We start from the raw sequence: 57671 nt of genomic DNA, 5'->3' as shown, positions 1-57671 counted from the left end.
CATCAGCGCCTCGAACGCGCCCGAGGCCTGCGCCGCCTGCTTGGCCAGCACCTGCGCGATCAGCGACACGCTCTTGATGTCGCGCCGCTGCCAGCGCATGTCGGGCACGCTTGCCGCCCGCACGCCCGATTCGGCCAGCGGATTGACGCGCAGGGACTTCTCGCTGACGTACATCATCACGGTGGGTTCGACGTCGGCAGGAAAAGCAAAGTCGCGCTTGCTGTCCGTGCCGCGCGTCACCTGCACGTAGACGGACCCTTCGCGCAGGCCGTTGCGCAGCACCAGCTCGCGGCAACGCGCAAGCAGCGTGTCGCGCGGCAGCGGATTGCGGATGCCGACCTCGGCCAGGCTGCGCGCCAGGCGGGCGGCGTGCCGCTCGAACTCCAGCAGCAGGCCGTCGATCACCGCGATCACCTCATAGACGCCGTCGCCGAAAAGGAATCCCCGGTCCAGCGCCGGGATGACGGCCTGTTCGGCCGGAACAAGACTGCCGTTGATATGGAAAATGGAGGACATGGAAGTTCGTGTAGGTAAGGGAAATCAGTGGCTGATGATGCGGGACAGGAAAGCGCGCGAGCGCGCCGACGCGGCGTTGCCGAAGAACGCCTCGGCGCTGGCGTCGTCGACGATCTCTCCGGATTCCATGAACACGACACGGTCGGCGACGCGGCGCGCGAATCCCATCTCGTGCGTGACGACCATCATGGTCATGCCGTCGCGCGCCAGCCCCGTCATCACATCGAGCACTTCGCCGATCATTTCCGGGTCCAGCGCCGAGGTCGGCTCGTCGAACAGCATCACCACCGGATCCATGGCGAGCGCCCGCGCGATCGCGACCCGCTGCTGCTGACCGCCGGAAAGCTGCCCCGGATGCTTATCGCGATGCGCCGCCACGCCGACGCGGTCCAGCAGCGCCGCCGCCTTCTCCAGCGCTTGCGCGCGGCTGCGGCCCAGCACGCTGACCTGCCCCAGGCAGACGTTCTCCAGCACCGTCAGATGCGGGAACAGCTCGAAGTGCTGGAACACCATGCCGACGCGGGCGCGCAGCTTCGGCAGGTCCGTGCCGGCTGCGCCGACGTCGGTGCCGTCCACCACGATGCGGCCCGCATCGAAGGGTTCCAGCCGGTTCACGCATTTGATCAGCGTGGACTTGCCCGACCCGGACGGCCCGCAGACCACCACGACCTCGCCGCGCTGCACGCGCAGCGAACACTGCTTGAGCACCGGCAAGTCGCCGTAGCGCTTGCCGACGTTTTGAATTTCGATCATGAATCAAGACTCCTCATGGAAACACCCTCCCGCTCAGGCCCCGATCCGGGCGCGCAGCGCCCGCACGCCGCGCGAAGCGGTGAACGAGATCACGAAAAACACCAGCGCCACCAGCATGTACATCTCGACCAGGCGGTTGTCGCGCTGCGCGATCTTGGTCGCCGCGCCGAGGAAATCGGTCAGCGACAGAACGTAGACCAGCGCCGTTTCCTGGAAGATGACGATCACCTGGGTCAGCAGCACCGGCAGCATGTTGCGAAACGCCTGCGGCAGGATCACCTTGCGCAGCACCTGCCCGTGCCTCAGCCCCAGGGCGCTGCCGGCGGCATACTGGCCTGGCCCCACGCTGCCTACCCCCGCCCGGATGATTTCGGAAAAGTACGCGGCTTCGAACAGGATGAAGGTAATGAAGGCCGACCCCATGGCGCCCAGCACGATGGGCCGTTCGGACCCCGTGATCGCTTGCAGCGCGTAGGGCAGGATGAAATAGATCAGGAAAATCACCAGCACCAGCGGCAATGAGCGGAACAGGTTCACGTACACCGTTGCGGGCCACGCCACCAGGCGGCCGCCGTAGAGCCGCGCAATAGCCAGCAAGGTGCCCAGCAGCAGGCCGCCCACGGTCGACGTGAAGGTCAACAACAGGGTGAAGCGCAAGCCGGACAGGATCAGGTATGGCAAGGCGTCAATAATCGATTGCAGATCAAAATCCGTCATGCCCGGTTCCCCTTCGTCATGCGCCCGCCAGCCGTCCGGCCCGGAATACGCAGCTTGTACTCGAGCGCGCGCATCACCACGATCACGATGAGGTTGAGCGCCAGATAGGCCATGGTCGCCGTCAGGAAGGCCTCGAACACCTGGAACGAAAACTCCTGCATCGCATGGGCCTGGGCGGTCAGTTCCGCCAGCCCTATCGTCAGCGCCACCGAGGTGTTCTTGATGGTGTTCAGGCAGTCCGACGTCATGGTGGGCAGGACCGTGCGCAGCGCGTTGGGCAAAAGCACATGCCAGTACAGCTGCGGCAAGGTCAGGCCCAGCGCCAGGCCCGCGTTGCGCTGCCCCTTGGGCAAGGCCTCGATCCCGGCGCGCAGCTGTTCGCCGATGCGCGCGGACATGTACATGCCGATGGCCAGCGCCGCCGTGTAGAAGGACGCGTCGGGCAGCTGCTTGATCCAGTCTCCGGCCGCGGTCGGCAGCAGCTCCGGCAAGACGAAGTACCACAGGAACATCTGCACGATCAGCGGGATGTTCCGGAACACTTCCACATAGACGGCCCCTGCCGCGCGCACCCCGCGGCAAGGCAGCGTGCGCGCCACGCCGACCGCCAGGCCCAGCGCCAGCGCAATCAGCCAGGCCAGCGCCGCCGTCTTGACCGTCACGCTCAACCCATCCAGCAGGGTCTGCAGATAGGATTGCCCGCCATCGGGCGACGGGGCGAACAGCACGCCCCAGTTCCATTGATATGCCATGCTTTTCTCGATGATCAGGCCGCGCGGGGTCCCGGCCCCGGGGCCGGGGCCGCGCATCGGCGTATTACGTCAGGTACGGCGCCTAGCGGTAGGCGGCGGGATCGCCCGAATCGGTGGGCGCGGCGACCACGCGCTTGAGCGCCTCGCTCATCGCCACGTTCAGGTTGATGCCCTTGGGCGGCAGCGGGCTGCGGTACCAGCGGTCATACAGAGCCTGGAACTCGCCGCCGGCATAGAGAGCCTTGATGGTGTCGTCCACCAGCGCCTTGAACTGCGGATCGTCGCGGCGCAGCATGATGGCGTAGGGTTCGATCGACAGCGACTCGTCGGACACCTCGTAGCGGTCCGGCTGCTTGGCGTTGGCGATCAGGCCGTACAGCAGGATGTCGTCCATGACGAAGGCGGCGGCGCGGCCGGTCTCGACCATCAGAAAGCCTTCCGCGTGCTCCTTCACGGGCACGATTCTCATGCCCAGCCCGCGCTTTTCGTTCAGCTCGTTGATCTGACGGATGTTCGCGGTCCCGGAGGTCGAGGCCACGACCTTGCCCTTCAGATCATCGACGCTGCGCAACTTGGAAGACTTCTGGCTGAGGAACCGATTGCCGGTGACGAAGGTCGTGACCGAGAACGCCACCTGCTGCTGGCGGTCCAGGGTGTTGGAAGTCGAGGCGCATTCCAGGTCTATGGTGCCGTTGCCCATCAACGGAATGCGCGTGGCCGAGGTGACGGGCAGGTATTTCACCTGGATGTCGCTGCGCTTCAGACGGGCCTGCACCGCACTGACGATGCGCTCGCAGATGTCGATGGAGTAGCCGACGGGCTTCTGGTTGCCGTCATAGTAGGAAAACGGGATCGAGGTCTCGCGATGGCCGATGGTGATCGCGCCGGTGTCCGCGACCTTCTTCAGCGTGCCGTCCAGTTGCTGGGCCGCGGCGGGGCCCGCCATCGCAATCGTCAATGCCGCGATCAATGCCTTGCTGGAAAGTGCCATGCTTTTCTCCTTGGGATTCATGTACTGATGGGGTGCTGCACAGGACTCGCGGCCGAGCGCGCCCGTCTCCCGGCCATGGCGGGAGGCGCGGACGCGACCCAGTCAACGTTGGGTATAGAGGTTGAACACGCGCTCCACCGGCTCCTGGGCCGGCCCCTGGCGGCGCGCATACATGCAGATCTGCATCGGAATGGCGCAGCGCCTGTCCTTGATCGCGACGATCTGCCCGGCATCCACCGACACCCGGGCGCTGGACTCCGGCAGCCACGCCAGCCCGACGCCGGCGCTGACCAGCGTGCGGGCGCCATCGACGAAATCGGTTTCGCAGACGCGCTGCAGGACCGGGCGCTGCAGCAGGTCGCCGCAAGACATATCGACCAGGCGCCGGAAGTAGGCGCCCTGGGCATGCGACACATAGGGATAGCGCGCCTGGGAATCGGCGGCGTACAGCGCCGTCTCGTCCACCGGCATGGCGGCGGGGCGGAACAAGCGCAGGAAGTCGGGCTCCATGCCGGTCCGCATATAGGCTTGCGGGTCCAGCTGTATGTCTTCGGCGGCGTGGCGAAAGCACACCAGCAGGTCCACCACGCCGGCCGCCAGCCACTCGACCGAATCGTGCACATTGCCCACATGCAGGCGCAACGACTCGACGCCGCTCTCTTCCTTCCAGCGGACGCACCAGCTCGGAAAGTGCGAGGTTGCCAGGCAATGCGGCATGGCGACTCTGAGGACCGCGCCGTCATGGCCGGTGACGCCGGCCTCGCCGCGCGCATCCACCACCTTGCGCACGATCTCGGCGGCGTTGGAACGGAACTGCTCGCCCGCCGCCGTCAACCGCAAGGGAAAGCAGCCCCGGTCGATCAGCGCGGCGCCCGCCCAGGTTTCCAGGGACTGGATGCGCCGGCTGAACGCCGACTGCGACACATGCCGCAGTTCGGCCGCCGTGGTGAACTGCCCGCATTCCGCCAAAGTCAGAAAATCCTGGAACCAACGTAGATCCATCGCAACCGCCGCGCCGTCAGACTGAATGCGAGGCAGTATAGGGACCGCGCCCGGGGGCCTCATGCATAGTTTGCATAACGCCCCCGCAGTCAGGGTTACTCCCGACTTTTCCGCCTAGGGCAGGTTTTCCCGGAAGATCACCTGGCTGCGCGCCAGCTCCACGCCGTTCATCGGGCTGCGCTTGTCGCGCAGATTGCAGAAGATGCGCACGCAGCTCATCAGCGCTTCCATCGGGCTTTGCGTGATGACCGCGTCCATGGTGCCGTCGATCAGCAGCGCGCGGGTGTCGGGCGTGAGGCCGTGGCCGATGAAGACGACCCGGTGCTGCTGCCCCGCTTCCTTCAATGCGCGCGCCACGCCGTCGGAGGCACCGCCGATGTTGTAGATGCCGGCGAGCTGGGGATACTGCTCCAGCAGTTGGCGGGTCTGCTCGTAGTTGCGCTGGGCATCGTCGTAGCCTTCGCGCAAGTCCACCACCTGCATGGCCTGGAACTGTTCGGCGTACAGCTGCAGGAAGCCGCCTTCGCGCTCTTCGTGGGCGCGGTAGTGGCGCGATCCGGCGATCAGCGCCACATGCGCCGCGCGAGAGCCGATGAAGCGGGCTATCAGGTAGCCCGCGGTGCGGCCGGCGGCGCGGTTGTCCAGGCCTACATAGGCCACGCGGGCGCTATTGGCCAGGTCGGAAATCAGCGTCACCGCAGGCACGCCTTGCTGCGCCAGCAGGTTGACGGCCTCGCGCACCGCCGGGTGCTCCAGCGCCATGAACGCGATGCCGTCGGCGCGCTTGCCGTGTTTGGCCAGGGCCTGCGCGAGCGCGTCCGGATTGAAGCTCTCCACGTACTCGACCTGGCACCTGGCGTTGAGCGGCCCGAAGTGCTCCTGCGCATAGCTGACGGTATCGCCCAGCATGCGCAGGTAGCGGTTGCTGCCGCGCGGCAGCAGGAACACCAGCCGCAGGGGTTCGGGCGTCGCGGCCGCGCGGACCTCCTGTTCCGGCAGATAGTCCAGCTCGATGGCCGCCTTGAAGACTTTCTGGGCGGTGCTGGCGCGCACGCCGGGCCTGCGGTTCAGGACCCGGTCGGCCGTGGCGGTGGACACTCCAGCGCGTTCCGCCACATCGACCAGGCGCGCCAGCTTGCGTTCGGGAGGCGTTCGATTCACATCAAAATCCATCATTAAACCGGTTTGACGATGTTAGCGCCGATTCACTATTGTCCATTCTGCCGCATGGTAATGGCGCTGTTGTGGCACATCAAAAAACATCATAACCAAGATTATGGAGACAAGCATGAAGCTGCTGACACGCCGTAGCGCCCTGCGCCGCCTTTGCGCGGTTCCCGCCGTCGCCCTCGCCTCGGGCTTTCCGCTGATCGCCCGTGCGGCCGACTACACCCTCAAGTACGGCAACAATCTGCCGGTCACGCATCCGCTGAACATCCGCGCCCAGGAAGCCGCCGAACGCATCCTCAAGGAAAGCAACGGCCGCGTGAACATCAAGATCTTCCCGAACAACCAGTTGGGCGGGGACACCGACATGCTGGCCCAGGTGCGCTCGGGCGGCATCGACTTCTTCACGCCGTCCGCGCTGGTCATCGCGACCCTGGTGCCGGTGGCGGCGATCAACGCGGTGGGCTTCGCCTTCAAGGACTACAACCAGGTCTGGAGCGCCATGGACGGCGCGCTCGGCGCGCATGTGCGGGCGGCCATCGCGCAGCGCCGCCTCTATGCCTTCGAGAAAATGTGGGACAACGGCTTTCGCCAGACCACCAGCAGCAAGGCGCCGGTCAAGTCCGCCGCCGACATGGACGGCCTGAAGATCCGCGTGCCGGTCAGCTCGCTGCCGATCTCCATGTTCAAGGGCCTGGGCGCCGCCCCCGCCAGCCTGCAGTTCAGCGAGGTCTATTCCTCGCTGCAGACCAAGGTGGTGGACGCGCAGGAAAATCCCCTGCCCATCATCCAGGTGGCCAAGCTGTACGAAGTGCAGAAGTACTGCTCGCTCACCAACCACATCTGGGACGGCTACTGGTTCATCGCCAACGGCCGCATGTGGGAAGGCCTGCCGCAGGACCTGAAGACAGTGGTGGCGCGCGGCATCAACGAAGCCGGCCTGGCCCAGCGCGAAGACATCAAGAAACTCAACGCCTCGGTACAGTCGGACCTGGAAGGCCGAGGCCTGCTGTTCAACCAGCCGTCGGCCGACAGCTTCCGCGAACAGTTGCGCAGCGCCGGCTTCTACAAGGAATGGCAGGGCCGCTTCGGCAACGAGGCCTGGACCCTGCTGGAGCAGGCCGTCGGCAAGCTGGCCTGAGAGCGCGCCATGTCCTCCCTGTCCGCTCCCCACGCCGCGCCGCAGGCGCTGCCCGCACATCCCTTGCGCCGCGCCGCCGGGGCTCTCGACGCGCTGCTGGGCAGCGTGGTCGAACACGTGGCCGCGGCCATCGTGCTGGTCGAGATCGCCGTGCTGTTCGCGGGGGTGGTGGCGCGCTACGCCTTCCACAGCCCGCTGGTCTGGTCCGATGAGCTGGCATCCATCCTGTTCCTGTGGCTGTCCATGCTGGGCGCGGTGGTCGCCCTGCGGCGCGGCGAGCACATGCGGATGACCGCGCTGGTCAACAACGTCAGCCCCGCGCGCCGCGCCCAGCTGGAAACGCTGGCGCTGGCAGCCTCGCTGGCCTTCCTGGCGCTGATCCTGGCGCCCGCCGTGGAATACGCGCATGAAGAACACTTCATCATCACGCCCGCGCTGGAGCTGAGCAACGCCTGGCGCGCCGCCGCGATTCCCGTGGGCATGGGACTGATGGCGGTGGTGGCGCTGCTGCGCCTCTTGCGCACGCAGACCGCGCCGCAGATGCTGGCGGCGCTGGCGGGAGCTGCGGCGGTCGTCGCGCTGTTCTGGGTGGCTCAGCCGCTGTTCGGCTCGCTGGGCAAGCTGAACCTGCTGATCTTCTTCGTGGGCATCGTCGCCGCCACGGTGTTCTCGGGCGTGCCGATCGCGTTCTCCTTCGCGCTGGCCACGTTCTCCTACCTGGCCCTGACCACCAACACGCCGATGGTAGTGATGGTGGGCAGGCTGGACGAAGGCATGTCGCACCTGATGCTGCTGGCGGTGCCGCTGTTCATCTTCCTGGGCTCGCTGATCGAGATGACCGGCATGGCGCGCGCCATGATCCAGTTCCTGGCCAGCCTGCTGGGACATGTGCGCGGCGGGCTGTCCTATGTGCTGATCGGCGCCATGTACCTGGTGTCCGGCATATCGGGCTCCAAGATCGCCGACATGGCGGCCATCGCGCCCGTGCTGTTCCCGGAAATGCAGAAGCGCGGCGCCAAGCCCGGCGACCTGGTGGCGCTGCTGTCGGCCACCGGCGCGCAGACCGAGACCATTCCGCCATCGATCGTGCTCATCACCATCGGCTCGGTCACGGGCGTGTCCATCGCCGCGCTCTTCACGGGCGGACTGCTGCCGGCCGTGGTGCTGGGCCTGGCCCTGTGCTCGGTGGTGTGGTGGCGCTACCGCAAGGAAGACCTGAGCCTGGCGCAGCGCTTTAGCGCCCGCGAGATCGGACGCTTCTTCGTCATTGCCCTGCCCGCCGTGGCCCTGCCCTTCGTGATCCGCGCCGCGGTGGTCGAAGGCGTGGCCACCGCCACCGAGGTCTCGACCATAGGCATCGTGTACTCGGCGGTGGTCGGCCTGCTGATCTACCGGCGCTTCGACTGGGCCAGATTGAAGCCCATGCTGATCGAGACCGCCTCGCTGTCCGGCGCCATCATGCTGATCGTGGGTTGCGCCACGGCCATGGCCTGGGCGCTGACGCAGTCCGGCTTCTCCGGCGACCTGGCGAAGCTGATGGCGGGCATGCCCGGCGGCAGCTACGGCTTTCTGGCCGTGTCCATCGTGGCCTTCATCATCCTGGGCAGCGTGCTGGAAGGCATCCCCGCCATCGTGCTGTTCGGCCCGCTGCTGTTCCCGATCGCGGTGCAGGCCGGCGTGCACGAGGTGCACTACGCCATGGTGGTGATCTTCGCCATGGGCATAGGCCTGTTCGCGCCGCCTTTCGGCGTGGGCTACTACGGCGCCTGCGCCATCAGCCGCGTCGATCCCAACGAAGGCATAGGCCCGATCTGGGGCTACGTCGCCGCGCTGCTCGTGGGCCTGGTGATCGTCGCCGCCTTCCCCTGGTTCTCCATCGGTTTCCTGTGAGGTCCGCGGCCCCATCGGGGCCGCTCCCTCCCGACATCCTCAATCCCTTTCCCGCAAAGAATCCATCATGAGTCGTTTCCTGGGCGAAATCCGCCAACTCGGTTATGTGGTGCACGACATCGAAGCCGCCATGGATTACTGGAGCGCCACGCTGGGCGTCGGCCCCTGGTACTACAACCCGCGCGTGCCCATCGTCAACTACCAGTACGACGGCGCAAGCCACGAGCCGCACAACTCGGTGGCGCTGGCGAACTCCGGCTTCGTGCAGGTCGAGCTGATCCAGACCCGCAACGACGTGCCCTCCATGTACCGCGACTTCCTGCAGGCCGGCCGCACCGGGCTGCAGCACGTGGCCTACTGGACCGAAAGCTACGACGCCGACCTGGAGCGCCTGCTGGCGCAGGGCTTCAAGCCCAAGATGAGCGGCGAAGTGGGCGAGAAAGGCCGCTTCATCTACTTCGACACCGAGTACCACCCCGGCACCGTGATCGAGCTGTCCGAAGTAGCCGGCCCCAAGGGCCGCCTGTTCGACCTGATCCGAGACAGCGCCCAGGATTGGGACGGCAAGGACCCCGTGCGCCCCTTCCCCGACCTGAACCGGATCTGATCCCCTTACCCGCCACCGCCGCCATGAATTCCCAATCGTTTACCGCCACCTACCTGATCGAAACCCCGCTGGACCCCGCAAAGGTCGCGGAGGTCATGGCCGGCGAGCAATCCTGCGGCACCTTCACCCGGGTGCAGGGCGAAACCGACGAGCTGCGCGCCCGCGCCCGGGCGCGCATCGAGTCCATCGAGCCCCTGGAATCCGCGTCAGCGCCCAGCCTGCCCAACGCCTGGCTGGCGCGGCAGCCTGGCGGCATGCCCGGCCGCTACCGGCGCGCCCGCGTGCGCATCGCCTTTCCCGTGGCCAACGTCGGCGCCAACCTGCCGACGCTGGCCGCCACGGTGGGCGGCAATCTGTACGACCTGGGCGAAGTCACCGGGCTGCGCCTGGAAAGCATGGAGCTGCCGGCCAACTACCGCGCCCAGTTCGACATGCCGCGCGTCGGCATCGCCGGCACGCGGCAATTGACGGGCGTGGCGCGCGGTCCGCTGGTGGGCACCATCATCAAGCCCAACGTGGGCCTGTCGCCCGAGCAGACCGCGCATCTGGCGGCGCAGCTGTGCGCCGCGGGCGTGGACTTCATCAAGGACGACGAAGTCTGCGCCAACCCTGCCCACGCGCCGCTGGCGCAACGCGTCGCCGCCGTCATGGCGGTGGTGCGCGCGCACCGCGAACGCACCGGGCGGCAGGTCATGGTGGCGTTCAACATCAGCGACGAGACCGACGCCATGCGCCGCCACGCCGACCTGATCGAACGCGAAGGCGGCGCCTGCGTCATGGCCAGCCTGAACCATTGCGGCTACTCGGCCATCCAGACCCTGCGCCGCGGCACCCCGCTGGCGCTGCACGGCCACCGCAACGGCTATGGCGCGCTGTCGCGCCACCCCATGCTGGGCGTGGGCTTCCAGGCCTACCAGACGCTGTGGCGCCTGGCCGGCGTGGACCATATGCACGTGCACGGCCTGCAGGGCAAGTTCGCCCAGGAAGACACCGAAGTCGTCGAGTCCGCGCGCGACTGTCTGGCTTCGCTGACCCCCGGGATCGACGATCCCGTCATGCCCGCGTTCTCGTCGGGCCAATGGGCCGGCACCGTGCCCGCCACCTGGGCCGCCGTGCGCAGCGACGACCTGCTGTTCATGTCCGGCGGCGGCATCCTGGCGCACCCCGACGGCCCCGCCGCCGGCGTGCTCAGCATCCGCCAGGCCTGGCAGGCCATGCGCGACGGCGAGCGCCTGGAAGACTACGCGCGCAACGCGCCGGAACTGCGGCGCGCCATCGAATTTTTCGGCGGACGCGCATGAGCGCAGCGGCGCAGGAAGAAACGCGGCCGCGGCTGGGCTGGTACGGCGACGACTTCACTGGCGCCACCGACACGCTGGCCGAAACCGCGCGCGCCGGCCTGCGCAGCCTGCTGTTCCTGGGCGTGCCCACGCGGGAACAGCTGCGGCGCGCCGGACCGCTGGACGCCATCGGCATCGCGGGTGCTGCGCGCGGCATGGCGCCGGCAGACATGCAGGCCGAGCTGCACGCCGTGGGGCGCTACATGGCGGGCGCCGGCGTGCGCGTGCTGCACTACAAGTGCTGCTCCACCTTCGACAGCGCGCCGCACGTGGGCAGCATCGGCGCCGCCGTGCGCGAGCTGCGCCGCCACATGCCCAACCCGCTGGTGCCCATCGTCGGCGGACAGCCCAGCATCGGCCGCTATTGCAGCTTCGCCCAGCTGTTCGCGCGCGCGGGCGCCGCGCCCGAGATCCATCGCATCGACCGCCACCCGGTCATGAGCGTGCATCCCGTCACCCCCATGCACGAGGCCGACCTGCGCCTGCACCTGGCGGCGCAAGGCCTGGCGGACATCCGCTCCCTGCCGCACACGGCCTATCCGCGCCTGCGGCGGGCGGCGGATGCGCCGCTGCTGGACGACTGGGTGGACCAGGTCATCGAGAGCAGCGACGGACCGCTGCTGCTGGACCTGGTCGACGAGGAACAGCTTGCCATCATCGGCCGCCTCCTCTGGCGCGCGGCGACCTGCCTGCCTGTGCTGGCGGTCGGCCCCAGCAGCGTACAGCAGGCGCTGGCCCGCGCCATGCCGGCCGGCGGCTCCAGCGCCACGGCCACGCCGCTGCAAGCCGCCTCGGGCCCCGTGCTGGTCGTGGCCGGCAGCCTGTCCCCCGTCACCGCCAGGCAGATCGCCGCGTGCCGGCAATACCAGCGCCAGCCGCTGCAGGCGGAACGGCTCTTGCGGGATCCGGCCTATGCCGCGCAACAGGCGCAGCAAGCCGCGGCCGCGCTGGCGCAGGGGCGCAACGTGCTGGCGCACACCGACCGGCCCGACCAGCCGCTCACCGCGCATCAGACCGCCGCGACGGCCCGCGCCACCGGACAACTGGTGGCGGACATCGTGCGCGCCAGCGCGCAGGCCGGCGCGCCCCTGTCGCGCATCGGCATCGCCGGCGGCGACACCTCCAGCCAGGCCACCCTGGCCCTGGACGTCTGGGGCCTGGCGTTCCGCTGCGTGCTGGCGCCCGGCGTCACCGTCAGCCTGACTCGCAGCGACGACCCCGTGACCGACGGCATCGAGCTGATGCTCAAGGGCGGGCAGATGGGCGGCGATCTGCTGTTCGACGAGCTGGCGTTGGGGCAGGACTGAAGGCCGGGCGCGCCCGGGTTATGCTGCGCCGGTGCGCCCAAGCGACGGGCGCGGCATACCCAGGAGACTTGCCCGCATGAACTGGCCGCTACGCGCATGCACCATGGCCGCCATCGCCGTGTGCGCGTCCACGGCGCTTTCGGCCCCTGCCAACCAGGCCGAATGGACCTCCGGCGCAGTGCGCAAGCTGCAGAGCCATCTGGAAATGCCGAAAGAGGCATACGAATTGGACGGGCCGCTCAGCCTGCGCCTGCGCCTTACCGTGCTGCGCGACGGCAGGATCGACGCGGTGGAGCTGGCCAGTTCCTCGGGGGTTGTCGCGGTCGACAAGGCCGCGGTGCGCATGGTCCGGCGCGCCAGTCCGCTGCCCGCGTTCACCAGCGACATGCGGGCCGACAGGGAAATCCTGATGCTGCCGGTGCGGTTCCAGATAGTCGACGCGCCCGCCAGCGACGCCGAGCGCCGCTATGCCAATCCCGCGCGCGGCTTTGGCGTGACGGTGCCTGCCGCCTACCGGATCGTGAAGCACGGAAAGTCCGACGAATTCGACGTGCTGGTCGAGATCGCCAGCGCCAGCGGCACGCCGCAAGCCGCGGACGCGGCCGGCTATCTGTGTGCCGTCGGCTTCAGCACGCCGCGCAAATCATTGAAGACGCATCCCGGCGCCGAAGCGCCGCTCTCCGCCGCGCAGCGCATGGCCGCGGCCGAGACGATCCTGGCCGCGCAGGGCGAATCGCCCGAGCAGCGCAGCGGCTTTGAGCTGCAAGGCGCCCGGGGCACCGACTATGTCGCGCCCGCTGGCGCCAGACTGGACGGCACGCCCCTGCTGGAATACAAGGCCCTGCTGGATACCGCTACCCTGCGCGTCGCCATGAGCTGCACCACGACGCGCGACGACATGCCCTCGGCCCTGGCCGGTTTCCGGAAGATACGGGACGGGATCAGCCTGCGCGAGCAAAAGCCCGGCCCCGCCGCGCGCTAATCCAGCATTTCGAAATAGGGCGCCATGCGCTCGCGCGACCTCAGGATGTGGTCCCGCATGGCCTCTTGCGCGCCTTCGGCGTTACGCTCGTTCAGCGCCCGCACGATGCGCGCGTGCTCGGTCACGGCCTCTTCCGTGACCCGCGAGTGAAAGCGCAGCCGGAACAGATGGGTATGCGCGTATAGCCGGGCCAGCGCTTCGGCAAGCAGTTCATTGCCGCTCTGTTCCGCGATCCAGGAGTGGAACTGCGCGTCGAGCACGGCGAATTTGCCATAGGCCACGCGCGCGTCATCGGCGCTCGGGGCGCTCATCGCCGCGGACAGCGCGGCCAGTTCCTGCAGCGATGCGTCCGTCATGCGTTGCGCTGCCAACCCCGCCCCGAATGGCTCCAGCTGCAAGCGCAGTTCATACATCTGCTCAAAGCGTCTGCGCGTAGGCATGGGCGCCGCGCTGTAGCCCACGTGATGCGTCTTGACCACGAGGCCTTCGGTTTCAAGCCGGATCAGCGCGGCGCGTATCGGCGTTTGCGACACGCCCAGTTCACGCACTAGCGCATCGACCGCGATACGCATGCCGGGCGCGATCTTCAAGGAAATGAGCTGCGACAGCAGCGTTTCATAGACCTCATCGCCCAAGGACCGCACGCGCTCGCCCAGGCGCTGGCTGGCTGCCGGCGTGGTCGAGGGTACGGCTGCGGAACCGCGAGAGAGCGTCGTCATGATTGTTTCACCCTGATTTGCCAACAATGTGTTGACGTCCAATTTGTTACGAGGTTAGCATAAATCAGATCGTATTTCAGATCCGATCGGATTTAACAACTCAATGACACTATGACGACAACGATAAAAATGGGGGAGGCAAGGAAGGTCTGCATCCGTGCGCTGGAACTGGCCGGAACCCCGGCCGACCACGCCGCGACGCAGACCGACCTGCTGCTTGAAGCCGAATTGCGCGGCCGCGCGTCCCACGGCCTGCTGCGCCTGCCGCGCATCATCGAACGCATCCGCAACGGCGTGGCCGACCCGAAAACCCGCGGCACGGCCGTCTGGCGCTCCCCTGCCTTCCTGGACATGGATGGTGAACGCGGCCTGGGTCCGGTGATCGCGCTGGCAGCCCTGGACCAGATCCGCGAACGCGCCCGCGAGACCGGAATCGCCATCGCGGCGGTAAGCAACAACAACCATATCGGCATGCTGGCGCTCTACGCGGAGCAAGCGGCGCGCGAGGGCCAGATCCTCCTGGCCCTGTCGACCAGCGAGGCCCTGGTCCATCCCTGGGGCGGCCGCCACGCCCTGATCGGCACCAACCCGATCGCCATCGGCGTGCCTACCGCGGACGAACCGTTCGTGCTGGACATGGCCACCAGCCAGGTCGCCATGGGCAAGATCCACGACTACGCCAACCATGGCCGGCCGCTCGAGCCCGGCTGGGCGCTCGACGGCGCCGGCGACCCCACCACGGACGCCGAAGCTGCCAAGGCAGGCGCACTGGCCCCCTTCGGCGAAGCCAAGGGTTACGCGCTGGGCCTGGCATTTGAGGTGCTGGTCGCCAGCCTGACGGCATCCGCGCTGGGCAATGCCGTCAAGGGCACGCTGGATTCCAGCGAAATATGCAACAAGGGCGACGTCTTCATTGCGATCGAGGCCGGGTCCGGCGTGATTGCCAACCGCATCACCAGATACCTGGATGACATCCGCGCCTGCCCCGCCCTGCTGCCCGAGCGGCCCGTCGCGGTGCCAGGCGATCGGGCGCGCGCCGAACGCCGCCTGCGCCTGGATGCGGGCATCGAACTGGCCGACGAAGTCTGGCGCCGCATCCTCGACCTGGCGCAATGCACCGCCTGAATTCCCCAAGACTCTCCTTCAAGGATCCACAATGAATGAATTGTTTGGAATCATGCGCGCGCCGCGCGCCGTGCTGTTCGGAAACGGACAGCGTCTTGCGCTGGGCCGCGTCGCGGCCGCGCTCGGCCAGCGCGCGCTGATCTGCACCGACGAGCGCTTCGCCGCCACGGCGGAGATGTCCGCACTGCTCGCCACGCTGGAAAGCGCCGGCGTGCGCGTCCAGGTGTATGACCGCACCCAGCCGGACCTGCCCGTCGAGGGCGTCTACGAATGCGTGGCGGCGCACGGCGCATTCCAGCCAGAGGTGGTCGTCGGATTGGGCGGCGGTAGTTGCCTGGACATGGCCAAGCTCGTCAGCCTACTGCTGACGCATGGCGGGAAGGCCTCCGATTACTACGGCGAATACAAGGTGCCCGGCCCGGCGATACCCGTGATCGCGCTACCCACCACATCGGGCACGGGCTCCGAGGTCACGCCCGTCGCCGTGCTGGCCGACAGCGCTCGCGATCTGAAGGTGGGCGTCTCCAGCCCGCACCTGATTCCCCACACCGCCATCTGCGATCCCGAACTGACACTGACCTGCCCCAAGGGACTTACTGCCATCGCCGGCGCCGACGCCTTGACCCACGCCATCGAAGCGCTGACCGCGGTCCGTCGCAGCCCGGATGCCGACATTGCGCAGACCCGCGTATTCGTCGGCAAGAACGCCTTCAGCGACCAGCAGGCGCTGATTGCCATCCGCGCGCTCGCTGCCTATCTGCCGCGCGCCGTCGACGACGGCTCCGACCTTCATGCCAGGGGCCAGGTCATGGCCGCGGCGCTTGCCGCCGGCCTGGCCTTCGGCGTGGCGGGCACCGCGGCGGCGCACGCCATCCAATACCCGATCGGCGCGCTGACGCACACGGCGCACGGCGCGGGCGTGGCCACCCTGATGCCCTATGTCATGGATTTCAATGCAACCGCCTGCAGCGCCGACTATGCGGCCATCTCGGCGGCAATGGGAGACACGGAAACGGATCCCGCGCGCCTCGCCGCCAACGCCCCGCGCCATGTGTACGAACTGTTCTCGCGCATCGGCATCCCCGCGACGCTGGCCGGTCTGGGCGTGCGCGCCGACCAGCTCGAATGGATCGCCGCGCAATCCATGCTGGCCGCGCGCCTGGTCACGAACAATCCGCGCCCGCTGGACCAGGACGGCATCGCCGCCATCGTGGCCGCCGCCCATGCAGGGCACGGATCGTTTCGCGCATCTTGACAACCCGCCTTCCCCCCACATCCGGAGCTGACGCATGACCATCGAGGCCAACAAGCTGTCCACTGACCTTTACATCGACGGCGCCTGGCGCGCCTCCACCTCGGGCCGTCGCATCGACGTATACGACCCGTCCACCGAACAGGTGATCGCCAGCGTGGCGGACGCGACGCTCGAGGACGCCGCCGCGGCCGTGGATGCGGCCGCGCGCGCCGCCGCCGGCTGGGCTGCCACGCCGGCCCGCCAGCGCGGCGAAATCCTGCGCAAGTGCTATGAACTGATGATGCGGGACGCCGACAGTCTTGCGCGCCTGATTTCCCAGGAAAACGGCAAGGCGCTGACCGACGCTCGCGGCGAGGTCGCCTACGCCGCCGAGTTCTTCCGCTGGTTTTCCGAGGAGGCGGTGCGCATCAACGGCGATATCAGCGTGTCGCCCGGCGGCGCCAGCCGCATCATCGTGCAATACCAGCCCATAGGCATCGCGCTGCTGGTCACGCCGTGGAACTTCCCCGCGGCCATGGCCACCCGCAAGATCGCGCCCGCCCTGGCTGCCGGCTGCACCTGCATCCTCAAGCCCGCCACCGAGACTCCCTTGACCGCCTACGCCGTCATGCGCCTGCTGGAAGAAGCCGGCGTGCCTGCGGGCGTGGTCAACGTATTGACGACTTCGTCGGCGGGCAAGTTCGCCAACGCGGTGCTGGACGACCCGCGCGTGCGCAAGCTCTCCTTCACCGGCTCGACGGAAGTGGGCCGCGTACTGCTGCGCAAGGCGGCGGACTCCGTCATCAGCTGCTCGATGGAGCTGGGCGGCAACGCGCCGTTCCTGGTCTTCGACGACGCGGACATCGATGCCGCCGTGGAAGGCGCCATGATCGCCAAGATGCGCAATGGCGGCGAAGCCTGCACGGCGGCCAATCGCTTCTACGTGCAGCGCGGCGCGGTCGAACAATTCAGCGCCCGCTTCGCCGCGCGCATGGCTGCGCTGAAGACCGGCGACGGCGTCGATCCCGGCACGCAATGCGGTCCCTTGGTCAATGCGGGCGCGGTGGACAAGGTGGCATCGTTGGTGGCCGACGCCGTCGCCAAGGGTGCGCGGATCAAGGCCGGCGGCAAGCGGCTGGACCGCACCGGCCACTTCTACGAGCCCACCGTGCTGGTCGATGTGCCCGCCGACGCCGACCTGCTGACTGAAGAGATCTTCGGCCCCGTGGCGCCCATCGTGGCCTTCGATACCGAGGACGAGGCCGTGGCCTTGGCCAACGCCACCGAATACGGATTGGTGGCATACGTCTATACCCGCGACCTGGCGCGCGGCCTGCGCGTATCCGAACGCATAGAAAGCGGCATGATCGCCCTGAACCGCGGCCTGGTATCGGATCCCGCAGCGCCCTTCGGCGGCGTCAAGCAAAGCGGCCTGGGCCGCGAAGGCGCGCACCACGGCCTGCTGGAGTTCATGGAAGCCAAGTACATATCGACCAGCTGGTAAGCCCTGACGGCCGCGTCCCGGGCGCGGCCGTCCCTTCGATTTCGAAACCTACACGAGGAGACAGCCAGACATGGCTAAGTATGAAATTGCGACCATCGACGGCGATGGCATCGGTCCGGAGGTCTGCCAATCGGCAATCACCGTGCTGAAGGAAGCCTGCGGCGCCGGCCTGCTCTCATTCAGCAGCTACGACGGCGGCGCCGACCACTACGTCAGGTCGGGCCAGGTTCTGCCCGACGACACCTACGCGGCCTGCAAGGCGGCCGACGCCATCCTGCACGGCGCGGCGGGCATGCCCGGCGTGACCTACCCCGATGGCACCGAAGTCGGAAACGACCTGCATCTGCGCCTGCGCTTCCGGCTGGACCTGTACGCCAACGTGCGCCCGATCCGCCTTTACCAAGGCGTCGATTCGCCGCTCAAGCATTTCAAGCCGGGACAGATCGACTACGTCATCGTGCGCGAGAACACCGAAGGCCTTTACGCCAGCCGCGGCGGCGGGATCGTGCTGCGCGATGAAGTGGCCACCGACACCATCGTCGTCACCCGCAAGGGCATCGAACGGGTCGCCCGCTTTTCCTTTGAGCTGGCCCGCCAGCGCTCAGGCGCGCCGCGCGACGGCAAGCGCCGCGTCACGGTATGCGACAAGGCCAACATCCTGCGGACCTACGCCTTCTTCCGCGCGGTCTGCGACGACGTGGCCGCCAGCTACCCCGACGTCGAAATCGATTACGCCTATGCCGACGCCATCACGGTGCACATGCTCAAGCGGCCGGACTTCTATGACGTGATCGTGGCGGAAAACATGTTCGGCGACATCATCTCCGACCTGGGCGCCGCCACGATAGGCGGCATGGGCCTGTCGGCTTCCGCCGAACTGGGCGATACCCACGGGCTCTTCCAGGGCGCGCACGGTTCCGCGCCCGACATCGCCGGCCAGAACGCCGCCAGTCCGCTGGCCACCATCCTGTCGGGCGCGCTCATGCTGCGCTGGCTGGGCGACAAGCATGCCGATGCCGCGCTCTCCGAATCCGCGCAACGCATCGAGCGCGCGGTCGAGCAAGTGCTTGCCAAAGGCGACCACGTGCCGCGCGACCTGGGCGGCACGGCAAGCTGCACCGACATGACCCAGGCCGTCTGCCGCGCGTTGTCGCGCTGACGGCAAGGCCGATCCCCACATAGAAAAGCAAATACGAGGAGACACTCCATGCTACGCATCACCCCCATCCTGTGCGCCGTCCTGGCCGCAGCTGCCTTTGCCGCTCCCGCCGCCGCCCAGGACTATCCCAGCCGCGCCATCACGGTCATCGTGCCCTTCGCGCCCGGCGGCACCAGCGACACGCTGGGCCGCCTGGTGGCCACGTCGCTGTCCAAACAACTGGGCCAGACGGTGGTCGTCGAAAACTCCGGCGGAGCCGGCGGCCTTATCGGCATGCAGAAGCTGCAGAAGAGCGCACCGGACGGCTACACCCTGGCCTTCAACAACATGTCCCTGGCGATCCTGCCGCATCTGCATCCCAAGGCCAAGTACGATCCGCAAAAGGAATTGGCGCCCATCGGTATCGTCGCGACCGTGCCCATGGTGCTGTCGGTCAGCAACAAGAGCGGCATCCAGGATCTGCCCGCCATGCTCAAGCGCATCCGCGACGTGAACGCGGTCAAGCTCAACCTGGGCTCCAGCGGCCCGGGCAGCACGGCGCATCTGGCCGAGGCCATGTTCCTGCACTTCGCCGACGCGCGCGGCGAGCTCATCCCCTACCGCGGCACAGGCCCGGCGCTGACCGACTTGATGAGCGGCATGATTGATGGGGTCATCGACCAGACCGTGACCATGCTGCCCCTGCATCAGGACAAGCGCGTCAAGGCCATTGCCGTGACCGGAACCGCGCGCCTGGCGCAAAGTCCGGACATCCCCACCTTTGCCGAGGGTGGATTGCCCGAATTCGACCTGGCCATCTGGAACGGTCTGGTGGCGCCCGCCGGCACGCCGCAGCCTGTCGTCGACAAACTGGCCGCCGCCCTGTCGCAGGCCATAGACACTCCCGAGTTCAAGACCCGCCTGGAACAATTGGCGGCACAGGCGCCCGCCGCCCAGGAACGCGGTCCCGTCGCATTCTCCGACCTGCTCAAACGCGACTCGGAGCGCGTGTCCTCGCTGGTCAAGAGCGCGAACCTGCTAGGCGCCAACTGAGCGCCGCGGGCGGCCTCAGCGCCCATGCCAATACCGCCGCCCGCGCTCCCGCTCTGCCCAGACCTCCAGGCCCCGGGCGTCTGACCTCGCCATCACCGCGCCATCGCGGTCGCTGCGCCAGAACGCCGCGCCGGCGCGCGTCCACCGCAGTTCCACCGCGCGGGCCGGATGGCGGAAACGGTTCAGGTGCCCCGCCTGCGCGATCACATGGCCGGCGGCGGACGCGTCCACCAGATCCCTGCCCGAGGACGAGGCCGAGCCGTGATGCGGCGCCATCACCACGTCGACCCGCGGCAATGTCTGGGCCAGCACGCTTTCCTGAGCCACGCCCACATCACCCGTGAGCAGCAGCGCATGCGACGTTCCCTGCACCAGCAACACGCAGCTATCGGCATTGCGGCCCTGCCCGTTCTTGCCACTGGCATCCGCCGGATTCAGGAAGGTGAACGCCACGCCATCGGCTTCCCAACCCTGGCCCCGCAGGCAACGCCCCAGATCCTTGGGCAGCGGCGGCGCGGCGCTGCCGGCCTCCGGCCACATCCGGATGTCGCGGCGCAGAAACGCGGCCAGATCGAACGAGGCAAAGCTGCGCGATGACGGTACCGCCGCCAGCACCGCCCGCAGTCCGCCCACGTGATCCAGGTCGGCATGCGACAGCACCAGCACGTCCAGCTGCCGGATGCCGCGCGCCAGCAGAAACGGCGCGACGACGCGTTCACCCGCGTCGCTGCCGCCGTAATGACGCGGTCCGGCATCGAACAACAGGGTCTGGGTGGCTGTCTCCACCAGGATGGCGCTGCCTTGTCCCACGTCCACTGCGCTCATGCGCCAGTGTCCCGGCTCGGGCCGGTCGGGCCGCCAGAACAGCAGCGGCACCATGCAGATCCATCCCAGATGCCTGCCTGGCCATCCGCGTACCTGCAACGCCCACGCCATGCCCGCAACGGCCAACAGCAGCCATGGCCATGGCGCTGCCGCAACCGGCACGCTGGCCCAGGACGCGCTGCCTACCCAGGATACGGGCGCCATGGTCAGGTCGAACGCCTGTAACCCCCACTGGCCGGCATGCGCGGCCAACCCCTGCGCTCCCGGCAACACCGACAGGGCCGCGCACAGCAAGGCCAGCGGCGTCACGACGAAAGTCACGACGGGAATCGCCACCGCATTGGCCAGCGGCGATCCCAGCGATACCTGGTGCACCAGAAAGGCCAGCAAGGGCGTCAGGCCCACGGTCACCATCAGTTGCAGGCGTGCCGCCTGTGCCAGCCTGGCCGCGCAACGCCGGCGCCAACTGGCCTCGCGGTCAACCGGCGCATCCGCGATGCGCAACAGCACCGCCACCGCGCCGAACGACAACCAGAATCCCGCCGATACCGGTGCCCACGGATCCAGCGCCACCACCACCGCGGCCGCGCAGGCCAGTACCCGGCCGCCCGACAGCGGCAGGCGCGACACCGTGGCGGCCAGCACCACCGACAACATGAAGAACGTGCGGCGCGCGGGCACGCCCCAGCCGGCCAGCAGGCAATACAGCAGCGCAACCAGCGCGGCCGCCGCCCCGCCCGCCACGCGCGCCGGCACATGCTCGGCCAGCCCCGCGCCGCGCCAGCGTCCACGGCGCCACAGCGCCGCCACCAGCAGTCCGGCGATGCCCGCTATCGAGGTCACATGCATGCCGCTGATCGACACCAGATGCGTAATGCCGCTGCGGTTGAACAACAGCCAATCCTCGCGCGCCACGCCGGCCTGATCGCCGATGGCCAGGGCGATCATCACCGGCGCATAGCGATGCTCCCCCAAGGCCGAACGCAAGCCCTCCCGCACCCGGTGGCGCGCCCGCTCGATCGCAATGCCCGGCGTCGCCCAGGGCCGGTCCGCCAGCAGCCGCGGCTGCCCGCGCACCGTGCCGACCGCGCGTATCCCTTGCGCGAACATGCGCCCTTCCACATCTGGCCCGGCGGGATTCAGCAAACCGCGCGGACGCCGCAGCACCAGCGCCATGCGCCAGACCTGGCCGGGCTTGAGTTCGGGAAGCACGGCCTGCGGGCCGGGCGGCGCCTGCCAGGTGACCTGGATGCGCGAGGGGATGCCGGGTGTCGCGGGCTCGTCCAGTTCGGCCAGAAAGCGCCGGCTGCGCTCGTCGCCGTCGGGCAAGCTAGCCACGCGCAGCGCCAGGCGCGACACGGCGTCCTGATGCTCGTCCGACAGCGCGTCGTCCAGCCGGAACTGCGCTTGCAGGCTGGCATCAAGCAAGCCCGCGCACAGGCCCAGCATCAGGACCGCGAGCCTGCGCGCCGCGCAATGCCGCCGGCGCAGGCCGACAACGGCCGCAAGCAGGCACGCCCCGGCCAGCGACCATGCAGCCCCGGCTCCTGGAAGCCGCGGCCATAGCTGGACCAGCCCGGCGCCCGCCACGAACGCCACGCAAAATATTCGGCCTGTGATGTACGCCTCCCGAAATGGGACAGCGTAGAGCGCGGCGCTGCGGCGCAGTAGATAGTGTGTATGTTTTGAGCCATCCCGGTCGAACGCAACTTCGAAGAAGCTGCGCCGCCACGCGATGGAAGAGGCTGTCGGGAACCTTGGAAATCGCGCTTCGCCGGAACCCGATGCGGTCGATAGGCGTCAGCAGCTTCTGCTAGCTGGCGGATGCGCTGGCAACCTGTGTGGCGAACACGCTGGGCGGCAAGCCATCGGCAACCTGCTTGAATGACTTTTCCAACATTGAAGACAACTGATCGAACTGCCACGGGCTCGTGGAGCTGATCTGACGGATCTCTTCCGGATTGCTGTACAGCCCGACATCGAGGCCGCCGGCGGACAGCGTACGCCCGCTAAGCCAGCCCGAACGCTCGCTGGCAAGATATAGCGCGATCGGCGCAATGTGCTCCGGCTTGAGCGCGGCTATTCCACCATTGTCCGCATCACCCACTGCCTTGTCGCTGGGAATAGTGCCGGTCAGCCGGGTCGCGGCCACCGGAGCAATGGCGTTGGCCGTGACCCCATAGCGCGCGAGCCCTTGCGCCAGCGAGTATGTCAGGCCCACCACTCCCATCTTGGCGGCGGCATAGTTCGCCTGCCCGGGAGACCCTTGCAGGCCCGACGCCGAAGTGAAGTTGATGATGCGATAGTTCCCTTCCGGGTTGCGCTGCTGGCGAAAGTACGCCGCTGCCGGCTGAACGGTACTGAAATGGCCCTTCAGGTGCACGCGGATGACGGCATCCCAATCCGCTTCGGTCATGTTGAAGATCATCCGGTCGCGAAGAATGCCCGCGACATTGACCAAGATATCGAGCTTCCCGAACTTCGCCACTGCCGTCTCGACCAGCCGCCGCCCGGTTGCCACGTCGGCAATATCACCGGCGTCGGCCACGGCGCTGCCTTTGAGATCGTTGATCTGTTCGGCGACACGATGCACCGGGCCGTCGTCGCCGCCTGTGCCGTCCGGCCCGGTTCCCAGATCGTTGATGACCAGATTCGCGCCCTCTCGCGCAAACGCGAGGGCCAGAGCGGCGCCGATTCCCTGTCCTGCTCCCGTGATGATCGCAGTACGGCCTTTCAGGATTCCCATGCTCAAATCTCCATTTTGGATGTGTCGTAACGATCCCTAAGAACATTCTTTTGCAGCTTCCCTGCCTCCGAGCGGGGCAGCTCATCGAGAAATTCATACCGTCGAGGGCATTTGTAGCCAGCCAGGGATTGGGCCGCGTGGGCCGCGAGTTCTTGAATCAGGCCCGCCCGGTCGCAGCCTGCGTCGACCGGCTGTATTACCGCCAGGACGCTCTGCCCCCATTCGGGGTCATGCACGCCGATGACCGCAACATCCTTTACCGATCGATGGGTGATCAGGCGGCCTTCGATTTCAGCGGGATAGATATTCACGCCCCCCGACAGAATCAGATCATTGCGGCGATCGAGAATGAACAGGAAGCCATCCTCATCGAGGGTGCCGATATCGCCAGAGGTCGCGTAGCCATCGGCGAGATGAGTCGATCGCGTCTTTTCTTCGTCCTTGTGATAGGCGAAATCCGTCATGCCGTTGCGCGAAAAGATCACGCCTGCTTCGCCAGCCGGCAACTCCTGGCCGCTCTCATCGACAATCTTGAGTGTTGTTCCAGGCGCCGCACGGCCCACCGTTCCCGGCTTTCTCAGCCAGTCTTCCGGGCCCACCACCGAGTAGATGCCTGCCTCTGTCGAACCAAGGTATTCCCAGATCTTGGGTCCGAACCAATCCAGCATCTGGTGTTTGACATCGATCGGGCAAGGCGCGCCGGCATGCACGACGCATTTCAAACTGGAAACATCGTACTTTTCGCGATTCTCGAGCCGCAGCAGTCTGACAAAATGCGTCGGCACCATATGCACGGTCGAGACCCGATACTTTTCAATATCGCGCAATACGAGCTCAGCATCGAACTTGTTGCGGCAAACAACCGTATGGCCGCGGTGCAGGGACGACATCGCCCATGCTCCAGGCGCCGAATGATATAGGGGCGAAAACACCAGGTGGCAACCCGGGTCGTGACTGGCGCCAATCAGATCAAGTAGATCCGGTTGACCATCGAGCATCTCCTCCGGGCTCTTGTCCGAGAGTACGCGCTTCACACCCCTGGGCCTGCCGGTGGTGCCCGATGTATAGCTCATCCACGAACCTGCGCTGCGCTGATCGGGCTTGCGGCTGTCCGCCTTCAATTCGTCAAAACCGCCCCAGCCAGCCTCGGCCCCGCCGACGGTAAAGCGCAACGTCGGCAATTCGACCGCGGCAAGGCCAGGCGCGAACCCATGCGACGCGATCAGCATCCTTGAATCGCTATCGCGCAAGATATAGGCGACCTCATCGACAGTGAGGTGCCAATTGATCGGCACCATGTACAAGCCGAGCTGCCCCGTGGCCAGCGCAAGCTCGAAATATGCCTGGCGGTTTTCAAGAAGCACGGCGACGGCATCGCCTCTGCGCAGGCCTCGTGCGCGCAGTCCATTCGACAATCTGTTGACCTCGTCGAGCAGCCCGCCAAAGGTCACCGATGCTCCGTCCGGCTCAATGCATGCAATGCGTTCGGGGTGCCTGCAAGCGACGCTATAGAAACCTTTCGATTCGGGTCCTGGGCCATGCATGGGTCTTCCTCCAATGATTTGCTGAGCAAACTCGTTTTTCTGTCCGGAAACTATTGCTTCAATTTACAGACGATTATTGTCTGTAAATACTAGTGTTGCACCTACCCCAGTGTCAAGGACTAAATCCATCGCCCTGTTTCACGGGCTTCGCGGCAAGTTCCTCAACAAAAAACGCACAGCCAATCCGAAAATCTTGTCACCTCAATAGGCGACGACTACCGCCTCGCCCAGCAACTTCTGCCCGCCATTCTGATCCTGGCAGCCCAGGCTCAGCGTGACCAGCCTCTCTCCATTGGCCGCGGACTTTTCGATCACGCGGCCCATGCACCTTGGCTGGTCGCCTACGTTCGTGATCCCGGTGAATCTCACCGATATGCTGCGTATGTCTTCCTGCGGCGCCAGCCTTGTCAGCAATCTTCCCAGATAGGCCGCCGAAAGCATGCCGTGTGCGAATACATCCGGCATGTCGGCTTTTCGGGCGAAATCGATGTCCACATGAATCGGGTTATGGTCGCCGGATGCGCCGCAATACAGCGCCAATGTGGTCCGGGTGATGGCCGGAATATCCGTCAGCGCGATCTCGTCCCCGACAGAGATGGCGGAATAATCAAGTCTTTGCACGTGCATTCTCCTTATCCGTTTCTACGTTCGACGAGTGTGCAGCGAAGCTGAGCCACTGCCTCCCCATTGGCATCGCTCACGGCAGTCTCCATGACGACAAAATGAAGCTGGCCGTTCTTCTTGTCGTATACGTCGGCCACCTTGGTTTCAAACTGCAGGACGTCGTCTGCATGGACCATCTTGCTATAGGTGAACGCCTGCTCGGCATGCAGAATGCGCGCCAGGTCCAGCTTCAAGATCGAGAGGGTATTGCCGCTACCCGAGACCTCGCTATTGAGACAGAACAAGAAGGTCGGTGGAACTGGAATACCCCTGTACCCGGCGTCGCGCGCCGCGGATTCATCGGAGTAGATCGGATTGTCCTCCCCGATCGCCTTTGAAAAGAACTTCAACCGCCCTCTTTCTACCGTCGCGGTTCCGCGAGACAGAATCGTCCCGATATCAGTCGGCTCAGCCATTGCGCATCTCCGTGGAAAAGAATTTCGCCTTGGTGCGCACAGGCTCGCCAGACCACCAGCCCCTTGCCGATGGAACTGTTGACATGCCCATGCGCCAGCACTACTATTTTCAGACATTTTTCGTCCGAAATGCATCGTAGCACGGAAATTAAGGAGACCGATAGCAAGTCCAAGCAAGCCCATCGTCAATCACACCGATACCAAACCCATGAAGCCCATACCGACACCAGACACCCTTCCATACTGGAACGCTGCAAAACAAGGCCGGCTCGAAATTCAACAGTGCAATGACTGCGGAAAGTTCTTCTTCTATCCCGGGATTTTCTGCCGGCATTGCCTTTCCGACGCGGTCCACTGGAAGCAGGTTTCCGGAAAAGCAAAACTGATCTCCTACGTGATCAACCACCGGCCTATCGCTGGCAATGAGGGCGCGTCGCCCATCATCGCCCTGGTCGAACTGGCCGAAGGCCCGCGCATGATGACCAACATCGTAGGCGTCGTGCCCACGCCGGAAAGCCTGGTACTGGACATGGACCTCGTGGTGGATTTCGTGCAGCGCGATGGCATTTCGCTTCCCGTTTTTCAGCCCGAGGTAATCAGCGTATGAGCAACAAGAATATGCATGGCGGCAACGTAGCCATTGTTGGCGCCTCAGAAACGAACGAAATTGGCGTTCTTCCTTCGAAGTCCGTCATAGCGCTCCATGCCGAAGCGGCGAGAAACGCCCTCCGCGACGCGGGCCTGTCCCCCACGGACGTCGACGGAATCGCAACGGCGGGGCTGATGCCGATGGAGGTCTCGCACTATCTGGGAATCACGCCCAGGTGGATCGATGGCACGATGGTCGGCGGATGCAGCTTCCTTTCGCATGTGCGGCATGCGGCCGCAGCCATTGCTTGCGGAGCCGCGAATGTCGTCCTCATCACCCACGGCGAATCCGGACGTTCAAGAGTCGGCGCGCTCGCCTGGGCCATCAATGCGGCGGCGCCGGATGGGCAATTCGAAGCGCCTTATGGCGCCGTGGCGCCTTACTCCACCTTTACCGTGCCCGCCATGCGATTCCTGCATGATCGCGGCATGGGACCGCGAGATCTCGCGGAAGTCGTGGTCGCGCAACGGAAATGGGCAAGCCGCAACTCGCGCGCCTTGCGCCGGGAGATCGTCACCGCCGACGAAGTGCTCGGCGCGCCAGTCATCGCCTACCCGTTCACGCGCGACATGTGCTGCGTTGTCACCGATGGCGGCGGCGCCCTGGTGTTGACCAGCGCCGAGCGCGCCGCGGACCTGCCTTCGGCAGACCGTGCCGTCTACTTGCTGGGTTCTGGCGAATCCGCCGAATCGCGGCTGGTTTCGCAAATGGAAGACGTAAGTTCGTTCCAGTCCTTCCGCAGGTCATCCAGGGAGGCATTTGAAACCAGCGGAATCGGCCACGACGATGTGGATCATCTGATGTGCTATGACGCGTTTGCGCACCTGCCGCTATACATGCTCGAGGATCTCGGATTCGTGGGCAAAGGCGAATCCGGCGCATTCATTGCGGACGGCAATACGCTGCCGTCGGGCAAGCTGCCCATGAACACCAATGGAGGAGGCCTCTGCTACACTCATACGGGCATGTATGGCATGTTTGCCATTCAAGAAGCAGTCCGTCAGTTGCGGGGCTGCGCCGAAGCTCAAGTTGAACAAGCGCAGCTTAGTTTTGTGCAAGGCGTGGGAATGTTTTTTGCCGCTTCGGCCAGTCTGATACTATCCGCCAGCCGACCCTGATTGTTGCATGCGGATGGTCGCCTGACATCCGCGCAGTGAGTCCCCCGAAGGAGCATGCGCCGTGGCGGCATGCTCCATTTTGCTTTGTGGGGAGCCGTGCTCGCCATCCGATTCATATCCGAGGGCAGAATTCTGAATCCGTCTACACCCAGCCGCGGCCGTCCGACAGATCCCACGCTCGAACCCCGGGTCTTTGCCGCAACCCGCGCCTTATATAAGGAGCTGGGCTGGACCGGACTGACCATGGATGGCGTGGCGCGCGCGGCGAAGGTCGGTAAGGCAGCGCTCTACAAGCGCTGGCCAAACAAGGGAGCCTTGATCGCGGACGCGCTGGACGATATGTCCCGCACGTTCCCGGATTTCACCAATACCGGATCCCTGCGGGGAGACCTGCTGGCCCTGTCCGTCGAAACCTTGCGTTTCTATGCCCAGGGCAATGGCCTCATCATCGCCCGATTCCGGATAGAGGCGAAACTTTTTCCAGAAGTATTGGGCAAGGCGGTTGCGGACTGGGAACGCCGCGACCGGGAATGCGGGCGAAAGATCATTTTGCAGGCCATGGAGCGAAATGAAATACCGAGAAGCGTGTCCCCCGCGCTGATACTCGACCTGGTTGCCGGCGCGCTGCTGAATCATTTCATGTACACCCCAGACGACAAAATGAAAATGCTTCAGAAAAACTGCGTGAGCTATGCCGAAACGATCGTCGACTTCGTTCTCCGCGGCGTGGGCTATCGCGCTGTCTTGCCTGAAAACAATCCGCCAGGCAACGCGTCCCGGAAGGCCTGAGGTCCGTCAGGACGGTCTGTCCGCGTCCATCAGCCCGACAGCAGTCATTCGCCATTCATGTCGCAGCCGGCCGTACGGGCCAGGATGCTGGCCGATATTGCAATGAACTGAGCGCCAGACGCGCCCAGCTCCGGCACGGCCCCTCATTGATTAAATGAGAATTAATTGCGATAATGCGCGTCCCTCGTCATTCCCCTATTGCATCGTGTCTGGCCGCCGCCCTCGCAACAGTGGTTGGCTCGCTTACTACGGCGAGCTCATGCGGTCGTGGACCCGCCGCGGCGGCGCGTCGCACGATGCGCAAGACGCCACGCAGGATACGGTGCTGAGCATCCTGCAAGCCGATGCGACCCTGATCCGGGATCCGCGCGCCTATCTGGACCGAAGCGTGCGCAATGGCCTTGCCAGGCAGTATCAGCGGCAAGCGCGCGACTCCCATGTTGCCTTGCATGAACTGCCCGAGGAGCACCAGCCCTCGGGATCGATCGATCCGCACAACGCCATGCGCGCGTCGCAGCTCGCCGACGCGCTGCTGCTGGCGCTTGAAGAACTGCCATTGCCCTGCCGCCAAGTCTTTGCATGGCACCGTCTGGAAGGCCGCAGCATGCCCGATATCGCCGACCAGATGGGCCTGTCCCTGAGCATGGTGGAGAAGCACATGACCCGCGCCATCCGGCACATCCAGGCCCGCCTGCGGCAGTTCGGCTCCTGATTCCCTGGCACGTCCGCCGTACACTTACCCTCCGATGAGCACCGCCCCCCACCCGCCGACCACGACCGATCCGCACGACCAGGCGGCTCAGTGGTTCACGCGCGTCCGATCGGGCACGCTGCGCGATGACGAGCGCCAGGCGTTCGACGCCTGGCGCCGCGCGGATCCTCTGCACGAGGCGGCTTACCAGGAAATGGAAGACGCCTGGAAGGCCAGCGCCGCGATCCCCGAGGCCGCCTTGCGCAGCATCATCGAACAACGGCCGGCCCGCGCGGCGCCCGCGCACGCGGCGCGCCGGCGTCTGGTCTGGGGCCTGGGGCTGGGCTGCGCCGCGGCGCTTGCCGCCCTTGCCGTCCATCCCGAATGGACCAGCCAACCGCCGTTGTTCCAGGAGAGCTACGCGACGGCGCGCGGCGAACGCCGCGAGCTGCTGCTCAACGACGGCACCGTCGTGCAGATGAATACCGGAACCAGGCTGGATGTCAGGCTGTACGCCGGCAAACGCGTCATCGACCTACGTTCCGGCGAGGCATTTTTTACTGTGACGCACGACGCCGAGCGGCCCTTTTTCGTCGTCACCGGACTTGCCCGCGTGAAGGTGACGGGAACGCGCTTCAACGTGCGCAGCGAGCAGGACTCGGCCCGCATCGGCGTCGAACAGGGATCCGTGGAAGTCAGCAGCGACAGTTGGTGGCGCCGCGCGGCCCGGCTCGCACCCGGGCAAGGCCTGATGATAGATGCAAGGCATGGCATCACCGAGCCCGAGGCTCTCGACGTCGCGAGCTGGGCTGCCTGGCGCCAAGGCAAGGCGGTGTTCCGCGGCAATACGCTGGCGCAGATCATCGGCGAAATGAACCGCTACCGCGACCAGCCCTTGATCCTGCAGGCCGAGCGCCTGCGCGATATGCGGATCGCTGGCGTCTTCAGCATTGACGACAACGCGTCGTTCCTGTCCGTGCTGCCGCAGCTTGCGCCGGTGCAACTCCTGCCTCAGGCCGATGGCAGCATTCTGATCCGCGCCAGATGAAACAACCGGTTTCAATTAAACCGGGAAAATCATTACGGGGTTCTGGGCCCGCCGCTCTCTAGAGTTTGAGAGGGCAGCCCGGCTTCGCCGCGCTCGCCTTCGCCGAACCTTTGGCCAAAGGGTTTGACGCGCCGAGCGTCGCATCCAACTTGAACCTCAAACAGTGAAAACTCGAAATACGCTGGCGGCTGCAGATGTCCGCCAAACCTGGCGGCGCGCTGCCGCCAATCTGGGAGCGCTGTCCTTTTCCTTGGCTTGCTTGCTCGGCGGGCTGCCCGACCGGGCGCTGGCGCAGGAACCTGCGGTGGTCCGCATCGAGATCACCGCAACCGCGCTCAACGACGCGCTGCTGCAACTGGGTCAGCAGGCGGACATGCAGATCTATTTCCAGCCTGATCTGGTCCAAGGCCTGAAAGCGCCTTCCTTCGCGGGCTCCTTCACCGCGCAACAGGCCCTGGCGCGCCTGCTGCAAGGCAGCGGCATCGAAGCGCACTGGTCGGGCCAGAACGTCACGCTCCAGCGCTCCGGCGCTGGCAGCCCGTCGCAATTGGCGCCGGTCACCGTGTTCGGCAACGAGTATCCGCTGGTCACGGAAGGCAGCGAAGCCTACACGATGGAACGGGTATCCATGGGCAAGGGCCAGGCGGTCAAGGACATTCCGCAAACCGTCACAGTGGTGACGCGCGCGCAGATCGACGACCAGAACCTCAGCAACCTCACCGAGGTACTGGACAAGACGACGGGCATTACGGTCAACAAGAGCGGCACCCTGTCGGGCATCTCGCATGGCAACGACAGCGTATTCTCGTCGCGCGGCTTCACCGTCTCGAACATCCAGCTCGATGGCGGCGCGTCCATGGACACCGCCATGAGCGGCTTCGGCTCCATCAGCCAGCTCGACATGGCGCAGTTCGACCACGTCGAGTTCCTGCGCGGCGTCGACGGCCTATTCTCCAGCACGGGCGAACCCGGCGGCACCATCAACCTGGTGCGCAAGCGGCCGATGCCGGAGTTCCAGGGCAATTTCTCGACCACCGCCGGCAGCTGGGACTACTACCGGGCCGACGGCGATGTCACCGGCCCGCTGGGCATGGACGGCAAACTGCGCGGCCGCATCGGCCTTGGCCAGGAAGACCGCAAGTACTTCTACGACGTCGCCAACACCAGGAAGACCGTCATCTACGGCTCCGTGGAAGCCGATCTCACGTCCCGCACCCTGCTGACGCTGGGAGGCAGCTATCAGCGTTCCAATGGCGTCTTGAACGTCGGCGGCCTGCCCCGCTACAGCAACGGCCGGGATCTCGGCCTGCCCCGCCATACCGCGCTCACGACCGATTGGAGCCGCAGCCGCGAAGACACCAAGCAGTTGTTCGCCAAACTGGAACACAGGATCAATGACGACTGGAGCGTATCGGCCGACGCGCTCTATCTCGACGTCTCCCGCGACTCCAGCATTGTCTATACCTACGGCGCCGTCGATCCCGCCGATGGCACAGGCCCGCGCTGGTACAGCTACCCCGCCAACAGCAGCATGCAGCGCATCGCCTTGAACCTGAACCTGAAAGGCAGCTTCGACGCGCTCGGCCGGCGGCATGATCTGATCGTGGGCGCCGACTACAGCAAAGCCGATTCCGACGGCGTCCAGCGCTACAGCCTGATGTCGGGCACCGAAGCGGATGTGTTCAACGTCAACCGGCCGCAGCAAGCCGGCACCACGCCCGGCAAGGACGATCACCGCAAGTCCAGCCGCGAGGCCTTGTATGGGTCGTTGCGCATAGGCCTGACCGATGCCGCCAAGCTGATCGTCGGCGGGCGCTATTCCTTCTACGAGTTCTCGACCCACAACACGCAGTGGAATCCCGACGGTTCCGTCGCCCGCACCCAGAACCTGGGAACCCGGCGCGAGAACGGCGTTTTCACGCCGTACGTAGGCGCCACCTACGCGCTCACGCCGAACTGGAACGCCTATGCGAGCTATGCCGAGACCTACAACCCGCAAGACACGCTGCTGGGCGGCCCCTTGCCCGGCAGTCCCATCGACCCGGTCGAATCCAAGAACTACGAAATCGGCGTCAAGGGCGAATTGATCCCCGATCGCGTGAACGCGTCGCTGGCCCTCTATCGCATCCAGCGCACGGGCGAAGGCGTGGAGGATCCGCGCTACGAGATGGAGTACGGCATCGCCACCTGCTGCTACGTCAATCAAGGCAAGATCGTCAGCCAGGGCGTCGACCTCGAAATCAGCGGAGAACTGGCCCCCGGGTGGCAACTGACCGCTGGCTACACCTACAACAGCAACGCGGACCGCGACGGCGACACCGGGCGCTACAGTTCCATCACGCCGCGCCATCTGTTCAAGCTATGGAGCAGCTATCGCCTGCCCGGCCAGTTGAACAAATGGCGTATCGGCGGCGGCGTCACGGCGCAAAGCGCGAACTACGTGTCGGGCACCGCGTCCACGTACAACCCCGATTCCGGAAAATGGGACGGCAATGACGTGCCGTTCAAGTTCAGCCAGGCCGGCTATGCCCTCTGGAGCGGGCGAATCGAATATCAGATCGACCCGCGTTGGTCGCTGGCATTGAATGCCAACAACCTGTTCGACAAGCGCTATTACCAGACCGTGGGTTCCAGCGGATTCGGCAATTTCTATGGCGAGCCACGCAATTTCGCCTTGACGCTGCGCGGCAGGTTCTGACGCGCCCCTCGCGCGGTACTAGCCGCCATCAACGGCTAGCGCCGCTCTCGATTTTGTCGACAGCGACATTACCAGTGCCGCGGCGGCCAGCGCCGCTGCCACGAAGCCCAGATTCTCCGCCCCCACCCACTCGATTCCAAGGCCGCCGATCGAACCGGACAGCGCGATGGCCAGGTACAGGATGGCCTGATTGAGTGAAACCAGCACCCCGGCCGCTTCAGGCTTGAGCGCGATCAGCCGGTGCTGTTGCGGCGTCGTGATCGCGAAGGCGGCAATTCCGTATATCGAGATCATTGCGAAGGCATAAGGCAGATGGCCGGTCGTCAGCCGCAGCGCCAGCAAGCTGGCGATCAGCCAAAGCAAGGCGACCGCCACGACCCTGGGGCCGCCGATCCGGTCGGCAAGCATGCCGGCGCCCAGATTGCCGAACGTGCCGACCACGCCCAGCGTCGTCATGAGCCCCGCGAGGTAAATGCTGCTGCCCTGCGTGGCCCGCTCGAAGATGATGCCCATATAGGTGTACGGCATGTACACGGCGGTGAACGCCAGCAGGGTCACGCCCAGGACCGCGACAATGCGAGGCTCAAGCAGGAGACGCAATTGCTCGCGTAATCCTGCTGCTGCGGCGATCGTGGTCCTCTTCGGGATAAAGACGAAGACCCCGGCCGCGCCCAGCGCCGCCAGAGCGGTTGCCAGCCACATGGTCGAACGCCAGCCGAACATCCCGCCCAGCGCCGTGCCCAGGGGCGCGCCCAGCGCGGTCGCCGCGGTGAAGCCGCTGACGACCAAGGCGATTGCGCGCCCCCGGTGCGCTGGCGAGACCATGGCGGCGGCCGTGACCGTGGCGTTCGGCACGAACCATCCCACGCCAAGCGCCGCCACGATCTGGCCACCCAGGACCTGGGCGTAGGATGGCGCGAGCGCGGTCCAGACACTGCCTGCAAGATAGATCATCGCGGCAAGAACCAGCACGATTCTGCGGTCCCACCCCGCGGTGGAGGTCGTCAGGACCGGACCGGCGACGGCGCAGGTCAGCGCGAAGATCGTGATCACCTGTCCAGCGACGGCCGGTGAAACGCTCAGGGAGACGCTCAGCAGCGGCAGCAAGCCAGCCAGCACGAACTCCCCGGTTCCGACGACAAACACGCCGAAGGCAAGCAGCGCAACGGGAAACCATTGGTTCTTGGCCTGATGCCGATCCGCCGGGACTGATGTTTTCAGGATGGTGCTGGTCATGCCAAGTCGCCTCTCGTATGTCATTGCGTGTCCACCGAATAATATACATACGACCGTATATATTCAAGTGCGAATTACGCCGTTCAATGACACCAGCCTGCGGGCGGATGACGAGCCGGTCCGCAATTTCATTCAAGACGCGCCCCGATCCCATCGCACATAGTGTTGCGCGAACCCACCGAGCCACAGACATGCCTCTCCCCTTCCGCTACGCCCACGACCTGCGCACCCGCTTTTCTCAGCTTCGATCCGCTGCCTTGCTGGTTGACCATATCGATGCAACGGCCAACGCCGATCCCGCGATTTCCAGGCTCATGGCCATTGCCGACCAGCGCCTGGCGGGCGCCAGCGAAGCCGAATTTCCCGAGATACAAGCCTGGCGGCGCGCCTTTGCCGCGATGGGCCTCAAGCCGACCCAGTACCGTTGCGCATCCGAAGCGCTGCTGCGGCGCTACCGCAAGGAAGGGGCGTTGCCTGCGCTGCACCCGCTGATCGACCTGTGCAACGCCGCTTCGCTGGCGCACGCCATACCCATTGCCGTCTTCGATGCGGACCAGATCGCCGGCTCCCTGGCCGTACGGTTCGCACGCGGCGATGAAACCTACGAAACCTTCGCAGGCCAAACCGAGCACCCGGAACCCGGCGAAGTCATATTCGCCGATGATTCCGGCCGCGCCCATGCGCGCCGCTGGACCAATCGGCAGAGCGGCTGGTCCGCGATCCGCCCTGCCTCGACGCGTGCGCTGATCGTCGCGGAAGCCCTGCACGAAACCGCAGAACAGGATATTTCCTGTATTGTTTCGGAGCTCGGCGAGGCGCTGAGAACGATATGGCCCAACTGCACGCTACGCAAAGTGGATCCGCAATGACGTTCGAATCATTCTTCCTCTTCTTCAGCTGTCGTGACCTGCTCACCCAGGGGCAGGTCCATGGCTGAGCAAAACACGATTCCAGCCGCCTCGTCCTCGTTCCCGGCGGACGAACTGACCAACGCATTTGTGGCGTTCCTGTTTTCCGCCTCCGCGCCGGTCGCCATCATCCTGAGCGCCGGCGTGAAGGGAGGCCTCAGCCAGGCCACCCTGGCTTCGTGGATCTTTGCCGCATTCGTGCTCAATGGCATCCTCACCATCGTGATGTCCGCCATCTACCGGCAGCCGCTCGCTTTCCTATGGACCATACCCGGCGCCGTGCTCGTCGCGAGCGCCCTGCAGCATCTGCCCTTTGCCGAGGTCATCGGCGCCTATCTGCTGACCGCCGCGCTGATGCTGGTGCTGGGGCTGACGGGATGGGTCGGCGCCATCATGAACCGCATCCCCATGCCTATCGTCATGGGCATGGTCGCCGGCGTCTTTCTCAGCTTCGCACTGGACTGGATCAAGTCGTTCGCCGCCGATCCTTGGCTCGCGGGCATCATGACAGCCACCTTCTTCCTGGTCTCGTTCTTTCCCGCAGTGCAAAAGCGTTTCTCGCCCATCATCGGCGCGCTGATCGCCGGGGTAGGCACACTGGTGTTCATGGGCAGGACGCCGGCCCTGGAACATGTCACGCTTGCGACCTCGGTGGCCAGCCCGCAGTTCTACGCGCCGGTATTCTCCTGGGCCGCCGCGTTCGAGCTGGTGCTGCCGCTTGCCGTTACCGTGATCGCCGTGCAGAACGCGCAGGGGATCGCCGTGTTGCGCAATTCGCTGCACCGGCCGCCGGTCAACGCCATCACCAATGCCTGCGGCGTGTTCTCGGCGCTGACCGCATGCCTGGGCTGCGTCTCCACCTGCCTGGCCGGCCCATCGAACGCCATCATCGCTTCCGGCGCCAACGCGTCGCGGCACTGGATCGCCGCGATCTTCCTGGGCGTGATGGTGATCGTGTTCGGACTGTTCTCGCCGCTGGTCACGCAGGCGCTGCTGGCCACGCCCGCGGCCTTCGTCGCGACGCTGGCGGGTCTGGCGCTCTTGCGCATCCTGCAAAGCTCCTTCCATACCGCGTTCCGCCAGCACTTCACGCTGGGCGCCCTGGTCGCCTTCCTGGTGACGCTGGGCGGCCTGCCGCTGCTGGGTATTGGCGCGCCGTTCTGGGGCGTGGTGTTCGGCGTGGCGACCAGCTTCATCCTGGAGCGCGGGGACTTTTCGAAGCCGCCGGGTGGTTGAGATGACTTGCTCGAAGATCGGCAAGCGCGCTCAAGAGTCTGTGGCGCCGGGGTTTTATGTGGGGAGCCAGGTCCGACGGCTTAACCTGCGCGAATGACGCGATTCGGGCTTGTTCTGTGCAAAAAAGGAAAATGCAACATGTTCCTCATTGATCTCAACAAGGCCGTAGTTTCTATGCGTCTCGCCTATCGTCACGGCGTACTTTACCGCCGCGCCTGACGAAGTCGCTTCATGCAAAGGCCAGCCCGTGGTGAAAAAAGCATCAGACTCGTTGCGGTGGATGTCGCCACTGAGTACCAGGATCTTGCGCACGGCTGCCTGGCCTAACAACCAATTCCAGTCAGCGACATATCCAACTTTGTAGTCGGCACAGGTAGAGCCACTGGCAAACAGATGAACTGCGTCAGGCGCGAGGTCCATGGCAGCCTTGAAGCCGGCTCTTTGTCGCGCGCCCAATATCGTGCACTGGTCGGCTGGGATCAGCCAGGTTCCGGTGCGCCAGCTACGTACATCTGCAAGATGCAACATCACGTCATCCGACAGCTTGATACTTGGAGATTCAAGAGGCGGCTGATTCTCCTTCCAAAGAACCGGTGCGCTATAGGCCTTGGAAAACGAGCCCGCAGTCATGCCTTTTTTCAAGGTTCTTCGAAATGCCTCATGCAGGGCGGTGCTGATACGCAGCTTCGGCGCCTGAACAGGACTTTCCCTGGCAGCCGCGCCCAGCACATCATTCCATAGGCAGTCGTGATCGTCCCAAGTGGTCCAGACTGAACCTGCTGGCAACGACTTCACGAGTCTGGAAAACTGTGCCTGGTGAAGCAATTCGCTGTATCGAGAAAACGCATGCTTGGCAAAAGCGTCCACGCTCATATCTTTTGGATGTCCTGCTTCCCCGACGTGTATGTCGAGATACAAGCTGTCGCCCAGCAAGATCAGATGATCTGGCGTTTGCTCTCTTATCCAGTCCCAGACTGGTTGATCATTGAATACATTGGAGGCAATGCAAGAGGCAAATGCGATGCGCATATGAGTCCCCTCAAGCGATTCGGTTTTTCATCAGGACAATTGCTTCTCCGACCAACTTTCCCTTACGGAATCGTTGGTTCTTCGCGATATTGCCGCCGGCCGTCAGCTGATAGCCGGTAACGAAGACCGATTGGCTGACATTGCCGCCTATGGCCAACGCGACCTCGGTGCCTACCGCCACGATGATGTCGGAATGGCTGGGGGCTTCCGGGTTTTTTGACGCTTCGAGATATTGGTCGAACGTGAAGGGAGTTTCCCGCCAACTACCGATGATGTCGCCGACCTCCGGTTTTTCTTCCGTGATGGGAACGCCCCAGAACGGCGCGGACATGTCCCGGCTCGCCCGCTTCTTGATGGCATCCCACATATAGGCCGCGTGACCGATGGACCGCTTGAACGCCTTGAATTCCGGGATGATCTTCGCCGCATTGCTTACCATGAGAGATATAGCGACGGCGGACCAGGGATAGCGGGTGTCCTTTCCGGTCAGATCCTTACCCAGCGCCTTCCACATTTCGTGGATATAGCCGCTATAGGGTTCCTCGTTCTCCTTTCCTCGCCCTTTGTCGAATCGAAGCCACTGTTCCACCGCGGCCGCTACAAGTGCTTCGCGAGCTCGCGTGGCGGGTGGCCGCAGCGTCGGCTGTTTAGTCTTGGCCCACTTGAACTTCGAGTCCGCCAGGCCATCAACCGAGTAGCCTTTGACGTCCAAGCCAGCCATTTTCGTTTGGACATGGTGCCACCCCGCGGGCGCGCCCCCCAGGTCGACAATTTCCTGGCCTAGCGTCAGGCTGCCGATTGGCGCGTTCTGCGCCGTGCTGGGAGTGGCCCGCAAATTGACTGCCTCGACATTGACGAAACCCTTCATGAGACGCTCTCCGATCTCCTCGGACATAGGCCGCCGCGCACGCCAAGCCGAGCAAACAATGTCTTTCAACCCAAAATGGCCAAAGAGGCACAGGTTCCAACGTACGGCGTCAACGCACAGTACGTGAAAACGCCCTGACCAGCCCTCCACCAATCGCATGAACGGCACCGGCTCGGATACCATCCGCACAAGGTTCTGGGCAAAACATCTTCCCCTCGGCATGGTCGCGAATCGGTCGATGTATACGGCGGCTGCGAGAACCATGGTAGGAGCATCTTGTCGGATGCCACATCCCCAGATTTGAGTATGCGGACTCCGCCCCCCCAATCGCCCCAATGCCATAAGCACATCACTCAGTTAGAAATTGCGAATCGGTCGTTTGGCCAGGCGACCGTCTCCCGTACTGTGACCTGTCCGCGCCGGCCTTGCCAAACCCGCAAGGCGCCGCGTCCGTTTCACTCTCGGAGACCCGCATGAACGACCGGCTGCACCGTACCCAGGCTTCCCGCTCCGCCGCGATCAAGGCGAAGCTGGACTATCCAGTGATCGACACCGACGTACACGTCAACGACTACGCGCCCGTGCTGGAGGACTACATCCAGCACTATGGCGGCTCCAAGCTGGTGGACGTGCTGCGCAAGACGCAAGGCTCGCGCTTCGCCACCAAGTCCCAGGGCAAGGACTGGTACCAGCAGACGCCGGAAGAACGGCAGCGCAACCGCACGCTGCGCTCGCCCTGGTGGGCGCGCGTCACGCGCAATACCCTGGACCTGGCGACGGTCACGCTGCCGGAGCTGCTGTACGAGCGCCTGGAGGAACAGGGCTCGGACTACTCCATCCTGTTTCCCAACGACGTGCTGGCGCCGCTGGGCGCGGGCGACGAGTACCGCCAGCCGCTGCACCGCGCCATCAACCACTTCCATGCGGACCAGTACCGCAAGTACAGCGACCGCCTGACGCCCGTGGCGGGCATTCCATTGAACACGCCGCAGGAAGCCATCGAGGAACTCGAGTTCGCGGTCAAGACGCTGGGATTGAAGGTGGCCAACATTCCGGGCGGCGTGCGCCGGCCGATCAAGGCCATCGCCGACAAGTACCCGCCCGCGGAATTCCCGGAGATCGCGCGCCATGCTTCCTACGTGGACTTCTTCGGCCTGGACAGCGAGTACGACTACGACCCGTTCTGGGCCAAGGCGGTGGAGTTGGGCGTGCCGCTGGCCACCCATTACGGCAGCCAGGGCTGGACCGGCCGCCATTCCATCAGCAATTACATGTTCAACCATATCGGCCACTTCGCCGACGGTTCCCAGGCCTTCGCCAAGGCGCTGTTCTTCGGCGGCGTGACGCGGCGCTTTCCGAACCTGCGCGTGGCCCTGCTGGAAGGCGGCGCGGACTGGGGCGCGCACGTGTACGCGCACCTGGTGGACCGCTGGGAAAAGCGCAACCGCAATGCCGTGCAGCAGTACAACCCGGCCAACGCGGACGTGGAGCTGCTGGCGGACCTGTTCGAACGCTACGGCGCCGAACTGCTCAAGGGGCGCGAGATCAACAAGGACACCTTGCTGCGCGACAGCCTGGGCCTGTCGGCGCTGCACCACAGCCGCGAACCCGTGGGCGATGAACTCGACGACTTTGCCGCGGCCGGCATCGACAGCGTGGAGGACATCCGCAAGCGCTGGGTCGACAGCTTCTACTTCGGCTCGGAAGCCGACGACCGCACCATAGGCGCGGCCTTCAACGACCGCGCCAATCCGCTGAACACCAAACTCAACGCGATCTGGTCATCCGACGTCGGCCACTGGGACGTGCCCGACCTGACCGAGCCCCTGGCCGAAAGCTGGGACCTGGTGGAAGACGGCGTGATCTCCGCGGCGGATTTCAAGGCGCTGGTATTCGACAACCCCTACCGCTTCTATACCCAGGCGCATCCCGATTTCTTCAAGGGCACGCGCATCGAGCAAAAGCTGCAGACGCGCGCCGAGAAGCGCGCGGCCTGACCTTACCGCAACCGGGCAATCCCGCCCGCCGGCACGCGCTGGCGGGCGCTCAGTCCTGCCCGCGGCCGGCGCCTGCCGGCCCGGACTTTTCATTCATCATCGATATACGGAACGACCATGCGCACCCTGCTCTCTCCCCGCAGCCTGATTTCACGCCTGATGCTGGGCGCTGCCTTGTGCGCCGTCAGCCTCGCCTCCCTGGCCGCGTCCGACGTGGTGCGCATCGGCGTGGCGACCGCCGGCGGCGGCGATCCCATCACCTGGGGCGGCTCGCCGGGCGGCGTGGCGCGCGCCAACAACTGGCTGGAGGAAGCCTTCCAGGGCACCGGCACCCAGGTGCAGTGGCTGTTCTTCAAGGGCGCGGGCCCCGCGGTCAACGAAGCGCTCTCGAACAAGCAGATCGATTTCGCCTATCAGGGCGACCTGCCGTCGGTGGTGGGCCGCTCCAACGGGTTGAAGACCCGCATCCTGCTGGGCAGCGGCGTGCGCAACAACCTGTACGTCTCCACGCCCAAGGACTCCACACTGCAATCGCTGGACGACCTGAAGGACCGCAAGGTGTCGATCTTTCGCGGCACCAACGGCCACCTGGTCGCCATCAACGTGCTGGCCTCGCGCAAGCTGACCGAACGCGACATCAAGGGTGTCAACCTGGACACCGGCAGCGCGCAGGCGGCGCTGGTCTCCAACGGCGTGGATGCGGCTTTCGGCGGCTACGAGTACTTCAAGCTGCGCGACCAGGGCCTGGCGCGCATCATCTACTCGACCAAGGGTCAGGATCCCTCGTACACGCGCCAGGCTTCCCTGCTGGTGCGCGAGGATTTCGAGAAGGAGAACCCCGAAGCCGTGCAGCGCGTGGTCGACGTGTTCGTGCGCGCCGCGCAATGGTCCTCCGACGAACAGAACCGCGATGCGCTCTTCAAGATCTGGGCGCGCAGCGGCACACCTTACGCGTCCTGGCAGGCGGAGTTCGACGGCGAAGTGCTGGCCGTGCGCAATTCGCCGCTGCTGGACGAGTTCCTCGCCGCGCGCTACCAGGCCGTGGCGGACGATGCGCTGAAACTGAAGCTGATCCGCCGCCCCGTGAGCGTGGACGGCTGGTTCGAGCCGCGCTATCTCAACGCCGCGTTGCAGAAGGCCAATCTTGCCGCCCGCTGGACCGCGTTCAACGCGCAAGGCCAGCCGGCATCCGCCGAGCGCCAAGCCAGCGCCGCCGCGCGCTAAGGAGCCGCCATGTCCGGAAATACGCTGAGCGCGCCGCTTCCGTCCACGCGGCGCGGTGTGCGCCAGGCGCCTGCCGAGCTGCTGCGCAACGCCGGCGGCCGCCTGCTGCCCTGGCTGCTGCCGCTGGCGCTGCTTGCGCTCTGGCAGTCGGGCGCCTCGCAGGGCTGGATCTCGCCGCAGGTGCTGCCTTCGCCCCACTTCGTCTGGCTGACCTTGCAGGACCTCTACAGCAGCGGCGACCTCTGGCTGAACGTGCAGGCCAGCATGCAGCGCGTGCTGGTGGGCTTCGCGGTAGGCAGCGCGCTGGGCCTGGCGCTGGGGGCCGCGATGGGATTGTGGCGTCCGCTGGAAGCCTACATCCTGCCCACCTTCAACGCGCTGGTGCAGATCCCGGTCCTGGCATGGCTGCCCTTCGTGCTGCTGCTGGTGGGCATAGGCGAGCCACTGAAGTACATCCTGATTGCCAAGGCCGCGCTGGTGCCGGTGACGCTGAACACCTTGCAGGGATTCCGGCAGACGCCTGCCAGCCTGCTGGAAGTGGCCCGCGTCTATGGCTACACGCGCCGCCAGCAGGTGCTGGAAGTCGTATTGCCCCACGCCTTGCCCACGCTCTTCACCGGCCTGCGGCTGGGTTTCACCAAGGCCTGGCTGTCGCTGGTGGTGGTGGAGCTGGTCGCATCCAGCGAAGGACTGGGCTACCTGATCGTCTATGGCCGGCAGCTGTTCCAGCTGGATCTGGTGATGGCGGCGGTGATCGTGGTGGGCGCCATCGGCTACGTCATCGACAAGCTGCTGGACATGGCCGAAGCCCGCGCGGGCGGCGGCCAGGCCGCTACCCGCCTGGGCGCGGCGTCCACCGGAGCCCAGGCATGATGGCGCTATCGATCAACCCGCTGTCCCTCGCCCGCCGCACCAGCCTTTGGGTACGCGCCCGCTGGCGTGGCCTGGTGCTGCCCGCCGCCGCGATCCTGGCCTGGTGGGCGCTGGCGCGGCTGGACTGGGTGTCCACGCCCTTGCTGGTATCTCCGGAGAAGGTGCTGGAGACGGCCGCCAGCCAGATATCGTCGGGACGGCTGTGGCGCGCGTTGAGCGCGAGCCTGGCACGCGAATTCACCGGCTTCGCGATCGGCACCACGCTCGGCCTGATACTGGGCGCGCTGCTGGGACTGCTGCCGTTGTTCAACCGTATCGTGGGCCCGAGCTTCAACACCTTCAAGCAGATCTCGCTGTTTGCCTGGATCCCGCTGATCTCCGTCTGGTTCGGCCTGGGCGATGTGGCCAAGGTGACGTTCCTGTCGCTGGCCGCCCTGGTGCCCGTGGTCGTCAACACCTGCGACGGCATACGCAGCACGCCCACCGCGCTGCTGGAAGTGGCTCGCGTGTTCGGCTATTCCCGCTGGCAGACGCTGCTGCACGTGGTGCTGCCGTCGGCGGCGCCTTCGATCTTCACCGGGGTGTACCTGGCGCTGATCTACTCCTGGCTGGCGACGATAGGCGCGGAGTACCTGCTGGTCGCGGGCCACGGCATCGGCAACACCTTGATCGAAGGCAGCGAACACTTCCAGATGGACCTGGTGATCTTCGGCATGTTCGTGATCGGCCTGGTGGGCTGGTCCATGAATGCTTTGGCCCGCGCGCTGGAGCGCCGGCTGGCGCGGCACCGCTACGGCGCCGCCTGATGGAGTAGGAAAGGAATGACGAGCATCTTCGGCAAGGAATTGAACATCCGCGGCGTGGGCAAGCGCTATGCCGGCCCCGGCGACGGCGCGGAGGCGCTGCAGGTCCTGCAGGACATCAACCTGGACGTGCCCGCCGGGCGTTTCGTCAGCATCGTGGGCGCAAGCGGCTGCGGCAAGTCCACGCTGCTGCGCCTGATCCTGGGACTGGATGGCGACTACTCCGGCCAGATCCTGCTGGACGGCAAGCCGGTGCGCGGCGCGGGCCTGGACCGCGGCATCGTGTTCCAGGACCACCGCCTGTTTCCATGGCTGAACGTGGAGCGCAATATCGCGACGGCGCTGCGCAACGCGCCCCTGTCGAAGGCCGAAAAGCGCGAGCTGGTGGCCGAGCACATCGCGCTGGTCGGCTTGCAGGGATTCGAGAAATCCTACCCGCACCAGATCTCGGGCGGCATGGCGCAGCGCGTGGCGATCGCGCGCGGCCTGGTCAACCGCCCGCGCGTGCTGCTGTTGGACGAGCCGCTGGGGGCCCTGGACGCGTTGACGCGGTCCCGGCTGCAGAACGAGTTGCAGCGCATCTGGCAGCAGGAGCAGATCACCATGGTGCTGGTCACCCACGACGTGGAGGAAGCCGTGTTCCTGGGCGACCGCGTGGTGGTTATGCAGCCGCGTCCGGGACGCATCCGCCGCGTCGTCGACATCGATCTGCCGCATCCCCGCAACCGCAGCGATCCGCGCTTCATCCGGCTGCGCGATGATGTGCTGAGCGACTTTCTCGATCCGGATGGGCGCGTGGCGGATAACGAGACCCTGCCGCCTGCGGGTGGGCTGGCGGCCACGGTCGGGGCCTTGCCTGCGCTGGGGCGCCTGCGCATGGCTTGGTAGCCCCTATCCTGGACAGCGTCCGGGACGCCGCGCGGGCCGGCCCGCATGCACCTAGACGCGCGGCGCCGCTAGCCCTTGGACCGAAGCCCGCGCCAGCATCTCAAGCACGGTGGCCGTGAGATGCTGACCTGTCAGCAGGCCCAGCAAATGATAGGCCTCCCATTGCGCTTCGTCGAAGAACTGGTCTCCTGTGCTCTGCTGCGGAAAGCCGCTGCCCCGGGCGTCCCGGGCATAGGAGGCCAGATCCAGGGGCGCCTGCTTCGGTACCCGCGGTTTGCATACCAGCAGCACGCCCTGCCTCCCGCTTGAGTACCGGATGAGGGCCGGAAGCAGGCAGCCGCAGCCCGGTTCAGAACCATGCTCGGCCAGATCTGCAAGCGTGGTCATCGCAGTTGAGGCCTGGGTCCATGGCAAGCGGGAAGCATCCAGGAATTCGATTTCAGCGGCGTAGTCGATCCTGGCCTTGCGCACCAGATTTTCCAGGTCTTCGCAGCGATACTTCGGATCAGCGCCCACGTCCGCCACCACGATCAATGGCAATTCACGCTTGAGCAGCGCATAGACGCCCGTGTTCTCAAAATGTCCACCGTCCGACACATACCAGGCGTCGGACCGCAGCCCCGGGAACCGCGCCAACAGCTCCGACAACACGGCTGCCGCCTTCGGAAACCGGCCTGCCAGCCAAGCCGCCGGGCGTTCGCACCTTGGAGACCGGGAAGCCTCGGACGAGGAAGACTCGCCTCCCCCGCGCCATTCCTGCCGGGTCGACTGGACAGCCTTGGGCACGGTGTACCAGTATCCAAGCCTGGCGCTCATCAAGAACAGCAATGCCGCAATTCCCGGCCGTGTCCGCGATCCCATTCCCGTGCTCGCGGCTGCCCCGGAAATGGCCACCCATCGGGACAGCGACCCGAGCCCGGCAACATCACTGATCGGCGCGGCGGTGCCGATCTCGACACCCAGCGAGCTGACCGTCAGCGCCACGCCCTTGCGATCGGCGTTGTAATTGCGGGTCCGGTCATCGATGGTCTGGTTGATGCAGGTGCTCATCAGGTGTATCGGCCCGCCATGGCGTTGCGGCATATACCGGTTGAGTTCGATGTCATCGCCTGCGGCCGCGTCCAGCAGCGCCAATACGCGGTCGGTCGCGCCATCCTTGGCGGGCTGCAGCGGAGATTCCGCGAAGCGCGCATCCTCCTTGGAAACGGCAGCATAGTTCCCCACCGACACATAGGCCCGTTCTATGCGCGCCCGGTAGAAATTGTGCAGCGACGACAGATTCAGGACCTCGCGCTGTTTCCCCGTCCACAGGTAAAAGACGCTCACCGCCAACAAGGGCACCAGCCAACTCAAGGCCAAGGCCGATTTCCCCTCCACGCGCCAACCCGGAAGTTCCCAGCGCACATCAGATAGGGTTGCCGCATGCATCAGCGCCGACAAGCCAACCAACAGCATGGCGACATAGAGCAGGCCGGCGATGTTTATCAGCTGCATGGCGTTGTGCGCCAGCAGCGTCATGCCCTTGCGAACGATCAGCCGCTGCAAATGAGGCCATGCGAAACGCAAAGCCGCGACGGCCGATGTGGCGACGGCGCCTACCGCCACGGCTGGCGCCGCTCCGATTTTCATCCAATCGTAGAGCGCCACGGCCGCCATTCTGGCCAGCATCAATGAGACAAGAATTGCTCCCAGCCAGAGCGCCTGCGCCAATTGCTTGTTCCACGCCAGGCGGCGCGACGATACCGTGCCCTGGTTTGTGGAATCGGCAGCAGCCGCGCCTACGCTCCAATAGCCCAATACAGCCACCAAGGCCCATGATCCGGGTAGCGCCAAGCTCCATAGCCAGAGTTGTTCCGACCCATCCGGCAACCATGGCCACACATGCCGCAGATTCGGTAGATTGATGAGCAACGCCGCCAACAACAACAGGATCAAGACCTCGAAGTGCGACCCGACAACACCCCGAAAAATGGATGCTGCAGCCTGTCCCAGATCCTGTCGGCCCGCAGCCTTCAGATAACGGCCATTGCTACGCAACCACCAGAGCAACAGGGTATCGTCGCGCGCCAGCCCTCTCTCTACCTCCGCCGCGCCCTGGCCCTCTTGGTAGAGCCTGCCTAGCGCGGCTCCGATGTAGCCGCCGCCGGATACCGTGGAAAGGTAATCGAAGCGGCGCAGCACGCGGTTACGGGCCAGCGCCCGCAATAGACCGAAGCAGAATGTCGCGCTACGTATGCCACCGCCCGATAGGGCCAAGCCCCAGCCAGTACTTTGCGGACCGTCCCCGCCATCTTCGCGAGCAAGGTGCCGCGCCCGCGCAGCCAGGGCTTCCTGGTCGCTCGTCCCGTGTTTCCTATCCTCGTCGCCGTCCTGATCGCCAGCAGCGCGCGAGACGGCGCGCATCTCCGCACCTTCTTTCATGTGTGGCATTCCGGCATCGGCTCGACCGGGGGGTATGCGAGTTGCCATGCCTGCCTCCATGCGCCAAATGGACTGCGCCCATTGTGATAAGGAGCCATTCCTCCTGCAATAGGCCATAAGCACCGGTCAAACCGAGCCACCCCCGCCGCCACTGCTTGACAAGCCTAGCGGCCCGCCCGAACATGTGTAAATCCACCCGGGGCGCTTCGACAAGAGGCCGAGACGCCGCTGGCGCGGGCGACACGCCCATGCAGCGCGGCAACCCGTTGAACCTGATCCAGGCAATGCTGGCGTAGGGACGGTGCCGAACCGCTAGCGCGCCGAGTTCCATTGAGCCGCCCGCCCGGCCTTCCGCCCGCCTGGATCCCCAGAGCGAGGCCCCACGGCATGCAATTCCTTCCCGACCTTTCCGCCCAGGCGCTCATTTCGCGCGACCTGATCGCCGCCCTGCGCCGCGATGCGCCGCTGGTGCAGTGCCTGACCAATTTCGTTTCCATGAATACCGCGGCCAACGTGCTGCTGGCCATGGGCGCCTCGCCCGCCATGGTGCATGCGCAGGAAGAAGCGCCCGAGTTCGCGCGCGTCTGCGGCGCGGTCGTGATCAACATCGGCACCCTGTCGTCGCCCTGGCTGGACAGCATGCTGCTGACCGCCGCGTCGGCCAACGAGGCCGGCATACCCTGGGTGCTCGATCCGGTGGCGCACCACGCCACCGCCTTTCGCCGCGACGCGGTGCGACGCCTGCTGGACCTGGGCCCCGCCATCATCCGCGGCAACGCCTCGGAGATCATCGCGCTGGCTGGCGGCCAAAGCGCGAGCAAGGGCGTGGACGCGCGCGACGCCGTCTCGCAGGCCGAACAGTCCGCGCATGCCATCGCCGCCAGCCGCGCGACGGTGGTGGCGGTGACCGGTGAAACCGACTACGTCACGGACGGCACGCGCGCCGTCCGCATCGTGGGCGGCTCACCCTTGATGCCGCGCGTCACGGCCACCGGCTGCGCGCTGACGGCGCTGGTCGGCGCCTGCGCGGCGGTGTCCAGGGATGATCCGTACTCGGCGGCAGTCGCCGCCCTGTCGTGTTTCGCCATCGCGGGCCAGCGCGCCGGCGTACAGGCGGACGGGCCCGGATCTTTCGCATGGCGCTTCCTGGATGCGCTGGCGACGCTGGACGCCGACAGCCTGACCCGGGAATCGCCGTTGCGCTAGGGCCTACATGCGGTACTGCAGGCTCAGCATCGCATTGCGCGGCGCGCCCGGCATGTTCAGGTTGGGGCTGCTGCCGTGGGCCGACACGATGTAGCCGGCATCGAACAGGTTGTACACGTTCAGCTGCACCGAGTACGGCCCCTTGCGCCACCACGCGGCAGCGTCGGCCGTCACGTAGCCCGGCAGCCTGACGGTATTGCCCGGGTTGGCAAAGCGCGCGCCCACCAGGTTCAGGCCGGCGCCCACGCCAAAGCCTTCACCCAGATCCTTGGTGATCCAGACATTGCCGGCATGCCGCGGCGTCAGCGTGGCGCGCTTGCCTTCCACGTTCTTGCCGCTCTCGCGCGCGATGGATTCGGTGATGCGAGCGTCCAGGTAGGCGTAGCCCAACATTGCGCGCCAACCGTTGCTCAAGTCCCCCTGCAAGGTCCATTCCGCGCCGTCGGTGCGCTGCGTGCCGACCGGCACCAGCGTGTTGGTGATCGGATTGTTGACCTTGATGTCCGTGCGTTCCAGGCGGAAGACGGACACAGTGGTCGACAGTTTGCCATCCAGGAAATCGTATTTGGCGCCGATTTCGTAGTTGGTGGTTTTCTCGGGCGCCAGATCGGCATTGTTGGCGGCCAGCGAGAATGCTTCGCCGGACGGCTGGTACGACTGGCTCCACGAAATGTAGTATGACTGCACCGCGTCCGGCTGGAACACCAGGCCCAGGCGCGGACTCCAGTTCGAATCGGTGCGGGCCAGGTTGGTGCCGTTGCGGCGGTCTTCGGTCTTCTGCTCGAAGCGGTCATGGCGCACACCGCCCAGCACCTTCCAGTGTTCGCCCAGCGACACCATGTCCTGCACGTACAGGCCCAGGGTGTTGAAACGGCCCAGGTTATCCGTGCCTGGCCGGCCGGCGACCTGCAAGGGCAAGGTCGGCAGCACCGGATTGAACAGATCGACGGTGGCCACATTGTTGGCCGAGTAGTTCACCAGGTCTTTGTTCTGCTGCCCGACCTCCACGCCGTACAGGATCTCGTGGCGCACCGCGCCCCACTGCGCGCGCTGCGTCAGTTCGGTCTGGTTGGTCCAGCCGTGCTCTTCGCGCAGCACATTCGAGCGGTTCAAGGTCACGGTCCGCGCGGCCTCGTTCACGATGCCCGGCAAGGTGTTGTTGCGATCCAGGGTGTAGTGGTAGTAGCGCGTGGCGTTGCGCAGCGACCAGTTCTCATTGAAACGATGGTTCAGCGTGGCCGCATAGGACTGCACGCGCGCCTGTGAATAGTCCGCGTCACGCGCGTTTTCGGCGCCGTAGTAGGTGGAAGGATCCACGTCCACCGGCCGGCCGTGATAGGCGGGGATGCCGAAATCCGTGACGCGGCGGTCTTCAAGGAATTCGGTTTGCAGCAGCAGGGTCGTGCCTTCGCCCAGGCGGAACTGGGCGGACGGCGCAATTGCCTTGCGGTCCAGGAACTGCTTGTCGCGATAGCTGTCGCCCTTCTCCACCGCGCCGGTCAGGCGCCACGCCATGCTGCCGCTTTCGGTCGAGCGGCCCAGGTCCAGATCCAAACGCCGGTCGTTCCAGGAACCGTAGCTCAAGCCCACCTGCGTGATGTCCTCGCCGGGCTTCTTGGTGATGCGATTGATCAGACCACCCGACGATCCGCGGCCGTACAGCACCGCGGCCGGCCCCTTGATGACGTCGATGCGTTCAACGTTGGACAGGTCGCGGAAATACAGCGCGTCGTCGCGGAAACCGTCGACGAACTGGTCGGCGATGGCCGTAAAGCCCCGAATCGACACCTGGTCGCGCTGCCCGTCACCCGTGGAGAAGCTCACGCCCGGCACGTTCTTCAGCGCGTCCTGCATCGAATTGGCATGCTGGTCGCGCATGACTTCCGCGGGCACGACGTTGACGGTTTGCGGAATATCGCGCAAGGGAACGTCGATCTTGGTGGCGCTGGACGAATCAGGCGGGTTGTAGCTCTGCGACGCTGCGTCGTTGCCGTATACGCTCACGGCGGGCAAGGTGGGAGTGCTGGTCTGGGCTTGCGCCGGCGCCGGGCTGGCAAGGGGCGCCAGGGCGAGCAATGCTGCGGAAATCGAACGAGGAGCGTGCATGGCCGTGCTGCGTCTTTCTAAAGTAGTTTGAAATGGAACGATCGGCGATTCTCCTGTCAATAAGAATAGGTCGCAATCGTTTTATCATTTCGTTGCCGGCCGGCCACGATAAATGAGACAACCGTCCAATTCAGTTTCTTGTCAGTAGGTGTATGCCACCCGTGCGCGAACTCTGGCCGCGCCAGCCTCCACCCATGTCACGGCCGGGTCACACGCTGTCCCCAAAATTCCTTTCCTTCAAACCCGGAGGAAAGACGGTGAAGCCGAATCTAGGAAAGATCCTTGCAATGTCCGCCAGCGCCGCGCTGCTGGCAGGCCTGGCCGCCTGTGGCGGCGATGACGACGACGATGACGCGCCGCCGGCGCCGCCGCAGGCCAGCGTGCCCCAGGGTTCCACCTTGGACGTGGCCATCCTGGGCACCACCGACCTGCACGCCAATGTGCTGGGCTACGACTATTACAAGCTGGCCGAGGACAAGAGCTACGGCGTGGACCGCACGGCCACGCTGATCGCCAACGCCCGCAAGCAGAACGCCAACACCCTGCTGTTCGACAACGGCGACACCATCCAGGGCACGGCCTTGTCCGATTACCAGGCGCTGGTGAAGCCGGTGCAATGCAGCGACATGCTGGCGATCTACAAGCAGATGAAACTGCTGGCCTATGACGCGGCCACGCTGGGCAACCACGAATTCAACTACGGCCTGCCCTTCCTGTCGCAGATCACCGACACGAACTTCGGCCTGGCCGGCATCGCCAAGGGCACGGCGCAGACCAACCCCGCCGGGGCCAAGGACTGCGCGGCGCCGGGCTTCCCCTTCGTATCCGCCAACGTGGTATCGGCCGCCAGCAAGCAGCCCATCTTCAAACCCTGGGTCGTGTTGGACAAGACCTTCAAGGCCACGGATCCGAATGGCAAGCAGATCGACGTCGCGCTGAAAGTGGGCGTGATCGGCTTTGCGCCCCCGCCCATCCTGCAATGGGACAAGGCCAATCTGGAAGGCCATGTGGAAGTCGCGGGCTGGAAGGAATCGGCGCAGCGCTACGTGCCGGAAATGCGCGCCGCCGGCGCGGACCTGGTGGTGGCGCTGGCGCATGGCGGCATCGACATGCTCACTGCCTACAGCCCGGCCATGGAAAACGGCGCCGGCTACCTGAGCCAGGTGCCCGGCATCGACGCGTTGATCACCGGCCACCAGCACCTGCTGTTCCCCGACACCAACGCCAAGTCGCAATTCGCGGGCCAGCCCGGTATAGAGCTGGAGAAGGGGCTGATCAACGGCGTACCCGCCGTGCAGGCCGGCCAATGGGGCAACAACCTCGGCCAGATCACGCTCAAGCTTGCCTATGACAAAGGCTGGCAGGTACGGAAGGACGCCACCCGCGTGCAGCGCATCTCCACGCGCCTGACCGCGCAGAGCGGCGCCACGCCCGCGACCTACGTCGAATCCGACGCCGCCGCGCAGCAACTGGTGCAGGCCGAACACGCCGCCACCATCGCCTACGTCAAGACGCCCATCGGCCAGAGCCGCTTCGACATGGCGACCTACTACGCGCTGGCGGGCGACGTGTCGGCGCTGCAGATCGTGAACATGGCGCAGATCGATTATCTGGCGGACTACATCGCCAAGAACAAGCCGTCGTATGCCGCCCTGCCCATCCTGTCGGCGGCGGCGCCCTTCAAGGGCGGACGCAACGGTCCGGGCGACTTCACCTATGTGAAGCAAGGCAACATCGCCATCAACAACGCGGCCGATCTGTACCTGTACCCCAACACGCTGCAAGTGGTGCGGGTCAGCGGCGACATCGTGCGGCAATGGCTGGAGAAGACCGCCGAGCAGTTCCGGCAGATCGATCCGGGCCAGGTCGCACCGCAGGATCTGATCGACACGGGCTTTCCGACCTTCAACTTCGACGTGCTCTATGCGGCGGGCAACGCGCTGCGGTACGAGATCGACGTGACCCGCCCCAAGGGCTCGCGCATCACACAGCTGACGTATCAGGGCGCGCCGCTGAATCCGGCGGCGCAATTCCTGGTGGTCACGAACAACTACCGCGCCAGCGGCGGCGGCGACTTTCCCGGCCTGGCCGGCGGCAAGGGCGACATCGTGCTGCAAGCCCCGGACGCCAGCCGCGACGTGCTGATCGGCTACATCAAGAAGCACCCGGACCTGGACCTGGCAACCTATGGCCTGGACCGCAGTTGGCGCTTCGCGCGGGTGGGCGCCCTGGCGGGCCCGGTGGTGTTCGCGTCGGTGCCGGGCACGCTGGCCATGGCCGCGGCGCACGGCGTGGACAACGTCACGGTGCACGACGCCACGCCTGACCCGGCAACCCAGTTGTCGCGCTACGCGGTGGACCTCAGCCGCTAAGGCTGGCGGTAGTAGACGCAGATGCGCCGGCCGCCGATCTCGTGCACCTCGATCGGCAGCTCGTACAGCTCGCTCAGGACCTCCGGCCGGACCAGTTCGGCCGGAGGTCCCTGGCGCGCGATGCGCCCTGCCCGCATCGCCACGATGCGGTCCGCATAGGTGGACGCGAAATTGATGTCGTGCAGCACCAGCACCACCGTCTTGCCCAGTTCGTCGGCCGCGCGGCGCAAGGTGCCCATCATGGCGACGGCGTGCTTCATGTCCAGGCTGTTCAGGGGCTCGTCCAGCAGCACGTAGCGCGTGTCCTGGCACAACACCATCGCCACGAAGGCGCGCTGGCGCTGCCCGCCCGACATCTCGTCCAGATACCGGTCGGCCAACGCCTCCAGATTCAGATAGGCGATGGCGCGGTCGATGTGATCCTTGTCTTCAAGCGTCAGACGGCCGCCCGTGTGCGGATAACGGCCGAACGCGACCAGGTCCCTCGCCGTCAGCCGCAACGGCAGATGATTGTCCTGCCGCAGGATGGCCAGGCGGCGCGCCAGTTCCCGGCTGTCCGCCCGGGTCACGTCCAGGCCCTCGACCAGCACCCGGCCCGCGGACATGGGCAGCAGGCGGCTGACCATGGACAGCAGCGTGGACTTGCCCGCGCCGTTGGGGCCGATGATGGCCGTGACGCCGCCCGCCGGCAGCGACAGGCTGACCTCGTCGACCACCACGTTGTCGCCGTACTGCTTGCTGACTTGCTGGATCTCTATCATCGGCGCCCCCTGCGCAGGATCAGGACGAGGAACATCAGCCCGCCCAGGAATTCGATCACCACGCTGACGGTGGTATTCAGGCCCAGCACGCGCTCAAGCAGCGTCTGGCCGCCCACCAGGAAGATCACGCTCAGCAGCACCGCCGCCGGAACGGTGTGGCGGTGCCGGTCGGACCCCATGGCCTGATAGGCCAGGTTGCTGACCAGCAGGCCGAAGAACGTCACCGGGCCGACCAGCGCCGTCGATACCGACACCAGCACCGCGATGGCGGCCAGCGTCAGCATCAGCGTGCGGCGATAGTCCACGCCCAGGTTCACCGCGATGTCGCGGCCCAGCGCCAGCACGTCGTAGCGGCGGCGCATGCGCCACACCAGCAGGGACGCCGCGCACACCGCGGCCAGCGCGATCGGCAGCAGGCCCACGCGCACGGTGTTGAAGCTGGCGAACATGCGGTCCTGCAGCACCAGGAATTCATTGGGGTCGATCAACCGCACCACGAAGTTGGACAGGCTGCGGAACAGCAGGCCGAAGATGATGCCCACCAGCATCATCAGGTGCAGGCTGCGCACCGCATCCGAAAACAGCCAGCGGAACAGCAGGCAGGCGAACGCCGTCATGGCGCCGACCTCCAGCAGGAATGCGGCCACCGGATGGCTGGCGGCCGTGGCCGCCTGGCCGAAGCCGAACACCACCACTGCCTGGATCAGCAGGTACAGGGCGTCAAAGCCCATGATGGCCGGCGTCAGGATGCGGTTGTGGGTGATCGTCTGGAACAGCACCGACGACACCGCCACGGCATAGGCCACCAGCAGCATCGCCGCCAGCTTGGCGCCGCGGAACGGAATCACGAAAGACCACTGGCCGTTGGCGCCCAGCGTCATGAAGGCGATGGCGCAGGCCAGCGCAATGGCGCCCAACAGCCACAGACGCCAGGCTTGCGGCGCGCGGGCCGGCGCCGGGACGGAAATTGCGAGTTCAGCCACGCAGGTTCCTCCGCGTGCGCAGCAGCCACAGGAACAGGATGCTGCCCAGCACGCCGACCACCGTGCCGATCGGAATCTCGTAGGGATGGATCACCAGCCGGCCGATGACGTCGCAGGCCAGCACGAACACGCCGCCCAGCACCGCCACCCAGGGGATGGAGCGGCGCATGTTGTCGCCCAGCACCAGGCTGACGGCATTGGGCACGATCAGGCCCAGGAAGGGAATGCCGCCCGCGGTCACGACCACCACGGCCGATATCGCCGACACGATCAGCAGCCCGGCCAGCGTCAGCCGCGCGTGGTTCAGGCCCAGGTTGGCGGCAAACTCCCGGCCCATGCCGGCCACGGTGTAACGATCAGCCGCCGCATAGGCCGCGCAGGCCAGGCCGAAGCCTATCCACAGCAGTTCATAGCGTCCGCGCAGCACGCCCGAAAAGTCGCCCGTGGTCCAGGCGTGCAGCGACTGCAGCAGGTCGTAGCGGTAGGCAACGAAGGTGGTGGCGGCGTGGATCACGCCGCCCAGGATCAGGCCGATCAACGGCACGATGAAGGGCGTGCGCAGCGGCACGCGCTTGAGCAGCGCCAGGAACAGCAAGGTACCCGCCAGCGCAAAGCCCGTGGCCGTCAACATCTTGCCGATCACGGGCGTGTCCGGCGCCAGCAGCGTGACGACGAGTATGCCCAGGGTGGCGGACTCCACGGTGCCTGCGGTGGTGGGCTCCACGTAGCGGTTGCGCACCAGCATCTGCATGATGAGCCCCGCCACCGCCAGCGACATGCCCGCCAGCAGCAAGGCCAGCGTGCGGGGGATCCGGCTGACCATCAGCAGGCGCCAGGCGCGCTCCGCGTCCTCGCCCGCGCCCCACAACGCGGACAGGCTGAGCTGGCCCGCGCCCAGGCTGACGCTGGCCGCGCACAGGGCCAGCAGCAAGCCCACTGCCACCGCCAGCCCGCCCCAACCGCCTATCGACTGCCGCCAACTCACCCGCGATACCCCCGCCGCTCACACATCAGGCTTTACTTGCCCGCCGCCAGCGCGCCAGCGATCTCATCCACGTTCTGCTGCATGGAGGTCAGGCCCGCGCTGCCCAGCAGATACCAGTTGTAGCCGTTCAGGTAGACCACGCGCTTGTTCTTCCAGGCCTTGGTCGGACGCACCAGTTCGTTGTCCAGCATGCGCTGGGCCGACACGCCTTCGCGGCCGATGGCGGCGTCGCGGTCGATCACGAACAGCCAGTCAGGGTCGGTCTGGGCGATGAACTCGAACGAGATCGCCTGGCCGTGATTCGATACGCTCAGCCCCGTGGTCGCCGGCTTGATGCCGAACGCGTCGTGGATCACGCCAAAGCGCGAGCCCGGCCCGTAGGCGCTCATCTTGCCGCCGGTAGTCAGCACGATCAGTGCGGTGCCGGCGCTTGCCGCCTGCTTGTTCAGGCCCGCGATGGAGGCGCGCAAGGCGTCCAGCTTGGTCTTGGCGACATCCTGCTTGCCGTAGATGGCGGCCAGCGTTTCGGTATTGCGCGTCACGCTGCCGACCAGGTCCCGGGCGTTCACCGTCAGGTCCACGGTGGGCGCCAGCTTGGCCAGTTCGTCGTACTTGGGCGCGGAGCGGCCCGCCACGAAGATGAGCTGCGGCGCGGCGGCGTGGATCACTTCATAGTTGGGCTCGAACATCGAACCCACCTTCAGATAGCGCTGATCGGCATACTGGCTCAGCTGCGGCGGCCACTTGGCGACCGTCGGCACGCCCGCCACGTTCACGTCCAGCGCATGCAGCGTGTCCAGCACGGCCAGGTCCATCACCACCGTCTTCGCCGGGTTGGCCGGCACGGCGGTTTCGCCGCGCGCGTGCTTCACCGCCACCGTCGCCTGCGCGGCGCACACGGCCGTGGCGGCGCCCAGGACCAGCGCGGCCCCGGCCTGGACCGCCCAACGCCGGACGCGGCCTGCTTGCATTTGCTTCTTCATGCGTACCTCTTCATGTTGCGGGCGCCAGGCGCCCTTTCAAACTCAGAATTTGACGCCCACGCCCAGCCAGTAGCGGCGGCCGTCCTCGACGTAGCCGTAGTCGTCGTACGTGACCTGCTTGTCGAACAGGTTGTAGATGCCGGCATACACCGCCACCGTCTTGTTCACTTGGTACGAGCCGCCCAGGTCCACGAAGGTGTAGGAAGGCGCGACCACCGACGAGGACGACGGGCCGGTGATGGGCTGGCTTTCCTTGCCGCGGTAGTTCAGCCGCGCCCAGGCCTGCAGCGCGTCCGAGGCCTGCCAGTTCACCGTGGTGGTAAACAGGTGCTTGGGCAGCTGGTTGAGCGGCTGGCCCTTGTATTGGCCGGACTTCTGCTCCGACTTGGTGAACGTGTAGCTGCTGGTCAGAGACCAGTCGCGCGACAGCGGCAGCTTCAGGTTGGCTTCCACGCCGCGCGAATTGGCCTTGTCCACGTTCATGTAGGTGGTCGGGTCCGAACCGAACTGGTTCGGGCCGTCCGTGCACTGGGTCAAGGGGCAAGCGACGCGGGTGATCTTGTCCTTGAAGTCGTTGTTGAAGATCGTCAGGCCGGCGTTGAAGCCCTCGCCGTCGTCATACAGGATGCCGATTTCCTCGGTCACCGATTTCTCGGGCGTCAGGTCCGGGTTGCCGTACATGTTGCCGCCGCGGCTGACCTGGCCCCAGCCCGCCACCGTCTGGCGCAGGTCGGGCGCGCGGAATCCGGTGGACACGCCGCCCTTCAGGGTCCAGCGGTCGGCCATGTGCCAGACGCCGTACAGGCGCGGACTGAAGTGCGTGCCGAAGTTCTCGTCTTCGTCCATGCGCAGGCCCGCGGTGACGGCGAAGCTCTCGGTCAGGCGCCATTCGTCCTCGGCGAACAAGGCCCATTGGTAGCGGTCCACCTTGCTGGGGCCGTTGGCCAACTGGTTGCCGGTCTGATCGTTCAGGCGCTGGCTCAGGTAGCTGCCGCCTAGCGTCAGCATGTGCGAACCCAGGGGCATGGTCCAGCTCGTCTGGATGTCCAGGTTCTTGATCTTCATCTGGCGCGAGCGGTTGTCGAACTCTTCCTGCTGCACGTAGCTGTCCGACACGCCCCAGCCCCAGCGTCCGGTATGCGACAGCGCCCACTTGTTGCTGCGGTAATCGGTATCGGACGAGGCCGGGCAGCCATTGCGCCCGCAAGCCTGGCCGGGCGGCAGCGGCTCGACCGTCTTGCCCAGCGTTTCGTGCAGCTTCTGGCGCATGGTGGTCGCTTCCAGCACGATGTCGTGGTCGCGGTTGGGCGTCAGCGCCAATTTGGCCGTGACGCTTTCCGAGTTGCGCTTGCGGAAACCGTCGACGATGTCGTCTTCGTCGCGCTGCGTAGCCTGGCCGTAGATCTGCAGGCCCAGCAGGTCCGTCTTGATCGGGCCGGACAGGTAGAAATTGCCCTGGTAGATGTCGCCCGACTTGTTGCTTTCCTGGATCGTCGTGTCCAGGCGGATCTCGCCGCCCCACTCCGAGGGCACCTTGCGCGTGATGATGTTGATCACCCCGCCCATGGCGTCCGAGCCATACAGCGAGGACATGGGGCCGCGCACCACCTCGATGCGCTCGATGGCGGAAAGCGGCGGGGTCCAGCCGCCTTCCACGCCCGTGGAAT

At 65.7% G+C, this 57671-nt stretch carries 49 protein-coding genes, 1 pseudogene and 1 riboswitch (2 of these 51 cut by a window edge); of the genes and pseudogenes, 27 read left to right on the top strand and 23 right to left on the bottom strand.

The genetic code is table 11. From position 1 onward, the window contains the following. The 7 genes from FOC84_RS26175 to FOC84_RS26145 all read right to left on the bottom strand — a co-directional run. Positions 1-516 carry the 5' portion of a D-amino acid aminotransferase gene (locus FOC84_RS26175; protein WP_173147369.1) on the bottom strand. Its footprint begins 345 nt before the window's first position, so the window shows 516 of its 861 coding nt (coding positions 1-516); its start codon is at positions 514-516; the stop codon falls past the left edge of the window. A 24-nt stretch (positions 517-540) separates the two neighbouring features. Then, positions 541-1269 carry an amino acid ABC transporter ATP-binding protein gene (locus FOC84_RS26170; RefSeq protein ID WP_173147367.1) on the bottom strand — a complete coding sequence of 243 codons (729 nt, stop codon included), beginning with the start codon at positions 1267-1269 and terminating at the stop codon, positions 541-543. A 33-nt stretch (positions 1270-1302) separates the two neighbouring features. Beyond that, entirely contained in the window at positions 1303-1986 is a 684-nt protein-coding gene (locus FOC84_RS26165; RefSeq protein ID WP_173147365.1) for an amino acid ABC transporter permease, read from the bottom strand. Then, positions 1983-2738 (bottom strand): amino acid ABC transporter permease, encoded by a 756-nt coding sequence (locus FOC84_RS26160; RefSeq protein WP_173147363.1) that lies wholly within the window; start codon positions 2736-2738, stop codon positions 1983-1985. Before FOC84_RS26160 ends, FOC84_RS26165 begins: the two co-directional genes overlap by 4 nt. Before the next feature lie 82 nt (positions 2739-2820). After that, a complete protein-coding gene (locus tag FOC84_RS26155; RefSeq protein ID WP_173147361.1) occupies positions 2821-3729 on the bottom strand; it encodes a transporter substrate-binding domain-containing protein in 909 nt (302 codons plus the stop codon). 102 nt (positions 3730-3831) lie between these two features. Then, the gene (locus FOC84_RS26150; RefSeq protein WP_173147359.1) at positions 3832-4731 is read right to left on the bottom strand and encodes a LysR family transcriptional regulator; all 900 of its coding nucleotides are present in this window, start codon (positions 4729-4731) and stop codon (positions 3832-3834) included. A gap of 114 nt (positions 4732-4845) precedes the next feature. Further along, the gene (locus FOC84_RS26145) at positions 4846-5907 is read right to left on the bottom strand and encodes a LacI family DNA-binding transcriptional regulator (RefSeq protein WP_173147357.1); all 1062 of its coding nucleotides are present in this window, start codon (positions 5905-5907) and stop codon (positions 4846-4848) included. Between the two features lie 112 nt (positions 5908-6019). On the opposite strand from FOC84_RS26145, the gene FOC84_RS26140 reads away from it, so the two are divergent. The 6 genes from FOC84_RS26140 (at position 6020) to FOC84_RS26115 (ending at position 13165) form a co-directional block, all read left to right on the top strand. Next, positions 6020-7039, top strand: coding sequence for a TRAP transporter substrate-binding protein (locus tag FOC84_RS26140; RefSeq protein WP_173147355.1), 1020 nt, complete (start codon positions 6020-6022; stop codon positions 7037-7039). A 9-nt stretch (positions 7040-7048) separates the two neighbouring features. Next, positions 7049-8929, top strand: coding sequence for a TRAP transporter large permease (locus tag FOC84_RS26135; protein ID WP_173147353.1), 1881 nt, complete (start codon positions 7049-7051; stop codon positions 8927-8929). A 67-nt stretch (positions 8930-8996) separates the two neighbouring features. Continuing rightward, positions 8997-9536, top strand: coding sequence for a VOC family protein (locus tag FOC84_RS26130; RefSeq protein WP_173147351.1), 540 nt, complete (start codon positions 8997-8999; stop codon positions 9534-9536). Positions 9537-9559: 23 nt separating this feature from the next. Further along, positions 9560-10837, top strand: coding sequence for a ribulose-bisphosphate carboxylase large subunit family protein (locus FOC84_RS26125; RefSeq protein WP_173147349.1), 1278 nt, complete (start codon positions 9560-9562; stop codon positions 10835-10837). Next, a complete protein-coding gene (locus FOC84_RS26120; RefSeq protein WP_173147347.1) occupies positions 10834-12183 on the top strand; it encodes a four-carbon acid sugar kinase family protein in 1350 nt (449 codons plus the stop codon). The genes FOC84_RS26125 and FOC84_RS26120 overlap by 4 nt, the downstream gene beginning before the upstream one ends. A gap of 76 nt (positions 12184-12259) precedes the next feature. Next, complete coding sequence (locus tag FOC84_RS26115) at positions 12260-13165, top strand: energy transducer TonB family protein (RefSeq protein WP_173147345.1); 906 nt, start codon at positions 12260-12262, stop codon at positions 13163-13165. Here the strand turns inward: FOC84_RS26115 and FOC84_RS26110 are convergent. Beyond that, positions 13162-13884 (bottom strand): GntR family transcriptional regulator, encoded by a 723-nt coding sequence (locus tag FOC84_RS26110; protein WP_173147343.1) that lies wholly within the window; start codon positions 13882-13884, stop codon positions 13162-13164. The two genes, FOC84_RS26115 and FOC84_RS26110, sit on opposite strands and share 4 nt — an antisense overlap. A 129-nt stretch (positions 13885-14013) precedes the next feature. On the opposite strand from FOC84_RS26110, the gene FOC84_RS26105 reads away from it, so the two are divergent. The 5 genes from FOC84_RS26105 to FOC84_RS26085 all read left to right on the top strand — a co-directional run bounded on the left by FOC84_RS26105 (position 14014) and on the right by FOC84_RS26085 (position 19938). Beyond that, complete coding sequence (locus FOC84_RS26105; RefSeq protein WP_173147341.1) at positions 14014-15009, top strand: Ldh family oxidoreductase; 996 nt, start codon at positions 14014-14016, stop codon at positions 15007-15009. A gap of 31 nt (positions 15010-15040) precedes the next feature. Then, positions 15041-16264, top strand: coding sequence for an iron-containing alcohol dehydrogenase (locus FOC84_RS26100; protein WP_173147339.1), 1224 nt, complete (start codon positions 15041-15043; stop codon positions 16262-16264). Positions 16265-16298: 34 nt separating this feature from the next. Next, complete coding sequence (locus FOC84_RS26095) at positions 16299-17747, top strand: NAD-dependent succinate-semialdehyde dehydrogenase (RefSeq protein ID WP_173147337.1); 1449 nt, start codon at positions 16299-16301, stop codon at positions 17745-17747. Positions 17748-17817: 70 nt separating this feature from the next. After that, complete coding sequence (locus tag FOC84_RS26090; RefSeq protein ID WP_173147335.1) at positions 17818-18906, top strand: isocitrate/isopropylmalate dehydrogenase family protein; 1089 nt, start codon at positions 17818-17820, stop codon at positions 18904-18906. Between the two features lie 48 nt (positions 18907-18954). After that, a complete protein-coding gene (locus FOC84_RS26085) occupies positions 18955-19938 on the top strand; it encodes a Bug family tripartite tricarboxylate transporter substrate binding protein (RefSeq protein ID WP_173147333.1) in 984 nt (327 codons plus the stop codon). A gap of 15 nt (positions 19939-19953) precedes the next feature. Here FOC84_RS26085 and FOC84_RS26080 read toward each other — a convergent pair whose 3' ends face one another. From FOC84_RS26080 to FOC84_RS26060, 5 genes are all read right to left on the bottom strand, one after another. After that, positions 19954-22362 carry a DNA internalization-related competence protein ComEC/Rec2 gene (locus tag FOC84_RS26080; RefSeq protein WP_173147331.1) on the bottom strand — a complete coding sequence of 803 codons (2409 nt, stop codon included), beginning with the start codon at positions 22360-22362 and terminating at the stop codon, positions 19954-19956. A gap of 214 nt (positions 22363-22576) precedes the next feature. Further along, positions 22577-23509 carry an SDR family NAD(P)-dependent oxidoreductase gene (locus tag FOC84_RS26075; protein WP_173147329.1) on the bottom strand — a complete coding sequence of 311 codons (933 nt, stop codon included), beginning with the start codon at positions 23507-23509 and terminating at the stop codon, positions 22577-22579. Between the two features lie 2 nt (positions 23510-23511). Then, positions 23512-24960 carry an AMP-binding protein gene (locus FOC84_RS26070; protein WP_254241786.1) on the bottom strand — a complete coding sequence of 483 codons (1449 nt, stop codon included), beginning with the start codon at positions 24958-24960 and terminating at the stop codon, positions 23512-23514. A gap of 294 nt (positions 24961-25254) precedes the next feature. Continuing rightward, positions 25255-25674 (bottom strand): MaoC family dehydratase, encoded by a 420-nt coding sequence (locus tag FOC84_RS26065; protein WP_254241785.1) that lies wholly within the window; start codon positions 25672-25674, stop codon positions 25255-25257. A gap of 11 nt (positions 25675-25685) precedes the next feature. Next, on the bottom strand, positions 25686-26132 hold the full coding sequence (locus tag FOC84_RS26060; RefSeq protein WP_173147323.1) for a MaoC family dehydratase N-terminal domain-containing protein: 447 nt from the start codon (positions 26130-26132) through the stop codon (positions 25686-25688). A gap of 208 nt (positions 26133-26340) precedes the next feature. On the opposite strand from FOC84_RS26060, the gene FOC84_RS26055 reads away from it, so the two are divergent. The 7 genes and pseudogenes from FOC84_RS26055 (at position 26341) to FOC84_RS26030 (ending at position 33125) form a co-directional block, all read left to right on the top strand. Further along, positions 26341-26739 (top strand): Zn-ribbon domain-containing OB-fold protein, encoded by a 399-nt coding sequence (locus tag FOC84_RS26055; RefSeq protein WP_173147321.1) that lies wholly within the window; start codon positions 26341-26343, stop codon positions 26737-26739. Beyond that, on the top strand, positions 26736-27899 hold the full coding sequence (locus FOC84_RS26050; protein ID WP_173147319.1) for a thiolase C-terminal domain-containing protein: 1164 nt from the start codon (positions 26736-26738) through the stop codon (positions 27897-27899). Before FOC84_RS26055 ends, FOC84_RS26050 begins: the two co-directional genes overlap by 4 nt. 69 nt (positions 27900-27968) lie before the next feature. Beyond that, a complete protein-coding gene (locus tag FOC84_RS26045) occupies positions 27969-28688 on the top strand; it encodes a TetR/AcrR family transcriptional regulator (RefSeq protein ID WP_173147317.1) in 720 nt (239 codons plus the stop codon). Positions 28689-28697: 9 nt separating this feature from the next. Continuing rightward, positions 28698-28799 (top strand): annotated as a pseudogene (locus tag FOC84_RS33600) (alpha/beta fold hydrolase); the annotation flags it as partial. 148 nt (positions 28800-28947) lie between these two features. Next, positions 28948-29400 carry an RNA polymerase sigma factor gene (locus FOC84_RS26040; protein WP_254241784.1) on the top strand — a complete coding sequence of 151 codons (453 nt, stop codon included), beginning with the start codon at positions 28948-28950 and terminating at the stop codon, positions 29398-29400. A gap of 34 nt (positions 29401-29434) precedes the next feature. Then, complete coding sequence (locus FOC84_RS26035) at positions 29435-30427, top strand: FecR family protein (protein WP_173147313.1); 993 nt, start codon at positions 29435-29437, stop codon at positions 30425-30427. Positions 30428-30677: 250 nt separating this feature from the next. Further along, positions 30678-33125: a TonB-dependent siderophore receptor gene (locus FOC84_RS26030; RefSeq protein ID WP_173147311.1), complete on the top strand. Its 2448-nt coding sequence runs from the start codon at positions 30678-30680 to the stop codon at positions 33123-33125. 18 nt (positions 33126-33143) lie between these two features. On the opposite strand, the gene FOC84_RS26025 is transcribed toward FOC84_RS26030, so the two are convergent. After that, on the bottom strand, positions 33144-34361 hold the full coding sequence (locus FOC84_RS26025; RefSeq protein WP_173147309.1) for an MFS transporter: 1218 nt from the start codon (positions 34359-34361) through the stop codon (positions 33144-33146). A gap of 107 nt (positions 34362-34468) precedes the next feature. On the opposite strand from FOC84_RS26025, the gene FOC84_RS26020 reads away from it, so the two are divergent. Both FOC84_RS26020 and FOC84_RS26015 read left to right on the top strand, forming a co-directional pair. Next, the gene (locus tag FOC84_RS26020) at positions 34469-35230 is read left to right on the top strand and encodes a B3/B4 domain-containing protein (RefSeq protein ID WP_254241783.1); all 762 of its coding nucleotides are present in this window, start codon (positions 34469-34471) and stop codon (positions 35228-35230) included. A gap of 60 nt (positions 35231-35290) precedes the next feature. Beyond that, positions 35291-36505, top strand: a complete 1215-nt coding sequence (locus FOC84_RS26015; RefSeq protein WP_173147307.1) for a benzoate/H(+) symporter BenE family transporter — start codon at positions 35291-35293, stop codon at positions 36503-36505. A gap of 54 nt (positions 36506-36559) precedes the next feature. Here the strand turns inward: FOC84_RS26015 and FOC84_RS26010 are convergent, their stop codons facing one another. After that, positions 36560-37534, bottom strand: a complete 975-nt coding sequence (locus FOC84_RS26010; RefSeq protein WP_173147305.1) for a hypothetical protein — start codon at positions 37532-37534, stop codon at positions 36560-36562. Positions 37535-37544: 10 nt separating this feature from the next. Then, entirely contained in the window at positions 37545-38402 is an 858-nt protein-coding gene (locus tag FOC84_RS26005) for a DUF2272 domain-containing protein (RefSeq protein WP_173147303.1), read from the bottom strand. A gap of 473 nt (positions 38403-38875) precedes the next feature. Here FOC84_RS26005 and FOC84_RS26000 point away from each other — a divergent pair, with 473 nt between their 5' ends. From FOC84_RS26000 to FOC84_RS25980, 5 genes are all read left to right on the top strand, one after another. Beyond that, positions 38876-40399, top strand: coding sequence for an amidohydrolase family protein (locus FOC84_RS26000; RefSeq protein WP_173147301.1), 1524 nt, complete (start codon positions 38876-38878; stop codon positions 40397-40399). A 117-nt stretch (positions 40400-40516) separates the two neighbouring features. Further along, positions 40517-41623: an ABC transporter substrate-binding protein gene (locus FOC84_RS25995; RefSeq protein ID WP_173147299.1), complete on the top strand. Its 1107-nt coding sequence runs from the start codon at positions 40517-40519 to the stop codon at positions 41621-41623. Between the two features lie 9 nt (positions 41624-41632). Next, positions 41633-42496, top strand: coding sequence for an ABC transporter permease (locus tag FOC84_RS25990; protein ID WP_173147297.1), 864 nt, complete (start codon positions 41633-41635; stop codon positions 42494-42496). Continuing rightward, positions 42496-43302: an ABC transporter permease gene (locus FOC84_RS25985; RefSeq protein ID WP_173150410.1), complete on the top strand. Its 807-nt coding sequence runs from the start codon at positions 42496-42498 to the stop codon at positions 43300-43302. Before FOC84_RS25990 ends, FOC84_RS25985 begins: the two co-directional genes overlap by 1 nt. Positions 43303-43317: 15 nt before the next feature. After that, the gene (locus FOC84_RS25980) at positions 43318-44187 is read left to right on the top strand and encodes an ABC transporter ATP-binding protein (protein WP_173147295.1); all 870 of its coding nucleotides are present in this window, start codon (positions 43318-43320) and stop codon (positions 44185-44187) included. 51 nt (positions 44188-44238) lie between these two features. Here FOC84_RS25980 and FOC84_RS25975 read toward each other — a convergent pair whose 3' ends face one another. Continuing rightward, positions 44239-46608: a patatin-like phospholipase family protein gene (locus FOC84_RS25975; RefSeq protein WP_254241782.1), complete on the bottom strand. Its 2370-nt coding sequence runs from the start codon at positions 46606-46608 to the stop codon at positions 44239-44241. 187 nt (positions 46609-46795) lie between these two features. After that, positions 46796-46925: riboswitch (TPP riboswitch) on the top strand. A 70-nt stretch (positions 46926-46995) separates the two neighbouring features. On the opposite strand from FOC84_RS25975, the gene thiM reads away from it, so the two are divergent. Beyond that, a complete protein-coding gene (gene thiM, locus FOC84_RS25970; protein ID WP_173147293.1) occupies positions 46996-47814 on the top strand; it encodes a hydroxyethylthiazole kinase in 819 nt (272 codons plus the stop codon). A 3-nt stretch (positions 47815-47817) separates the two neighbouring features. On the opposite strand, the gene FOC84_RS25965 is transcribed toward thiM, so the two are convergent. Further along, a complete protein-coding gene (locus tag FOC84_RS25965) occupies positions 47818-49920 on the bottom strand; it encodes a TonB-dependent receptor (protein ID WP_173147291.1) in 2103 nt (700 codons plus the stop codon). A gap of 287 nt (positions 49921-50207) precedes the next feature. On the opposite strand from FOC84_RS25965, the gene FOC84_RS25960 reads away from it, so the two are divergent. Further along, positions 50208-52292 (top strand): 5'-nucleotidase C-terminal domain-containing protein, encoded by a 2085-nt coding sequence (locus FOC84_RS25960; protein WP_173147289.1) that lies wholly within the window; start codon positions 50208-50210, stop codon positions 52290-52292. On the opposite strand, the gene FOC84_RS25955 is transcribed toward FOC84_RS25960, so the two are convergent. The 5 genes in view from FOC84_RS25955 to FOC84_RS25935 are tightly spaced (at most 42 nt apart) and all read right to left on the bottom strand, a layout consistent with a single transcriptional unit that may run on beyond the window. After that, positions 52289-53053 carry an iron ABC transporter ATP-binding protein gene (locus tag FOC84_RS25955; protein WP_173147287.1) on the bottom strand — a complete coding sequence of 255 codons (765 nt, stop codon included), beginning with the start codon at positions 53051-53053 and terminating at the stop codon, positions 52289-52291. The genes FOC84_RS25960 and FOC84_RS25955 overlap by 4 nt on opposite strands. Further along, positions 53050-54036 (bottom strand): iron chelate uptake ABC transporter family permease subunit, encoded by a 987-nt coding sequence (locus FOC84_RS25950; RefSeq protein ID WP_173147285.1) that lies wholly within the window; start codon positions 54034-54036, stop codon positions 53050-53052. The genes FOC84_RS25955 and FOC84_RS25950 overlap by 4 nt, the downstream gene beginning before the upstream one ends. Next, on the bottom strand, positions 54029-55021 hold the full coding sequence (locus FOC84_RS25945; RefSeq protein ID WP_173147283.1) for an ABC transporter permease: 993 nt from the start codon (positions 55019-55021) through the stop codon (positions 54029-54031). The genes FOC84_RS25950 and FOC84_RS25945 overlap by 8 nt, the downstream gene beginning before the upstream one ends. Before the next feature lie 32 nt (positions 55022-55053). Further along, positions 55054-56004 (bottom strand): siderophore ABC transporter substrate-binding protein, encoded by a 951-nt coding sequence (locus FOC84_RS25940; protein ID WP_173147281.1) that lies wholly within the window; start codon positions 56002-56004, stop codon positions 55054-55056. A 42-nt stretch (positions 56005-56046) separates the two neighbouring features. Beyond that, positions 56047-57671 carry the 3' portion of a ligand-gated channel protein gene (locus FOC84_RS25935; protein WP_173147279.1) on the bottom strand. Its footprint extends 394 nt past the window's final position, so only the last 1625 of its 2019 coding nucleotides appear in the window; the start codon falls outside the window, past its right edge; it ends in the stop codon at positions 56047-56049.

It is taken from the genome of Achromobacter pestifer (assembly GCF_013267355.1).
Taxonomy (GTDB): Bacteria; Pseudomonadota; Gammaproteobacteria; order Burkholderiales; family Burkholderiaceae_B; genus Achromobacter; species Achromobacter pestifer_A.
This window is presented reverse-complemented; position numbering and strand designations above follow the sequence as displayed.

What these genes read in the sequence shown, in the direction of transcription:
- FOC84_RS25940 (WP_173147281.1), bottom strand. Translation starts at nt 56,004, where the DNA reads ATGAAGAAGCAAATGCAAGCAGGCCGCGTCCGGCGTTGGGCGGTCCAG.
- FOC84_RS26045 (WP_173147317.1), top strand. Translation starts at nt 27,969, where the DNA reads ATGCTCCATTTTGCTTTGTGGGGAGCCGTGCTCGCCATCCGATTCATA.
- FOC84_RS26040 (WP_254241784.1), top strand. Translation starts at nt 28,948, where the DNA reads ATGCGGTCGTGGACCCGCCGCGGCGGCGCGTCGCACGATGCGCAAGAC.
- FOC84_RS26000 (WP_173147301.1), top strand. Translation starts at nt 38,876, where the DNA reads ATGAACGACCGGCTGCACCGTACCCAGGCTTCCCGCTCCGCCGCGATC.
- FOC84_RS25955 (WP_173147287.1), bottom strand. Translation starts at nt 53,053, where the DNA reads ATGATAGAGATCCAGCAAGTCAGCAAGCAGTACGGCGACAACGTGGTG.
- FOC84_RS26020 (WP_254241783.1), top strand. Translation starts at nt 34,469, where the DNA reads ATGACGAGCCGGTCCGCAATTTCATTCAAGACGCGCCCCGATCCCATC.
- FOC84_RS26115 (WP_173147345.1), top strand. Translation starts at nt 12,260, where the DNA reads ATGAACTGGCCGCTACGCGCATGCACCATGGCCGCCATCGCCGTGTGC.
- FOC84_RS26100 (WP_173147339.1), top strand. Translation starts at nt 15,041, where the DNA reads ATGAATGAATTGTTTGGAATCATGCGCGCGCCGCGCGCCGTGCTGTTC.
- FOC84_RS26090 (WP_173147335.1), top strand. Translation starts at nt 17,818, where the DNA reads ATGGCTAAGTATGAAATTGCGACCATCGACGGCGATGGCATCGGTCCG.
- FOC84_RS26035 (WP_173147313.1), top strand. Translation starts at nt 29,435, where the DNA reads ATGAGCACCGCCCCCCACCCGCCGACCACGACCGATCCGCACGACCAG.
- FOC84_RS26170 (WP_173147367.1), bottom strand. Translation starts at nt 1,269, where the DNA reads ATGATCGAAATTCAAAACGTCGGCAAGCGCTACGGCGACTTGCCGGTG.
- FOC84_RS26150 (WP_173147359.1), bottom strand. Translation starts at nt 4,731, where the DNA reads ATGGATCTACGTTGGTTCCAGGATTTTCTGACTTTGGCGGAATGCGGG.
- FOC84_RS26145 (WP_173147357.1), bottom strand. Translation starts at nt 5,907, where the DNA reads ATGATGGATTTTGATGTGAATCGAACGCCTCCCGAACGCAAGCTGGCG.
- FOC84_RS26085 (WP_173147333.1), top strand. Translation starts at nt 18,955, where the DNA reads ATGCTACGCATCACCCCCATCCTGTGCGCCGTCCTGGCCGCAGCTGCC.
- FOC84_RS26050 (WP_173147319.1), top strand. Translation starts at nt 26,736, where the DNA reads ATGAGCAACAAGAATATGCATGGCGGCAACGTAGCCATTGTTGGCGCC.
- FOC84_RS25980 (WP_173147295.1), top strand. Translation starts at nt 43,318, where the DNA reads ATGACGAGCATCTTCGGCAAGGAATTGAACATCCGCGGCGTGGGCAAG.
- FOC84_RS25965 (WP_173147291.1), bottom strand. Translation starts at nt 49,920, where the DNA reads ATGCACGCTCCTCGTTCGATTTCCGCAGCATTGCTCGCCCTGGCGCCC.
- FOC84_RS25995 (WP_173147299.1), top strand. Translation starts at nt 40,517, where the DNA reads ATGCGCACCCTGCTCTCTCCCCGCAGCCTGATTTCACGCCTGATGCTG.
- FOC84_RS26005 (WP_173147303.1), bottom strand. Translation starts at nt 38,402, where the DNA reads ATGAAGGGTTTCGTCAATGTCGAGGCAGTCAATTTGCGGGCCACTCCC.
- FOC84_RS26025 (WP_173147309.1), bottom strand. Translation starts at nt 34,361, where the DNA reads ATGACCAGCACCATCCTGAAAACATCAGTCCCGGCGGATCGGCATCAG.
- FOC84_RS26055 (WP_173147321.1), top strand. Translation starts at nt 26,341, where the DNA reads ATGAAGCCCATACCGACACCAGACACCCTTCCATACTGGAACGCTGCA.
- FOC84_RS25975 (WP_254241782.1), bottom strand. Translation starts at nt 46,608, where the DNA reads ATGAAAGAAGGTGCGGAGATGCGCGCCGTCTCGCGCGCTGCTGGCGAT.
- FOC84_RS26160 (WP_173147363.1), bottom strand. Translation starts at nt 2,738, where the DNA reads ATGGCATATCAATGGAACTGGGGCGTGCTGTTCGCCCCGTCGCCCGAT.
- FOC84_RS25990 (WP_173147297.1), top strand. Translation starts at nt 41,633, where the DNA reads ATGTCCGGAAATACGCTGAGCGCGCCGCTTCCGTCCACGCGGCGCGGT.
- FOC84_RS25960 (WP_173147289.1), top strand. Translation starts at nt 50,208, where the DNA reads ATGTCCGCCAGCGCCGCGCTGCTGGCAGGCCTGGCCGCCTGTGGCGGC.
- FOC84_RS26120 (WP_173147347.1), top strand. Translation starts at nt 10,834, where the DNA reads ATGAGCGCAGCGGCGCAGGAAGAAACGCGGCCGCGGCTGGGCTGGTAC.
- FOC84_RS26095 (WP_173147337.1), top strand. Translation starts at nt 16,299, where the DNA reads ATGACCATCGAGGCCAACAAGCTGTCCACTGACCTTTACATCGACGGC.
- FOC84_RS26135 (WP_173147353.1), top strand. Translation starts at nt 7,049, where the DNA reads ATGTCCTCCCTGTCCGCTCCCCACGCCGCGCCGCAGGCGCTGCCCGCA.
- FOC84_RS26140 (WP_173147355.1), top strand. Translation starts at nt 6,020, where the DNA reads ATGAAGCTGCTGACACGCCGTAGCGCCCTGCGCCGCCTTTGCGCGGTT.
- FOC84_RS26110 (WP_173147343.1), bottom strand. Translation starts at nt 13,884, where the DNA reads ATGACGACGCTCTCTCGCGGTTCCGCAGCCGTACCCTCGACCACGCCG.
- FOC84_RS26010 (WP_173147305.1), bottom strand. Translation starts at nt 37,534, where the DNA reads ATGCGCATCGCATTTGCCTCTTGCATTGCCTCCAATGTATTCAATGAT.
- FOC84_RS26125 (WP_173147349.1), top strand. Translation starts at nt 9,560, where the DNA reads ATGAATTCCCAATCGTTTACCGCCACCTACCTGATCGAAACCCCGCTG.
- thiM (WP_173147293.1), top strand. Translation starts at nt 46,996, where the DNA reads ATGCAATTCCTTCCCGACCTTTCCGCCCAGGCGCTCATTTCGCGCGAC.
- FOC84_RS26015 (WP_173147307.1), top strand. Translation starts at nt 35,291, where the DNA reads ATGGCTGAGCAAAACACGATTCCAGCCGCCTCGTCCTCGTTCCCGGCG.
- FOC84_RS26060 (WP_173147323.1), bottom strand. Translation starts at nt 26,132, where the DNA reads ATGGCTGAGCCGACTGATATCGGGACGATTCTGTCTCGCGGAACCGCG.
- FOC84_RS26105 (WP_173147341.1), top strand. Translation starts at nt 14,014, where the DNA reads ATGGGGGAGGCAAGGAAGGTCTGCATCCGTGCGCTGGAACTGGCCGGA.
- FOC84_RS26155 (WP_173147361.1), bottom strand. Translation starts at nt 3,729, where the DNA reads ATGGCACTTTCCAGCAAGGCATTGATCGCGGCATTGACGATTGCGATG.
- FOC84_RS26075 (WP_173147329.1), bottom strand. Translation starts at nt 23,509, where the DNA reads ATGGGAATCCTGAAAGGCCGTACTGCGATCATCACGGGAGCAGGACAG.
- FOC84_RS26130 (WP_173147351.1), top strand. Translation starts at nt 8,997, where the DNA reads ATGAGTCGTTTCCTGGGCGAAATCCGCCAACTCGGTTATGTGGTGCAC.
- FOC84_RS25985 (WP_173150410.1), top strand. Translation starts at nt 42,496, where the DNA reads ATGGCGCTATCGATCAACCCGCTGTCCCTCGCCCGCCGCACCAGCCTT.
- FOC84_RS26165 (WP_173147365.1), bottom strand. Translation starts at nt 1,986, where the DNA reads ATGACGGATTTTGATCTGCAATCGATTATTGACGCCTTGCCATACCTG.